Genomic DNA, 56,245 nt, shown 5'->3' with positions numbered 1-56,245 from the left:
CAGTCGTTCCTCATCGGTGATGCTGTGTTCGATGGTCATCTCGTGTCCTCCCAGCGGTGTCGATGCATGTAGCTAAGCCCGGCGCTATGCAGCTAGTCAACGGGCGTGCTTACTGCTAGTCGTTTCGACGGAATACCGCGAGATGGGTGCAGTTTTCCAGTCGCTGTGTATAGGTTGGAAGCCATGGCGGAATCGGTGCGCAGTGCAGTGTCGATCGACGGTCTGGACCTGGCGCTGCTCGAAGCGATGCACACGCATCCGCGGGCGGGGGCACTCGAACTGTCGAGGGTGACCAGGGTAGCTCGGGCCACTGTGCAGGCCAGACTGCGCAGGCTGGAGGACGGCGGAATCATCGCCGGGTACGAGCCTCATATCGACCTGGCTGCAGCGGGTTTCGGTGTGCAGGCATTTGTGACCCTGGAGATTGCCCAAGGTGCGCTCGACACCGTCACGGTCAAACTCGAAGCCATACCCGGTGTGATCGAAGCGTTTGCGACCACGGGAGCCGGTGACGTTCTGTGTCGAGTCGCCGCAGCGTCGCATCAAGGTTTGCAGCAGACCCTGCTCGACCTCAATCGTTCGGGAGTGGCCACGCGCTCCACCAGCGTGATGGTTCTGTCGGTGGTTGTGCCGTTCCGGGCGTTGCCGTTGCTCGAGACCCTGGAGACTCGCAGCTCTGCCAAGGCGCCCGCGTATCGGGCGTGACTATTTCCCTGGTCAGCGCAGGTGCTCGCGGCGGGCCATCGTGCTGCGCAACCCTTCGGCGGCTGCACGCAGGACGGTTACCTGGCTTTCGGGCTTGAACCGAGTGGTGGGGCCGGTGACGCTGATAGCTGCCACCAGTTTGTCGTTGCTTCCGAATACCGGCGCGGCCACACACGTGAGGCCCGGCGCTGATTCTTCGCGTTCGAAGGCGACACCGGTTTCGAAGACCCGATCCAGCTGATTGCTCAGGATGCCTGGCGCGACGATCGTGTGCGGGGTGCGCCGGGTCATCGGTGCCGCGAGCACTTCGCGGCGAAACTCCGGATCCGAGTACGCCAGCAAAGCCTTGCCGATTGCCGTGCAGTACAGCGGAATTCGTCCACCGGTGCGCGAGGGGGAGTTGGCTTGGCGATGCCCACCGATCTTGGCGATGTACACGACGTCATGACCGTCGCGCACACCGAGATGCACAGTTTCATGGGTTCGCTCGTACAGGTCTTGCAGGAACGGCATCGCCATTTCCAGGAGGCTGCGCTCGAGCGAGGCGAGCATGCCGAGTTCGAACAGGCCGCCGCTCAGGCGGTAGCCGCCCTCGACGCGGTCGAGTAACCGGTTCGCGACCAGTTCACCGGCGAGTCGGTGGACCGTCGCCTTGTGCAATCCGGTCCGCGCGACAAGCGTTGCGAGTGGCACGGCGTGGTCGTCGGGGCGGAAGGCGCGCAAGATCGTCACGGCTTTACCGAGCACGGTGTCGAGGTTTGCGGCACCAGTCATTCGTCAATCGTATCGGTGAGTGAGACATCAGCCTGGCGTAGTGGGGTACAAGCCTGGAAAGTAGGGGTCATGAGCCAGCCCTCGAATTCCAGTACAGCGAGCGAGACCGACATCGCCGCTGCCGCGGATCGCCTCGCGACCGCCGCCGCAACCGGCGTGCCCTGCGCACCCGTGCGGGATCTGATCGGTAGTGAAGACCTCGTTGCCGCATACGCCGTGCAGCGCCGCGTCGACGAAATCCGTCGCAATGCCGGTGCCGTCGTTGTGGGCCGCAAGATCGGCCTGACGTCGGTGGCAGTCCAGCAGCAACTCGGCGTCGATCAGCCCGACCTCGGTGTTCTGTACGCCGATATGGACTTCACCGGCAGCGAGTCGATCCCGATGGACCGCCTGATCCAGCCCAAGGTCGAGGCCGAGGTTGCTTTCGTACTCGGTGCTGACCTCGTCGACGGACCGCTGGACAACGCCCAGGTTCGCGACGCGATCGAATACTCCGTCGCGGCGATCGAGATCTGCGACAGCCGCATCGAGTCCTGGGACATCAAGTTCGGTGACACCGTGGCCGATAACGCGTCGTCCGGCGTGTACGTCCTCGGCACCGAGCGTCACACCCTCGCCGAGGTTGAACCTGCTGACGTTGTCATGTCGATGAGCGTCGACGGCACCGAGGTGTCCACCGGCGTCGGAACCGCCTGCTTGGGCGATCCCATCGAGGCAGTTGTCTGGCTCGCCCGCACGGCCCGCGAACTCGGTCAGCCGTTGACTGCAGGTCAGGTCATTCTCTCCGGCGCTCTCGGCCCCATGGCGCCGGTTGTAGCGGGAAATGTCGTCACCGTGAACGTATCCGGACTCGGTTCGGTCACCACAAGTTTTTCCACTAAAGGGGACATCGCATGAGCAAGGTCAAGGTCGCGATCATCGGATCGGGCAACATCGGCACCGATCTGATGATCAAGGTGCTGCGTAATTCCGACTACCTGGAGATGGGTGCCATGGTCGGCATCGATCCCGCGTCGGACGGTTTGGCTCGCGCGGCGCGCCTGAACGTGCCGATCACCGCCGAAGGCGTCGAGGGCCTCGTCGGTCTGCCGAACTTCGACGAGATCGAGATCGTCTTCGACGCAACGTCGGCAAAGGCGCACGTCGCCAACAACGCACGCCTGGCACCGCTCGGCAAGCGCATGATCGACCTGACACCTGCCGCGATCGGCCCGTACGTCGTGCCGGCCGTCAACGCGGACGAGCACCTGGACGCACCTAACGTCAACATGGTGACGTGTGGTGGCCAGGCCACGATCCCGATGGTTGCCGCTGTTTCTCGGGTTGTTCCGGTGGCGTACGCGGAGATCGTCGCGTCCATTGCCTCCAAGTCGGCCGGTCCCGGAACGCGCGCCAACATCGACGAGTTCACCGAGACCACATCCGAGGCGATCGTGGCAGTCGGCGGTGCCCGCCGCGGCAAGGCCATCATCATCCTCAATCCGGCTGAGCCGCCGCTGATCATGCGCGACACCGTCTTCTGCCTCGTCGACGCCCCGGACCCGGCTGTTCACGAGGAGATCCGTGCGTCGATCGAGAAGATGGTCGGCGACGTCTCCGCCTACGTCCCGGGCTACCGCCTCAAGCAGGAAGTCCAGATCACCGAGATCCCGGCCGACCAGCCGGTCGAGACGTTGCTCGTCGACGGCAATCGCCCCACCCACCAGGTGTCGGTATTCCTCGAGGTCGAGGGTGCTGCACACTACCTGCCCGCGTACGCCGGCAACCTCGACATCATGACGTCCGCCGGAATGCAGATCGCGGAGCGCATCGCCCAGCAGAAGGAAGCAACCAAGTGAGCAACCGCAAGATCTTCGTCCAGGACGTCACCCTTCGTGACGGCATGCACGCTGTCCGCCACCGCATTTCGCCCACCGACGTCAAGCGGATCGTCACCGCTCTCGACGCTGCCGGCGTCGACGCGATCGAAGTTGCACACGGCGACGGTCTCGCCGGCGGCTCGCTCAACTACGGTCCCGGCTCGAACACCGACTGGGAATGGATCGAAGCAGCGGCCGAGGTGCTCGAGCACGCTCGCCTCACCACGCTGCTGCTTCCGGGTGTCGGCACGATCAGTGAACTCAAGCATGCCTACGACCTGGGCGTTCGCTCGGTTCGCGTTGCCACACACTGCACCGAGGCCGACGTCTCCGCGCAGCACATCGAGACCGCCCGCGAGATCGGCATGGACGTCTCGGGCTTCCTGATGATGAGCCACATGGCGCCTGCCGAAGAACTGGCGAAGCAGGCCAAGTTGATGGAGTCGTACGGCGCGCACTGCGTCTACGTCACCGACTCGGGTGGACGTCTGGTGATGAACGACGTCGCCGACCGTGTTCGCGCGTACCGCGACATCCTCGACGAGGGCACCGAAATCGGTATCCACGCGCATGAGAACCTGTCGCTCTCGGTTGCCAATTCCGTTGTGGCAGTTCAGAACGGCGTCACCCGCGTCGATGCATCGCTCGCCGGTCACGGTGCCGGTGCCGGTAACTGCCCCCTCGAGGCATTCATCGCCGTCGCCAACATCGAGGAGTGGGAGCACGGCTGCGACCTGTTCGCATTGCAGGATGCTGCCGACGACATCGTCCGTCCGCTGCAGGACCGGCCCGTTCGTGTCGACCGTGAAACCCTCACGCTCGGCTACGCAGGTGTCTACTCGAGCTTCCTGCGCCACGCGGAGACCGCGTCGGAGCGCTACGGCATCGACGTCCGCACGTTGCTGCTCGAAGCCGGCCAGCGTCGTCTGGTGGGCGGTCAGGAAGACATGATCGTCGACATCGCGCTCACCCTCGCTGCAGAACGTGACCGCGCATCCGCCTGACACTCACTAGCTGTCAAGCCAAAGGCGCTGCTGTCGATTCCGACGGCAGCGCCTTTGCGGTTTTCTGCCGTCCGGGTGCCCAGAATCCGAGGATGACCGCAGAGACCCAGATGATCACGGCCAAGGTCAGTGCAGCTTGGTTCATGCCTTCGATGAAGGCTTCACGGGCGAAGTCCGCCAGTTGATCGCCTTGTGAGCCCGCGCTTTCCGCGATGTGCAGGGCCGCGGCCAAGGAGCCCGAGACCGGTTCCTTGGCCGGCTCGGGCAGCATATCCACAGCAGGTTGAACATGCCGAGCGTACGTCGTGGCCAGGATGCTGCCCGCAAGCGCAACGCCTATCGCAGAACCGATTTCACGGGTGACGTCGTTGATCGCCGACGCGACGCCCTGTTTGGCATCCGGTGTATTGGACACGATTGCAGCGGTAGCGGGTGTGGTGCACAGTCCCAACCCGATGGCCGCGACGATCAGGGGAATGCACACGTCGACGTAGCTCGATCCCAACTCCAACCGGGTCACGAGTGCGATTCCTGTGCCGAGAAGCGCAATTCCCACCGAGGTGAGAATTCGGAGTCCGACGAGCGGGATCAGCAGCGGCGACACGACGGACAGAGCCATGACGGGGACGGCCATCGGAAGAAGTGCGAGTGCTGATTGAAGTGGCGAGTAATCGAGCACGAGTTGCAGGTACTGCACAAGCATGAAGAACATTCCGAATGTGGCGAGGAACTGAAGTACGAGTGATGTTGCGCTACTACCGAATGCGCGGTTGGCAAACAGTCCGACATCGAGAAGTGGATGGGCCGAACGCAATTCCACGAAGCTGAATACAACTCCCGTGGCGATTCCGCCGATCAGAAGCGCAAGAACCACAGGGTTCAGCCACCCGCGGACGGGTGCTTCGATCATGCCGAGGACAAAAAGGCCGATCGCCGTGGCAATCAGTGCAGTGCCCAGAAAATCGAGTGGAGTTGTCTCCTCGTCCTTCGAGGACGCGATGGTGAACGAGGCCACCAGGATTAGTCCCGATACGACGGCGAGGCTGATGAATATCGAATGCCACGACCACTTTTCGATCAGGAAACCGGATATGACAAGTCCGGCGATGGCGCCCGAGCCGGCCACGCCGGACCACACGCCGACGGCTCGACTGCGTTGGGTAGCCGGAAAACCGGCCGTGAGCAGTGAGAGTGTCGCAGGCATGACAAATGCGGCACCCACTCCCGAGACGACGCGGGAGGCGATGATCCACGACGGTTCGTCGATGAAGACGGGGATCGCGCTGCCTGCTGCAAAGACGACCAACCCGAACATCAGCAGTTCGCGTCGGCCGTAGCGGTCACCGAGTGCTCCGGCGGCCAGCAGCAGGCAGGCGAGCACGAGTGTGTAGCCGTCGACGATCCAGGTGAGCTGAGTTTGGGTGGCGCCGGTGTCCCGGGCGATGTCGGGGAGTGCGGTGTTGAGTGCAGCCATGGCTGCGACCACCAATGCCACCGCGCAGCACGAGACGGTCAGCATCCAGATCTGCCGCGGCGTCCAGGTGCTCTGTTCGATCTCCGTCTTACTGGTCACGAAGCCTCCCATAGAAACGAGACCATCAGTATCGTTGGGAGAATGCTAGTTCCACAACCCCAGGTTGGGTATAACTGTGGTTGTGACAACGGTTCGCTCTGATCGGCAGGCAGCAGACGAGGATCCGCGCAAACTGCGATCCCGGACTCGATTGCTCGATGCTGCAACAACACTTCTTGCCGAAGGCGGAGTCGACGCGGTGACGATCGACGCCGTCACCAAGCTCGCGAATGTTGCTCGCGCGACGTTGTATCGGCACTTCGACAGCGGCACCGAGCTGGTGGCTGCTGCCTTTGCGCGGCTACTGCCATCCGTACCGGCACTATCGGGAGAGGGCGATCTGCGAGCGCAGCTGCTCGAGCTTCTCACCAATCAAGCCAAGGCCATCGAGAGCGCTCCCGTACAGGTCACAGCGATGTGCTGGCTCGGCTTGGGGCCTGACCTGACGGGCTACTCGAGCGCGGCCGCGTTGACCGAGCGCCAACCGGAGATGCGGTCGCTGCGGCAGATGATCATCGAGCAGTACCGGGACGCGTTCGACCGGGTCTTGCGTACGCCCGAGGCCATCGAGGAATTGGGGGAGTACGACTACGACGTTGCGCTCGCGCAGTTGGTCGGTCCGTTGGTGCTCACGAAGTTGGCAACCCTCACCCCGTTGGGGGAATCAGCGTGTGCGCAGATAGTCGACGACTTCCTCGCGGCAAGGCGAGCGTGAGATAGCTGCGGTTCGAGATCTTTAGGGTTCGAGATTTCGTCGTAGTACGTACTGTTCGAGGCGGTCGATGCCACGCACGCGACGCGGCCGGAGGTGGCGGAGCTTGAAATTGGCATCGTCGCTCACTGCGGCAGCCAATTCCGAATCGATCAGGACCGTGCCGGGACGCGCGGAACTGGTGAGACGGGCAGCTTTGTTGACCACCGACCCGTACAGATCGCCGAAACGCACGAGCGTCGGACCCATGGCAAGACCCACGCGCAGTTGTGGATCGTCGTGGTCGGCGAGCACGGCGCTTTGAATCTGCAAGGCGATTTCGGCAGCGTGACGGGGGCTTTCCACAGCGAACATCACCTCGTCACCGACAGTTTTGACGACCCACCCGAAGTTTCGGCCGATGATTTCGGTTGACGCGGATTCGAAGCGTTCGAGCAAATCGTTCAGCTCGGTGGGATCCAGTCCCCGAGTCAGTGAGGTGTATCCGACGATGTCGGCAAAACCGACGATCAAGATCCGGCTGGAGAATTCTTCTCCGGGGTTTCCGACGTTCCGTCCCGTCGACGAAGCGATGTGCCTCTTCCATACGTAGGTCTGGAGCGACTCGACAGCGGGGATGATCTCGGCGCCGAGTCGCAGAATTTGCTTGCGGATCGCCTCGGGATCGTCATCCGCGGACTCCGTCAATTGATCGACGATGTGAGTACCGATGATCGACACCTGCCATTCGGCGAGACGCGACATCGATTGGCCCAGCGCGCGTGCCGCAGCGACTTCGCTACTGCGCGAGATGATTCCACGATCGACCATGGTGATGATGCCCTGCAACGCATCGGCGTCCTGTTGGGTGAACATGACGGCGTCCGGGTCGTCGTCGACGGCAAATCCCATCGCGACCCACAGGCGATCTGCGCGCTCGCGGGAAACACCCGCGAATTCGGCGATCTGAGACTGCGTGTAACAACGAGGACCGCCGAGGAGGAACTCTTCGACGTCGGACTGAATGCGACTGAAGGTAGGGGCGTCGAACCCACTTCGCGACAGTGACGCGGATGGTTCGGTGCCCTCGTCGATCGGTGCTGACTCCGAACTGCTCACTGTGCTCCTTGCGTCCCATGTTGCGGTGTTGTCGACACTATCTTTCACGTGCTGCCTGCCGAACAGTACTGAATTCGGCGAACCTGAGCGGCGCTGCGCGGGAACACGTCGGTGCCCTGTGCAAGAGTTGCCCCGAGAAAAGCTCTACCGACACTCTCGAAAGGATTTGCGCATGCCACCCCGTAGACGTTCCGGCGCTACCGCATCAACGCCGGATCACCTCACTGCGGAAAATTTGGCAGCTCTCGCCACGGCAGTCGCCGAAGGCAAACGCGCCACCGTATACCTGCGCGAGGCAACTCCCAGCCTCGGCATCGACGCAGGCACTTCCGCGAAGGTGGTGTCGGTGGACGGAAATACCGTGCTGATCCGCCCCAAGGGCGTGAACGACGAATTGCCCTTCGAGGCAGAGGAATTGCGAATCAACCGCGTCGCGTCGACGCCCCCCAAGCCGGCGCCCCGCCCTAAACCAGTTGTGGAGTCCGAACCGCTCATGGAACCACTCGTCGAAACTCGGCCGAAGCCCCGAACCGTACCGGCAGCAGCCGCTCCGGCCCCTGCGCCCGTTGCGGCTCCCGCGCCTCGTCCGGCGGTCAAGCGTGCCAAGAAACTACCGCCAGGAGTCAGCGTCACCATCCATGCCGGCGCCGACAACGACTGGAGCGTCACCGTCACTTTGGGAGCCAAGCGGCCGGGCAAAGCGGTCCCGGTGGCACCCGATGCAGTTGAGCGCGCAATCCGCGAACTGGGTGAACCGACGGCCATCGAAGCCGTCGAATCGATCATCGTGGAGGCGCGCGACGCAGCGGCCGCCAGAGTGGACGAGCTCAGCCGTCAACTCGAAGAAGCACGCAAGATGCTCGAAGCGCTGGGGACCAACGAGTAACTCTCCTGCGTAGGTGCCGAGTTTCCGGGGTATGCGATTTGTGCAGCGGGGACTATCTCGGCGGGGAGTGTGTGATGTTGCAGAGAATCATTTCCGTTTTGGCGGCGGTCGTAATTGCACTGGGACTCGGGTTGGTGGTCACAGGGACGGCCGTTGCCGCGGCAACACCCCTCGGCGGGGGCAGCGGCATCATCATCAGCGACGAGACGATATGTACGTTGACAACGATCGGGCGTGACAACGGCGGTCGGCTGGTGGGGATCACTGCAGGTCACTGTGGCGGACCTGGTTCGACGGTTGTTCCGGAGGATGACGAGGGAGCCGGGGTCGTCGGCACCTTCGTCGAGTCCAATTCGGAGCTCGACTACGCCATCATCGAGTTCGATCCGGCAAAAGTGACGCCCGTGCGGACCGTCGACAGTGCCACCATCACGTCAATCGGCCAGCCGGCGAGCTTCCCGGCCATCGCCTGCAAAGAAGGTCGGACAACGGGGCAGACGTGCGGCGTCGTGTGGGGAAATCTGAGCGCCGACGCCCAGACCTGGACGCAGGTGTGTGTTGACCACGGCGATTCCGGAGCCCCTGTCACCGTCGGAACCACATTGGTGGCGATGGTGAACGCCTACCTGTACGTGCCGTGTCTGGGGCCGGAACTCGGCACCAACATGTCCTCGATCATCGCGGATATCAATTCCGATGGAGGCGTCGGTGCCGGGTTCCAGCCGATCTAGATCGGTGCGCTGTCTGGCATCAGCGCGCTACCTGTTCGGGTTCAGCCGCACACTGCTCCACCTGACGCTGATCCCACCAGCTTGGTGTACTTCGCCAGCACACCGCGTGTGTAGCGCGGCGGAAGTGGCTCCCAACCTTCTTTGCGGGCAAGCAGTTCCGAGTCGTCGACAAGCAGTTCCAACAGTCCGGTACTGACGTCGAGCCGGATCTGATCGCCGTCGCGCACAAACGCGATGGGACCGCCGTCCACCGCCTCGGGCGCGACGTGCCCGACGCATAGGCCGGTCGTTCCGCCGGAGAATCGTCCGTCGGTCAGCAGCAGGACGTCTTTGCCCAGGCCTGCGCCCTTGATAGCGCCCGTAATGGCCAGCATCTCGCGCATCCCGGGGCCGCCCTTGGGGCCTTCGTATCGGATCACCACAACATCACCGGCAGTGATCGTGCCGTCCTCGAGAGCGTCCATCGCGGCGCGTTCGCGTTCGAAAACTCGTGCAGTGCCGGTGAATACGTCGGATTCGAATCCGGCTGACTTGACGACTGCGCCGCCGGGAGCCAACGAGCCCTTGAGGATCGTGATGCCGCCGGTCGGGTGAATGGGCTTGTTCATCGCCCGTAGAACCTTGCCGTCCGGATCGGGCGGGGTGATGTGCGCCAGATTCTCCGCCACGGTCTTGCCGGTAACGGTCAGGCAATCGCCGTGCATGAGACCGGCGTCGAGCAACGCCTTCATGATGACGGGAACTCCGCCGATGCGGTCGACGTCGGTCATGACGTGTTTTCCGAAAGGCTTCACGTCGGCAAGGTGGGGAACCTTGGCCCCGACACGAGCAAAATCGTCGAGTGTCAGAGGGACGTACGCTTCGTGAGCGATCGCGAGGAGATGGAGCACCGCATTGGTGGAACCACCAAATGCCATGACAACCGCTATCGCGTTCTCGAATGCTTCCTTGGTGAGGATGTCGCGGGTGGTGATTCCCCGACGGAGGAGTTCGACGACGGCTTTGCCGCTCTCGCGCGCGAATCCGTCGCGTCGACGGTCGGGCGCAGGCGGCGACGCGCTGCCGGGAAGGGACATACCCATGGCCTCCGCGGCACTGGCCATGGTGTTTGCGGTGTACATACCGCCGCAGGCACCCTCGCCGGGGCAGATGGCGCGCTCGATGGTGTCGACGTCTTCGCGGCTCATCAGCCCGCGGGCACACGCTCCCACAGCTTCGAAGGCGTCGATGACGGTGACTTCGCGTTCAGTGCCGTCGGACAGCTTTGCGACGCCGGGCAACGTGGAACCGGCGTAGAGGAACACGCTGGCGAGGTCGAGGCGAGCGGCCGCCATCAACATGCCGGGCAGTGATTTGTCGCAGCCGGCAAGGAGGACGGAACCGTCGAGGCGCTCGGCCTGCATGACGGTTTCCACGCTGTCCGCGATGACTTCACGGGAGACGAGGGAGAAGTGCATACCCTCGTGACCCATCGAAATGCCGTCGGACACCGAGATGGTGCCGAATTCGAGGGGGAACCCACCGCCCTCCCGGACACCTTCCTTGACGGCTTTGGCAAGGCGGTCGAGGGACAGGTTGCACGGGGTGATCTCGTTCCAGGAGGACGCGACGCCGATCTGGGACTTGACCCAGTCGTCGTCACCCATTCCTACTGCTCGCAACATGCCTCGCGCTGCGGTCTTTTCCAGTCCGTCGGTGACGTCACGACTTCTGGGCTTGATGTCGGGTTCGGTCATTTGCCAAGCATAGGCTCCACCTGTGCGCCTTTCTGGTAGCCGGCACTACCGAAAAGGCGCACAGGCGAAGCCTGGGTGAACATTCCGAAGCTCTCTTGAACATCTGTTCAGATGCAGATTCACTCCTAGCGTGCACACGAATGCCTTTGATCGAATAACCAGACGTGGCCTCCTGCAGAGTTCGGCAGCACTTGCCGGTGCGGTGGGCCTCGGTGTCGCCTCGGCGAACCGTGCGAGTGCCGCGGTGCCTGCCGGCTTCAACCACGGCGTTGCGTCCGGTGACCCACTGCCGGACGCCGTCATCATCTGGACGCGCATCACGCCGACGGCCGACGCGACCCCGGGTTCGGGGATCGGGCCGGCAGTGACGCTGAACTGGCACGTCGCGACCGATGAGGGGTTTGCGACTGTTGTGGCGTCGGGAAGTGTTGTGGCTTCGGCAGGTTCGGATCACACTGCCAAAGTTGATGTGACGGGACTCGATTCCTCCACTACGTACTGGTACCGATTCACCACCGGTTCGGTAGTTTCGCCCGTCGGCCGCACACGCACCGCTCCGTCGAATTCGGCAGATCTCGAACGGATGCGCTTCGGTGTTGTCTCCTGCTCCAACTGGGAGGCCGGGTATTTCGGTGCCTACCGCCATCTCGGGTTCCGGGAGGATCTCGATGCGATCATCCACTTGGGCGATTACATCTACGAATACGGTCAGGGGGAATACGGCGCGAGAAACGGATCGGTACGGCTGCACGAACCGGCACACGAGATCATTTCCCTGGCCGACTACCGAATCCGGCACGCGCAGTACAAGACCGACCCGGACCTTGCGGCTCTGCATCTGAAACTGCCCTTCATCACCACGTGGGACGATCACGAATCGGCGGACAATGCGTTCCGGGACGGCGCCGAAAACCACACTTCCGGTGTCGAAGGCGATTGGGTGGATCGAAAGGCCAACTCGGCCAAGGCCTATTTCGAGTGGATGCCGGTTCGGCCCTCTGGCAGTGGTTCGAGCGTTCAACTGTACCGGCGGTTCCGCTTCGGGAACCTGGCAGAAATCTCGATGCTGGATTTGCGCACGTACCGCGACGAGCAGCCCACATTGCGTCAGATCGACGACCCGAATCGCACCATTACCGGACGCGCGCAAATGGATTGGCTCACCAGCGGCATCGTCAGCTCGCCGGCGCAATGGAAGATCGTCGGCAATCCCGTCATGATCACCCCATGTGTGTTTCCGCCGCTCGAACCGGCTACTACCGCGGCGCTGACCGAACTGGTGGGAATCCCGCAGGCCGGGTTCCCGTACAACACCGATCAGTGGGACGGCTACACCGCCGACCGCACACGACTGTTCGACGCCATCACGTCGAACAACGTTGACAACACAGTCTTTATCACCGGTGACATTCACACGTCGTGGGCGTGTGACCTGCCCACTAACGCCGCCAACTATCCGGGTGGACCGACCGTCGGAGCTGAGTTCGTTGTTCCGTCGGTGACCTCTCCCAACATCGACGACATGTTGAAAGTGCCGCCGCGCACCGCATCCGTTGCGGCAGAAGAAGCGTTCAAGGCGGTCAATCGCCACGTTCGGTACGTCGAATTGGATTCGCACGGATACGGCGTATTCGACATCGCCCGCGACGGTACCCAGATGGATTGGTATTTCGTCGACAACGTCACCGATCCACAGAGCAACGCCCACTACGCAACCAGCTACCGCCTGCCTGCCGGTGCCGGTGCCAGGGTAGCTCCGTCCTTCAGTCCGCTCGACCCGAACTCGTACCGACCAGGAGTCAACCAGTGAGCCTCGAACTCTCCCGCCGCAACGTCTTGATCGGCGGAAGTGTGCTTGCCGGAACAGCTTTGCTCGGTGCGCCCGCGCACGCGGGTGTGCCTACCGGTGGCGGTCTGCCCGATGTCGACGTCTACGTCGTCGTTGTCGACGGTATGCGCCCGGACGAACTGCGAGCAGATCTCACTCCGATGCTGACCGGCCTGGCCGCGGGCGGTGTCCACTACCCGAATGCCAGCGCGATCAATATCGCCGAGACGCTTCCCAACCACACGGCGATGATGACGGGTGTGTACCCCGTGCGTTCGGGTGTGCCGGCCAATTCCGTCTACGACCCGGCGATCGACAAGAAGCGCGACCTCGATCAGGCATCGGATCTGCAGACGTCGACGGTCCTCGACCGCGCGCGCACCGAACTCGGGTTGACCACTGCGAGTGTGCTGTCCAAGCAATACCTGCACGGACTGTTCGGTGATCGCGCATCCGTCGTCTGGGATCCGCAACCGCTGCTTCCCGGCACCGAGCACGCCCCGGACAACTTCACGATCGACGCGTTGATCCGGATCGTCGGCGAGAGCTCACCGCGGTTGTCGTTCACCAACCTCGGCGACGTGGACCGTGTTGGTCACCTTGATCTTTCGGGACCGTCGATTCGGATCGCGCGGACCGCCGCACTGCAGAACACCGACAATCAGGTACGACGCTTTGTCGATTTCCTTCACAGCACCGGACGGTGGAATCGGAGCGTCCTCATTGTGCTGGCCGATCACTCGATGGACTGGTCGGAGCCAACGCGCCTTATCGGGCTGGATCGTCCGCTCAACGCAGATCCGTTGTTGGCAGGGAAGATCCGCATCGCGCAGAACGGTGGCGCCGATCTGATCTACTTCGTAGGACCGGATCAGGAACGGGCCGAGGCTGTTCGACGTACTCAGGAAATTGTCTCCGCCGTCGACGGTGTCGAATCGAGCCATCTGCCGGCGGAATTCAATCTCGGTGACAATGCCGGCGATGTTGTTGCGTTCTGCGCACAGGGGTGGCGGTTCAGTGATCCGACACCGCTGTCCAACCCGATCCCTGGCAATCACGGCCACTCCGTGACACTGCCGATTCCGTTCTTCCTCAGTGGTGGGCATCCTGGCCTCGACGGCGGCCGCCGCGTCGACACCCCCGTGCGCACGATCGACGTGGCGCCGACAGTGGCGGCACTCCTGGGTCTTCCGGCACCGACTGGCGGGTGGGACGGTGCCGCTCGCACGGCGGGTGTCGCGGTAGGTGTCTAGCGGCGGTCAGTAGCATGACGAGGTGACGATCAACCGCAGTCGCAAAGCCCGATACGCGCGCAAACGCAAGCGCCGGATGGACAGCACGACACACGACCTCAGCACCGAGCAGTGGGCCGCGCTCAGATCCTCGTGGGGTGGGTGCGCCTACTGCGGCGCGCAAGACGTACCGCTGCAACGTGATTGTGTTCTCGCGATCTCGCGGGGAGGCCGTTACACCCTCGACAACATTGCGCCGGCCTGCGCGTCGTGCAACGCCAGCAAATGCAACAGCGAAGTCACACTCTGGTTGCGTCGCAAAGGGTACGACGAGAAGTCGTTCTTACTCCGTCACGCCGAGATCGGTATCGATTTGAGAGGGCGTTTCTCGGAGGCAGAACTCCTTTAGCGCGTCTCCTTCAGCGCGGATCACGGCCGGTCAGTGCCATCAACTTGTCCTGCAGAGGCGAGTCCTCGGGAATCTCGACCGGGGCGGCAAACAAACCGCTTTCGGCCAGCATGTCGCGTTGACCGTCGAGATCGGACCAGACGGCTTCGACGAGCGTCGGGTCCAAACGGTCGTCCGCACCAACTGCCCGTGCCAGATCCCACGCGTGAATGGTGACGTCGGACGTCTGCTGACGCAGATACGGCTCCATGTTCACCGTGCCGTAGGACAGATGAACCTGCGTATCGAGATTTGTCGATTTCCAGGCGTTGATCGCGGCTTCGGAGTACTTCTGCCATTCGGTCCACAGGTCGTCACCAACCGGAACGATGTCCGGCGTCGCTTCGCCCACGGTGAGCCCGGACAGCAGCGGAGGCACCCACTGTTGTTCCTCGATCACATGACGAACCAGGTGTTCCACCTGCCAGTCGGAATCGGGGGTAGGCACATTCCAGTCCTCGACCTGAGCGAGTCGCGAACCGAATTCGCGGTGGGCAGTGAGCACGAGTTCGAGCCAGTCAAATTCCACACTGGAGGGTAACCCGATCTTGGCGGGCTCAATCGTTGTTTTCGATTTTGCTGTCGGAGGTGATGGCTAGTCTTCACGAGTATGAGCGAAGTAGTGTCTCCGGCCGCGGCGCGTCGCATCGCGCTTGCAGCTCAGGGGTTTGGAAAAGCGCATCCTGCAGCCGTGACACGACGCAATCTGATCGGAGTGATGGACCGCTTGCAGGTGCTCCAGATCGATTCGGTCAACGTATTCGAGCGCAGTCATTATCTGCCGATCTATGCGCGAATGGGTGCGTACGACAAGTCGAGACTCGACCAGCTCGCCTTCGCACCGGGATCGGGATACCTCGAATACTGGGGCCACGAAGCGACATTCCTACCCGTCGACATGTGGCCGCTGTTCCGTTGGCGAATGGATCAGTTTCGGGAAAAGGCCCTCGCAGACAAGAATGGATGGGCATCCGATCGGCTCGACTTTCTCGAGTGGTTGCGCAGCGAATTGCGGGACAACGGGCCGATGGCGGCGAGCGAGGTCGAGCACGACGCGAACACGCGGCGCGGACCCTGGTGGGGGTGGTCCGACGTGAAGGTCGGCCTGGAGACCCTGTTCCGGTGGGGCGAGGTGGTATCGGCAGGTCGAGCGGGGTTCGAACGTCGCTACGCACTCGCCGAGAACATACTGCCGCCGGCGATACTCGACGCCAGGGTGGAGCGGCCGGACGCGATCCGTGAGCTTGTGCTGCGCGGAGTGCGGGCACACGGACTGGGCACTCTCGACGATATCGCCGACTACTTTCGACTCCCCAGCGCCGAGACACGAGTTGCACTGCGAGAGCTCGAAGACGCCGGCAGCGTGCGCCCCGCCTCCGTCGAAGGTTGGGAGCGTCGAGGAAAGCCGCGAGAGGTATGGATCGATCCTCAGGCCAAACGGCCAAGGGCAATTCGGGCCGACGCTCTGTTGTCTCCCTTCGATCCGGTCGTATGGGCGCGTGATCGAGCGTTGCGGCTCTTCGACTTTCACTACCGGATCGAGATCTACACTCCCGCCCACAAGCGGGTCCACGGTTACTATGTCCTGCCGGTGCTGATCGACGACAAGATCTGTGCGCGAGTCGATCTCAAGAATGACCGTCAGAACCGTCAACTGATCGTGCGCTCCGCCTGGGCAGAACCCGACGCCGACGCAGATACTGCACCGCGCCTGGCGGCGCTGCTCCGGCGAACCGCACTCTGGCAGGGCTGCGAGACCGTCGTGGTGGAGAACAAGGGAACGATGGCGGCGGAGTTGGCGGACGCGATGAGAGCTGTGCCCGACGCAGCTTTAACGCACTGAGTGCGCCTCCCCTGATATCGGGGGAGACGCACTCAGTGATTGCTACGTGTTCAGCGAAGAGCGGCCAGCGCGTCGATGCGCTTGACGGCGTCTTCCATGATGCTGTCGATCAGTTCCTTGCAGCTGGGCAGATCGTTGATCATGCCGACAACCTGACCCGACGCCAGCACACCGGCTTCGGTGTTACCTTCCACCAGACCGGCTTTGAGCAACATCGGGGTATTGGCGGCCATGATGATCTGCATGATGGTGCGGTCGCCGGATCGCTTCATCGCGATTCCGTCCTTGGCGAGCGTCGACCACTTCATGCCGGTCATTGCCTTGAACTTCATGGCGTTCTTGGCGGCAGCGATCAAACCGGTTGCGTAGCTGGAACCTTCGAGGCTGTTGACCAGGTCGGTGTTGAGCACACGGTGCGGCATGCCGTCGACCTTGCGTGAAACGGTCGTATCCGTCAGTCCGCGCTTGAGGTATTCCTGCTTGACGGAATCCGGTACCGAGGAATCGCTCGTGAGCAGGAAACGGGTGCCCATCGCCACGCCGGCAGCGCCGTACGCGAGTGCAGCCGTCAGGCCGCGGCCGTCGAAGAATCCGCCACCGGCGATAACCGGAATGTCGACGGCGTCGAGGACCGAGGGGAGCAGAAGGGTTGTTGCCACACCGCCGGTGTGACCGCCACCCTCGCCGCCCTGGACGACGACGGCGTCCGCGCCCCAGGACGCAACCTTCACGGCATGCTTTGCAGCACCGATGGACGGAACGACAACAATGCCGTTGTCCTTGAGCTTGGAGATCAGATCCTTCTTGGGAGCCAAGGCAAATGACGCAACCTTGACACCTTCGCGGATGAGCAGATCGATACGCTGCTTCGCGTCGGTGGCGTCGGCGCGCATGTTGACGCCGAAGGGCTTGTTCGTGAGCTGCTTCGTCTTCTTGATGGCGTGCTCGAGCTCGTCGTACGTCATCGTGGCCGAAGCCAGGATGCCCAGACCGCCGGCGTTAGCCGTCGCCGACGTGAGAGCGGGACCGGAAACCCAGCCCATGCCTGTCTGCACGATCGGGTAGTCCACGCCGACCAGTTCGGTCAGCGCAGTCTTGAGGGTGGGGGTCATGCCGAGACCTCACGGTCCCGCAGGTTGCGCGGGTCGAGGGTCTCGCGAATGAGGTGGAGCTCTTCTACTGTGGGTTCGCGGGTGACGCCTGCCTCGGCGAGTCCGGCAACCTCGAACGAGGTGTTCTCGGCAACCTCTTCGGCCGTGACGCCGGGGTGAAGGCTCAACGCGCGGAAGGTGTTTCCCGGTCCGCCGAAGTCGAAGACACCGAGGTTGGTGACAACGCGGGGGATGTTGAGGTACTTGTATGCCGGGTTCTCGGGATCGATCTGGTCGTAGCCGACGCCGCACACCACGTCGACCTTGTCGACGAACACTCGCTTGGAGTGCTTGGGGACGAAGTAGCTCGTGGCGTGGTTGATCGTGTTACCCGGAGCGCCGCGCACACCGAACATCTGACGCGACGGCTGCTGAAGCGGGCCGAAAGCGGAGAGGTTCTGGTTACCGTGGCGATCGAGCTGGTTTGCGCCCATGACCACGTGGCGACGACCGGAAGCGACCACGTCGAACACCTTGCGGAACGGCATCCATCCTTCGATGGGGCCCTTCGTTCCCACTGCTGGGGTGTCCTCGAGGATGAGGGCTTCGCCGTCGGTGATCAGGAGATCAGGTTCGGTGGTCAGGCGGGCAAGGCGAGCGCCGATGGTCGATGACGTCGACATCGGGCTGGCCATGATTTCACCTGCGCCGGAGAAGATTTCGGCGCAAGCCAGGACTACGTACTCTGCGCGGGTGACGGTGGATTCGCTCATGACGCCTGCTCCTCTGCAAACTTCTTTACTGCGGCCTGGTAATCCTCTTCGCTGCCGGAGAGGAAGGTGTCGACAAATGCCTGCCACGACTCGGGGGTCTTTGCGGCTTCGGCGTAGTGACGCTGGAACTTCTCGTCGCGGCCGTAGCTCTCGCCGGCAAGGGTGAAGTGCGCGCCGTTCGGGGCCTCGACGACACCGTCGACCATCATGCGGTTGATCAGAAGATTCTGCAGCGGAACGGATTTGACCAGTTCCTCGGTTTCGACGATGCGTTCCACCGAGACATAACGCTTCTCCGCTGCCATGCAGTACAGGTCGTCGAAGTACGGGTCGACGCCGTTGTATGCGGCATTGCCGTGCTTGTCGCCGAGGTTGAGGTGAACGAACGACGCGTCGAGGTTGAGCGCGGGCATCGCGATCAGGGTCTCGGAGCGGCCGTCGGCCTCGGGGTACGGGGAGGTGACGGTCTTGAGTTCGTCGCCCCAGAAGTTACGGACATCGGATCCCAGGCCTGCGCGGATCGGCAGGAAGGGGAGACGGGCAGCTGCAGCTTCGAGGCCGCACTTGACCATTCCCTCGTCCATTTCGCGGGACTCGATCTCACCGTTGGTGCGTGCCTTGGCAAACCACGGATCGTAGAACGGAGCCGAGTCCAGGGACACGAAGCCGTAGTACGCCTTCTTGACCTTGCCGGCCGAGCACAGCAGGCCGAGATCCGGTCCACCGTACGTGACGACGGTCAGGTCCTTGATGTCCGAACGCAGGATCGCGCGCACGAAAGCCATCGGCTTACGGCGAGATCCCCAGCCGCCCAATCCGATGGTCATTCCGGAGCGAAGCTCGCCGACAACCTCGTCGAGCGACATTGTCTTGTCACGCTTGCTAGCCATGATGTCTCAGCCTTCCTTCTGGGTTGCGTTCTCACGCGGCTTGCCGGTTGCGACGAACTCGTCGCGATGCTCGTCGGACACACCGAGCAGGTTGAGCTCGAAGGTGTATCCCTGCTCGAGGCGGTAGCTGCTCTTGACGTCGACGGGGTCGATGCCGTTGATGGCTTCCTTCGCACACCGGATGATGCGGGTGTCCTTGGCGGCGATCTTGGCGGCGATCTCGCGGGCGCAATCGTCGAGCTTCTCGCGCGGGACGACGTCGTAGACGCTGCCGAACTGCTTGAGTGTGTGGGCGTCGACGCTCTGCGCCGTGTAGTACAGCGTGCGCATCATGTGCTGCGGCACCAGGCGAGCGAGGTGCGTGGCTGCGCCGAGTGCACCGCGGTCGACCTCGGGGAGGGAGAAGATCGCGTCGTCGGACGCGACGATGACGTCAGCGTTGCCGACCAGACCGATGCCGCCGCCGACGCAGAATCCGTTGACTGCCACGACGACCGGAACGGCGCAGTCGTAGACCGCGGCAAAAGCAGCAGCGCAACCGCGGTTGGCAGCAACCAGAGCGTCGTAGCCGTCGGTGGCCTGCATCTCCTTGATGTCGACGCCGGCGTTGAATCCGCGGCCTTCGGCTCGCAGGATCACGACGTGGGTATTGAGGTCCTTACCTGCGGCGAGGATCGCGTCGGCGAGATCGAACCATCCCTGCGAGGGGATTGCATTGACCGGTGCGTAGTCGATGGTGACCGTGGTGATGCCGGTCCCGTCGGAGGAGGTGCTGATGCCCATAGCGGGTTTCCTTACGTCTGTGTACCAAACCAAGCGATTGCTTGGTAAGTTAGCACACAAGCGGAGCCGACAAGCCCGAGCAGAGTGCAATAGGAGATAAAAATGAGTGGATTGGTCGATGGACGCGTAGTCATCATCACCGGGGCAGGTCGCGGTATCGGACGCGCGCACGCACTGGCATTCGCGGCAGAGGGCGCCAAGGTTGTCGTCAACGACATCGGTGCAGGCGCGGACGGCTCCGCAACCGGCGAGAGCCCGGCCGAGCAGGTAGTCGCCGAAATCATCGCAGCCGGCGGCGAGGCCGTCGTCAACGGTGACGACGTCGCAGACTGGGCGGGTGCGGAAAACCTCATCAAGACCGCCATCGACAACTTCGGTCGCCTCGACGTGCTCGTCAACAACGCCGGCTTCCTGCGTGACCGCATGCTCGTCGGTATGAGCGAAGCCGAATGGGACGCCGTCACCCGCGTCCACCTCAAGGGTCACTTCGCGCCCCTGCGTCACGCCGCCGCCTACTGGCGCGCCGAGGCCAAGGCAGGCAACCCGATCGACGCACGCATCATCAACACCAGCTCGGGCGCCGGACTGCAGGGCTCCATCGGCCAGGGCAACTACGCCGCAGCCAAGGCCGGCATCGCCGAGATGACCATCCAGGCAGCAGCAGAGTTCAAGAATTACGGCGTCAGCGTCAACGCAATCGCGCCGTCCGCGCGTACCCGCATGACGGTCGGTGCCGGCGGCGCCATGGCCGAGATGATGGCAGCTCCGGAAGAGGGCTTCGACGCCATGGCTCCGGAGAACGTCTCACCGCTCGTCGTGTGGCTCGGTAGCGCAGAGTCCAAGGATGTCACGGGACGCGTCTTCGAGATCGAGGGCGGCAAGATCACCGTCGCAGAAGGATGGCGTCACGGCCCGAGCGAAGACAAGGGTGATCGCTGGGACCCGAAGGAAATCGGACCCGTCGTGGCATCGCTGTTGGAGAAGGCCGAGACCCCGACGCCGGTGTACGGAGCTTGATCACATACTGATTCTGAAGGATTTCGCTCGCTCGGCGAGCGAAATCCTTCAGGATCGGGTCACCAGATCTTTACGCGCTTTTCGGGCTCCAAATACAGTGCATCACCTGGCTTGACGTCGAACTCCTCATGGAAGGTGTCGAGGTTACGGACGACGCCGTTGCAGCGGAATTCCGGCGGTGAATGCGGGTCGACGGCGAGCCGACGCAGTGCCTCGGCCTCGCGTGCCTTGGTCCGCCACACCTGAGCCCAGCCGAAGAACACGCGCTGCAAACCGGTGAGACCGTCGATAACGGGCGGTTCGGTGCCTTCGGTCGCGATCTTGTACGCCGCGATCGCGATGGACAGTCCACCCAGATCGCCGATGTTCTCGCCGATCGTGAACTCGCCGTTGACATGATGACTCGGCAGTTCCTTGGGTTCGAATTCGTTGTACTGCTCGATCAAAGCTTTTGTGCGCTTGCCGAATTCGGTGCGATCGTCGTCGGTCCACCAGTCGACCATGTTGCCGTCGCCGTCGTACTTGGCGCCCTGATCGTCGAAACCGTGCCCGATCTCGTGACCGATAACAGCACCGATTCCACCGTAGTTGGCGGCGTCGTCAGCGGCGGCGTCGAAGAACGGCGGCTGCAAAATGGCTGCGGGGAAAACGATTTCGTTCATACCCGGGTTGTAGTACGCGTTAACCGTCTGCGGTGTCATGAACCACTCGTCGCGGTCGACGGGGCCGCCCAACTTTGCGAGGTCGCGGTCGTATTCCGCGGCGTATCCGCGGCGATAGTTGCCGACGACGTCGGTGGCCGAGATCTCGAGACCCGAGTAGTCACGCCACTTGTCGGGGTAGCCGATCTTGGGAGTGAACTTGTCCAGCTTGGCCAGTGCGGCCTTGCGGGTATCCGGGCTCATCCACTCGAGTTCGGAGATGTTGCGGCGGTAGGCTTCCTGCAGATTGCCGACCAGCTCCAGCATGCGTACTTTGGCTTCGGCCGGGAAATGGCGCTCCACGTACAGCTTGCCGACGGCCTCGCCGAGCAGGTCTTGGACCAGGCCGACGCCACGCTTCCAGCGCTCACGGTTCTCCTCGGTGCCCGAGAGTGCGGTGCCGTAGAACGCGAAGTTCTCGTCCACCAACGAGGAATGCAGGTACGGAGCGCGCGCATGGATGACTTTCCAGGCAGCCCATGCCTTCCAGTCGTCGAGTTCTTCCGACGCCCACAGTGCGGTGAAGGTGTGCAGGAATCCGGGCTGGCGAACCACGATTTCCGAGAACTTCTCGGACGTCGTTCCCAAGCCGGACAGCCAAGCAGCCCAATCCAATCCGGGGTTCTGCTCGGTGAGCTCCTCGAATTCGACGAGGTTGTAGCTCAACTCGGCGTCACGACGCTTCACGACGTCCCAGTGCCCGGCCGCGATCTTCTTCTCGAGGTCGAATACCCGCTGCGCCTCGTAGCCGAGTCCGGCGAGGTTGAACATCTTCTCGACGTGGGCGACGAACTTGTCGCGAATTTCGGCGTAGTTGTCTTCGCGGTAGTACGACTCGTCGGGAAGGCTGATGCCCGACTGACTGAAGTGAATGAGGTAGCGCTCGGAGTTCTTGGCGTCGGTGTCGACGTAGTGCGCGATGGCGCCGCCGACACCCGTGCGCTGATGGCGTCCGATCACGGTAGCCAGCGAAGAACGATCGGCCGCGTCCGCAATTGCGTCGAGTTCGTCGTCGATCGGGGTGAGACCGGCAGCCTCGATAGCGTCGGCATCCATGAAACTCGAGTACAGATCGCCGATGCGTTGGGCATCGGTACCGGACTCCGGTGACGACGCGGAAGCCTCGGTGATGATGGTCTGCACATCTTCCTCGGCCTTGTCGTACAGCGTGCGGAAAGCGCCGTCGACTGCGCGGTCTGCGGGAATCTCGTATTCGGCGAGCCATTTCCCGTTGACATGGACGAACAGGTCGTCCTGCGCGCGGGTCTCGCTGTCTAGGTGGGTGAGGTCGATGCCTGAGCGATGAGCCGTGGTCATTTCTCCATCCTTACACGATCACCACAATCCGCTCAGTCGTTATCGTGAGCCGTTCAGTGCCCGAGCGATCTGCGTCACCACAAGTTCGGGTGTGAGCGTCAATTGATGCCAACTGAACCGCCCGCTTCCGGTGATCGGGGTCAGGCGTCGATACCCAGATTGATGACGGCGAGGTATGACCCGTCCGACTGCTTCTCGACGGTCATCATGCCGGTGTCGGAGAAGATGCTGTCGTTGGAATTGTTGGTGTTGTTCTCACGGCCCGTGTGCTCGCTGTACGGGCTGACGGAATACACCTCGTCGAGAAGGTTCTCCTCGAAGAAGGTCTGCGTTGTGAGGACAGTTTTCTTGTCGATATGCACCTTGACGTGGATGTGCGTGGTGCGGCCCATGTACCAGCCCGGAAAAATGGTGGTGAACTGCGCGATGCCGTTTGCGTCCGTGGTCTGGGCGCCGCGCAGGTAGGTGCCGTCGTCGGTGGTGGTTGCTTCGCTGTCGCCGACGCTGTATGAGCCGTCGGAAGTTTCGCCGGAGCCACCCATCGAACCCATGCCGCCGCCCATCCCGCCGCCGGGTGCGCCCGACGGCGGCTGTCCCATTCCGCCTGCCGGGGGTTCGCCCATGCCACCGGACGGAGGCGTTCCACCGCCGCCGCCACCGTTTGCGCTCAGGGAGCCGGACTCGAAGCCGGAGTACACGCCGCCTGCGTCGCAGTGCCAGATTTCGACGACGGCGTTGCTGACGGCGCCGATGGTGCCGTCGGCGTTGCAGATGCTGTTGTCCTGCACCCGCAGTGCGACCTGGAGGGTGGTGCCTGGTCGATCTTCGCGGATATCACTGCGGATGGAGTCGACGTCGAACCAGTACGGGCCCTGAGTTTCTTCCTCGCTCATGACGCACTGTGGTGCCTTGGCGAGCAGCGCGGTGACAGCGTCGCCGGAGGTAGCCGAGGCAGCAGCGGCGCCGGTGCCGGCGGTGGTCGTGGAGGCCGCAGCGGTGGACGTCGTGGTCGAGCTGCCGCTGTTGCCGGAACATGCGGCGATGAGTCCGCCGAGGCTGATGGTGCCGCCGAGTGCCAGTGCTCGCCTGCGACTCACTCGTTGCCGACTGGCTTCGATGTCTTTGTTCACGCGTCTACCTCCATTGATCTGGGCTGTTGAATCAATGGTGGACGAGCGGTCTGGCGCGGGGCTGGTTATCAGCTGTGAACTTGCTGGGAGATCATCTGGACGCTCGAGGTGGCGCGGATGTAGACCTGACCGGTGTTGTCCACGATGCGCGATTCGATGAGTGCGAGCCTACGTCCGGCGCGGATCACGCTGGCTTCGGCGCGCATGACGGGACCACCGATGGCCGGTGAGCGCAGGAAGTCGATCTTGTGGTCGAGGACGCGGTAATCCTGTTCGGCGGTAGTCAGGGTTTGCGCGGCGAGCCCGGTGATGGCGTCGGTGGCGGAGATGAGTACACCGCCCTGTACTGCGCCGAGCGGGTTGGCCATCCATTCGACCGGCGCAAGTTCGCCGACGACAGCGCCTGGCGTTACCTCGGTCAGCGTGAGGTCGAGGAGTCCGGCGAGCGGTCCACGCTTGATAGTTCCGGCCAGGATTCCTTCGACGACGTCGGATCCGCTCAGTCCACTCAGGTCACTGACTTCTTCGGGAACCGGCACATCGAGGGCAGGGCCGGCGATGTAGTCGTCGGGTGCAACGACGGGTGGCCGCGAGACAATCATGGCGCGCCCGGCCATCACTGCCAGAAGTGTGCTGTCGTCACCGCGTAGTTGTCCCGACGCCAGTCCGACTCCGTCGTCGAGGTGCACGAGTGCACCGGTGGCTCCGACTGTTCCCGTCGACGGGATATCGGCGGCCGCACTGACCGTGACCTGTGCGAGCACCGACTGGTGACCCGAAGTGAGCCCCGAGTACACAGCCCCACCCATGGCGCCGTCGATCATGACGCCGAGCGATCCGAGCACTGTGCGTCCGCGGTGGTCGTGGAAGCGGTCCCCGATTGTCTGCGCGAAGCTGAGATCGCCAGGAGTGATCGCTACTGCGCGTACATCCATCAAGGTGTTGAGGGGATCAAGTTTGACGGTGGGCGCGGAGTTGTCGATGCTCATGTATCGAGTATCGCCCGTACCGGAGATGGGGCCGGTCGCCGGGTCTCAGCCACCGATACGTGCGTGCATTTCCCAGACCAGCACTTCGGCACCGGTTTCGGAGGTGACGAGTTGTCCGCCGGAGTCGCTCATGCGGACGGCATCACCTTCGTAGAGGGTGCCGGTGCCCTCCATGTCTGCGGTTCCTTCGGCCACGAAAACGTGGAGGAACGGGGCGTTCGGCAGGGTCACGCTTGTGCCGGGGAGAATTCGCGCCACGTGCAGTGCCGCGTACTTGTTGTTGATGCGGATGGCCGAATGATCTTTGTAGCGATCCATTCCGGAGGCGACGGGTATGAGTCCGCCGCGTAGGAGTTCGTCGTCGATTTCGAGTTGTTCGTATCCGGGAGTCAGTCCACCCTCGTCGGGCGCAACCCACATCTGGATGAAGTGCACCGGATCGGAGTGCTGTTGGCCGCCCAGACGCCACGAGTCGTTCTTCTCGCTATGCATGATCCCGGTGCCTGCGCTCATCCGTTGCGCGAGTCCGGGATAGATGACACCGGAGTGCCCGATGGAGTCTTGGTGAACGAGCGAACCGCGCAGCACCCAGGTAACGATTTCCATGTCCTTGTGCGGATGGGTGTCGAATCCGGTACCCGCGAGCACGGTGTCGTCGTTGTTGACGAGGAGCAGGCCGTGGTGGGTGTTGTCGGGGTCGTAGTGCTGCCCGAACGAGAACGAATGCTTCGAATCAAGCCAGGAGATGCGGGATTTCAGGCGATCACCGCTGCGGTGGACGTCGATGTGCGGGGTTGTGAGCGCCGACATGGCGTTCCTCCTTTGGGGCCGAATGCTTTCAGCGTACGAGATGGGGCCGCAGTCCGGCGTGCATCTCCCAGATCAGAACTTCTGCGGGTTCCGCGGCGGTGACTCGATGTCCGCCGGTTTCCTTGAGTCGCAACGAATCTCCGGTCGAGAGAGTGTCGACGCCCTCGACTGTGACGGAGCCCTGCGGGATGTAGGCGTGAACATACGGGGCGTCCGGCAGGGTTATCGTCTGACCGATGTCGAGGCGTGCAACGTGCAGCGCCGCAAACTTGTTGTGAAGCGTGATCGCGCTGTGATCGCGATGCGCGGGCATTCCCGACGCCAAGGTGATCAAGCCACCGGCGTCGAGTTCGGTATTGACGTCGAGTTCCTGATAGCTCGGAGTGATCCCGGATTCGTCTGGCGGAATCCACATTTGGACGACGTGGACCGGTTCTGTATGGCGGGTACCGTCGGCGCGCCGGGTGTCGTTGCGCTCGGAATGCAGAATCCCGGTTCCGGCGCTCATTCGTTGCGCGAGGCCGCGATGAATTTCGCCGGTGTGCCCAGCTGAATCCTGGTGGACCAGGGAACCGCTGAGCACCCACGTCACGATCTCGGTATCGAGGTGTTGATGGGTGTCGAAACCGGAGCCGGCTTCGACGATGTCGTCGTTGTTGACCAGAAGTAGTCCGTGCGCGTAAGCGGCGTGGTCGAAGTTACCGGCGAAGGGGAAGCTGTGACGGGACGTGAGCCAGCCGTAGTTCAGGTGCGCACGTTCATGCGCACGCTGAACTACTACCGATTTCATGTCAGCTCAGAGTTTCGTGGGCTGCCGGGATGGAACCGAGGCGTCCGGCCTGGAAGTCCTCGAATGCCTGCATGACCTCGGACTTCGTGTTCATGACAAACGGTCCGGCCATGGCGATGGGCTCGCGGATCGGCTTGCCGCCGAGGATGAAGACCTCGAGCGATTCGGTCCGGGAATCCTGACGATCGGATGCGGCGATGGTGATGGAGTCGCCGCGTCCGTACACGGCGGTCTGGCCTGCGCGGATCGGCCGACGCTCTGCGCCGACGGTTCCCTCACCGGCAAGAACATAGGCGATGGCGTTGAACTCGGGGTTCCACGGCAACGTGACGCTGGCGCCAGGTGCGATGGTCGTGTGGGACAACGCGATGGGCGTGTACGTCGATCCCGGTCCGGCGTGGCCGGCGATCTCGCCTGCGATGACGCGTACCAATGCGCCGCCGTCGTGCGACGAGAGCAGAGCGACCTTGTTTCCGGTGATGTCCTGGTACCGCGGCGCTGCCATCTTGTTGTCTCGGGGGAGGTTCACCCACAGTTGGACGCCGTGGAAGAGGCCGCCGCTGACAACGAGGTGCTCCGGGGGAGTCTCGATGTGGAGGATGCCGCCACCTGCGGTCATCCACTGGGTGTCACCGCCGCCGATAATGCCGCCGCCGCCGTTGGAGTCCTGGTGCTCCATGATGCCGTCGATCATGTAGGTGACGGTTTCGAAGCCGCGGTGCGGGTGCCAGGGCGTGCCCTTGGGTTCTCCGGGGGCGTAGTTGACCTCACCCATCTGGTCCATGTGGATGAACGGGTCGAGTGCTGAGAGATCGATGCCCGCGAATGCGCGGTGTACGGGGAAGCCTTCGCCTTCGTAGCCGACGGGAGCGGTGGTGATGCTCTTGACGGGACGGCTGACTGCGGACGCTGCAGGCTCGTCGAGCCGGGGCAGGGCCAAAATATTCTCGACTGTCACAGCAGGCATGTCGTAACTCCTTGCACTCAGGTAGTTGATTGTTCAACTATCTCATGCTGACTCAACAATGTCGAGCCTGCGATATTCCCGAGGCTCGACATTGCGGCGATCAGCGCAACAAGCTTCCCAGTTTTTGTGCGGCGGCGATAACCTCCGCGCCGAGTGCGTCTTGGTCATCGGCGTGGAAAGCGGAGATTCCGATACTGGTGATGGCGTCGCCGCGGCGTCCGGGAACTGCCGCCGATATGCCGTGGACGGAAGGGGTGATCTCGCCGATCGTCGACGCGTAACCGCGCGCACGGGCAATACGCACTTCGTCTCGTTCACCGTCGACGGGTGGGAGTGAGGCCAGCATGGACAGGCCGGCGGAGCCGCGGTCGATCGGATCGACCTGGCCGGGACGGAAGGCGACGTGCATTCGGGCGCTGCGTGGCTCGACGACCATCAGTGCGCGAACTTCGGTCTCGCTCTCGCGGACCACGAGGTGGGCCGTCGCTTCGGTGGCGTCGGCAAGTTCTTCGAGGATCGGGCGGGCGAGGGTTCGTAAATCCTGCTCCACCGGTTCGGCGAGGGTGACCAGTCCTGCGCCGAGTGTGACGCGCTTGAAAGTGTCCTTGCGGCACAAGTGATGTGCCTCGAGAGTCCGGATGAGTCGGTGCGCGACCGTGCGGTGAACTCCGATGCCGTCGGCGATGTCTGTGACCGACAACCCGTGCGGATAGGAGGTGAGGAGCTCCAGAATCTCGAGTCCGTGATGGAGAGTTTTCGACATGCCGGAGTCCACTTGAACTGGACTTATTCGGGGTCGATGGTCATCACTGAGTTCGCGCATCGAGTTCGCTCCTTGACGTTTGTGAGGTGGGCCACCTACGCTTTGTTCATATCGCACGGCCTGTGCGATTATCGCACACATTCGACAGGTGGGCAACCCTTCAGGGGAGTCCAGCGCAGTGTTTTCCGGAGAGAACATCCTCATGACTGACTACCGCGGAGTGGCGGCCGGCGACGTTGCCGCAATCCACCAGTTGTATGCATTGCAGAGTCATCTCATCGACTCCGGGCGTCAACGGGATTGGGCGGCAACATTTACGACTGACGGTGAGTTCCATTCGCCCAGCTATCCGGAACCGGTAGTCGGTTCTTCGGATCTCGAAGCTTTCGCCGGCCGGTTCTACTCCGGAGCCGAAGCGGCGGACGAGGTTCATCGGCACGTGATCACCAACTTGTTGGTGGAAACGGCAGTCGAAGCCGAGTTGACGGTGCGCGGCTATCTGCAGATCGTCGCGACCAAGCGCGGTGGGGACACGCGATTGGTTCGGATGACAACGATCACGGATCGAGTGATTCGAGTCGGTGACGAGTGGAAGATCGCCCGCCGCATCGTGTCCCGCGACGACGCGCCACGCAATCCCTAACCGTCTTTCACGTTTGTGCACAACAGAATTCAGTAGGAGACCAAATATCATGACCGTTAACGCCGATCAGACGAACCCGGGCCGCACCGTTGCCACGCAAATGTCGGCGGTGTACCCGGAGTTGGCAGGCAAGGTTGCCGTAGTGACCGGCGCTGCCCAGGGAATGGGGGCAACGTTCGCGGAAGGTCTGGCGTCACGCGGAGTCAACGTAGTCGGTGCAGACATCAACGAAGAGCAGATGCGGGAAACTGCCCAGACAATCAATGCTGCCCTGAGTGCAAACTCCTTGGCGGACAAGCCCGGCCGTGTGATCGGTGCCCGCGTCGACGTCACCAAGCCCGACGATCACGAGACGCTGGCCAAGCTGGCACTCGCGGAGTTCGGACAGGTCGACTTCTGGATCAACAACGCCGGTATCTTCCCGTTTGCGCTGGCCGAGGAGATCACACCCGAGCAGATCGGTGCGACGTTGAGCGTCAACGTCGAAGGCGTCCTGTACGGCGCTCAGGCCGCCGCTCGCCACATGAAGCCCGGTGGTGCCATCGTGAACATGTCCTCGGTGTCCGCTCTGCGCGTCCGTAAGGGCCGTGGTGCGTATTGCACGTCGAAGGCAGCCGTCGCGCACCTCACCGAATCTCTCGCAGTCGAATTCGGCGACAAGGGACTTCGTGTCAACTCCATAGCGCCCGGGTACATCGACACCGCCATGACCAAATGGGTCCAGGAAGATCCGGCCGCATTGGCCAAGGCTCTCGACGCTGTTCCGCTGCACCGGTTGGGTTCCCCGGAAGAGGTCTTCGGCCCGGTGCTGTTCCTGCTCTCGGACAGCGCGCGTTACGTCACCGGTCACAGCATTGCCGTCGACGGCGGTTCGCGACATGTCTGATCGCACGAATTATCCTGGTGTCGTTCTGGTTACGGGTGGTGCCGGGGGAATGGGAGCACACCACTCGCGCACGCTGGCGGCTCGTGGTTCCCACGTGTGCATCGCGGATGTGGCGGATTCCTCCGCTCTGGTCGAGGAGATCATCTCAGGCGGAGGTTCGGCGTCCGCGCATTCGCTCGATGTCACCGACCCCTCCGCGTGGGCGCGAGTTGTCGACGAAATCCGCTCTGCGCACGGTGAACTGGGCGGGCTGATCAATAATGCCGGTATCTCTCGGCGGCTCGAATTCATGGACACCCCTGATGACATCTGGGAACTGACCATGAAGATCAACCTCTTCGGGCCGTTTTACGGCATGAAGGCGGTGGCTCCGTTGATGCAGGAGAGCGGAGGCGGATCCATCGTCAACATCTCGTCCATCGCCGGTCAGGTCGGATACTTCTCACCGGCCTACTCCTCGAGCAAATGGGGCCTGACCGGGCTGTCGAAATCAGCGGCAGGCAACTTTGCGCAGTGGGGAATTCGTGTCAACTCGGTGCACCCGGGTCTGGTCGGTACGGACCTGCTCGGTGGAGCAAGCGATTTTGTTGCCGCGTCACTGAAGTCGGTTCCCTTCGGGCGCATGGCAACTCTGGACGAGATCACCGAGGCCGTTCTGTTCCTGCTGTCCGACAAGTCGACCTACACGAGTGGAACCGAAATCACTGTGGACGGCGGACTGGTCTCGAACGGCTTGTACCACCGCATCATTGCGGAGACTGGAGAACTTTCGTGAGTGATCACTGGGATGTTGTTGTCATCGGCGGCGGCGGAGCGGGACTCGCAGCTGCGGTATCGGCAGCCGAAGAGGGCGCTTCCGTGCTGCTGTTCGAATCCGAGACCGAACTTGGCGGCTCCACAGCACTTTCCGCCGGCATCTTCACGGCTGCCGGCACCAGCGTGCAGTCCGGCCTGGGTATCGACGACACCGCGGAGAAGTTCTTCCAGCACTACATGGATCTCAACCAGTGGGTGCTTGCACCCGGATTGATTCGGGCGTTCTGCGAGAACGCCGCACCGACGCTCGAGTGGCTCATCGGCCTCGGCGTCGAGATCCCGGCCGCGATCTCGGGTAACGCCCATCAGCCGGGGCTGGCACAGGCCGGAGTCGAAGATGTCTGGCGTGGCCACGTTCCGAAAGACCAGGGATACGGTCTGATTCAGGTACTGGACAAGGCTCGGCGCAAGCACGGCATCGAAGTTATCTTCGGCACGCGGGTGCAGAAGCTGATCGAGGAAGACGGTCGGGTTGTCGGCGTGGTCGCCGACGACATCGAGGTTCCTGCGGGTGCCGTCGTCGTTGCATCCGGTGGCTTCGCTCAGGATCCGGCTCTGGTCGATCGCTACTTCCCTGACGCCAACAAAGCTGAAGAATCGTTGTTTGTCGTTGCCGCCGACGGTAGTCGCGGCGACCACCTGCGGTTCGCCGAGGATCTCGGCGCGTCGGTTGCCGGTGACGGCTGGGGCCTCATCATGCCGACCGTCTACTTCCAGCGGTTCCATCACTGGCAGTCCGGGTTTCCGCCGAAGTCCCGCGTCAACGTCAATCAGAACGGTCGGCGTTTTATGGACGAGGACGCGTCGTACGCGGTCTCGACGGGCATCATCGACCAGCAGGGCGGCTACGGCTGGATGATCTTCGACGAGGACGCCCGAGTGAATCAGACTCCCGGTTATGCAGACTGGAACCCCGAGCGTGTCGCCGAAGAAGCTGCTGCCGGTCGCACACTTCGAGCCGACACGGTCGAGGAACTCGCCGAACTGATCGGCGTTCCGGCGCAGACATTGACGGCAACGGTAGATCGTTGGAACGAGCAATTGCCCAACGGATACGACGACGACTTCCTGCGTCACCGCACGTTGCGAAACAAAGGTGCGGTCGGCAATCCGGACCGGATCGGCACCGCACCGTTCTACGCGGCAAAGATTCTCCCCGCCGAACTGGTGTGCACACACGCCGGTCTGGAAATCAACAGCAGTGCAGCAGTTCTCGGAAAAACCGGTGTTCCGATCGAGGGACTTTACGCCGCCGGCGAGGCCGGTGCCGGCATTCTGGGACTGCGCTACGTGGGCGGTGGCAACGCGGTTGCAAACGCTCTGACCATGGGTCGTATTGCGGGACGCAATGCGGCGAGTTTCACGAAGACCGACGCCGCGGGCGTACCGGTCAATTCCATTGCGCACGCCTGACGTCTATCGTTTGCGCTGCACGACTTCAGTCAGTAGGGACCAACATGTCAGAGAATGAGACCATGGCGCGCGCCGAGGGCGGCGTCGAAGACAGTGGCACTCCAGCCGAACGCCAGTCCACCGTCAAGGTGATTCGCGCGGCCATCGTCGGTACCGTCGTCGAGTACTACGACTTCGGTATCTACGGATACATGGCAACCACCATCGCCGCGCTGTTCTTCGTGTCCTCCGATCCGAATGCAGCGCTGCTCGGTACTTTCGCGGCGTTTGCCGTGGCCTTCTTCCTCCGTGTTCCCGGCGGAATCTTCTTCGGTCATATCGGCGACCGGTACGGCCGTAAGAACGCGCTGTCGTGGACCATCTTGCTGATGGTTATCGCCACCGCCGGTATGGGTCTGCTACCGACCTATGCCACGTTGGGCATGTGGGCGACATCGATCCTGGTGTTGGCTCGTTGCCTTCAAGGCTTCGCAGCCGGTGGTGAGCTCGGCGGTGCCAACGCATTTGTCTCCGAGTCCGCTCCGGCGCGGTGGCGTGCGACCCAGACGTCGATGGTCAACACCGGAACCTACCTGGGCTCTCTCGCGGCTTCGCTGATCGCACTCGGCCTCACGTCGGTGTTCTCCGAAGAACAGGTCCTCGAATGGGCATGGCGTCTGCCGTTCCTGCTCAGCCTGCTGATCGGTGGTATCGGTATCTGGATCCGTAGCCAGATGGAAGACACCCCGCAGTTCGAGGAGCTCCAGGAAAAGGGTGAGACCGAGTCCCTCCCGATCAAGGAACTGCTGCGCAGTTCAGGTGGCAGCGTCGTCAAGATCATCCTTCTCGGAGCGCTCATCACCGGCGGCTACTACATCGCTTCGGTGTACGCCGCGACGTACCTCCAGACTGCCGGCGGACACTCCAAGCAGGTTGCATTCCTGTCCACGTCGCTCGCCCTGGTGCTCGGCGTGATCACACTCCCCATCGCGGGTTACATGGCCGACAAGTACGGACGTCGTCCGGTGCTGTTTGCCGGTAGTGCCGCGTCGGTGGTCCTGGGCGTCCCGATGTTCATGCTGATGGCGAGTTCGGGCACGTGGGCTGCAGTGGCCGGTCAGTCGGTTCTGTTCATCTGCGTCTCCGTAGTCAACGGTGCGTCGTACGTGACGTACGTCGAGATGCTCAAGGCGTCAGTGCGATACAGCGGCCTCGCCTTGGGTAACAACGTCACCAACATGCTTCTCGGTGGTACCGCACCGTTCATCGCGACGTACCTGATCAGCGTGACCGACAACAATCTGGCGCCGGCCGGCTACTTCGTGTTCTGCGCCCTGATCACATTTGTCACGGTGTTCTTCGTGAAGGAAACCAAGGGCGTCGCGCTGCAGATCGACTGAGCCCTGCTGTGCGCCTTTGTTAACCGCGGGCGGTTGACAAAGGCGCACAGTGCGTTACAGCTTTACACTCACCACGCGGGTTTCCAGGAAATCGTGGACCCCGGCTTCGCCACCCTCCCGGCCGAAGCCACTGCTCTTCACTCCGCCGAAGGGAAGTTCGACTTCGAGGGCATTGTGGGTATTGACCCACACCTGACCGGCATCGATCTGTTCGGCGACCTCGACTGCGGCGGCTTGTTCTCCCCAGACAGATGCACCGAGTCCGAACTCCTGACTGTTCAGGAGGGAGACAACGTCGTCGACGTTGGTGTAGGCCACGACGGGGAATGCCAAACCGAACTGCTCGAACTTGACGATGTCGCTGGAGTCGTCCACACCGCGCACCAAAGCGGGTTCCATGAAATACCCGGGCAGAGTGGTGATTCGATTTCCGCCGGTGATGTCTGCGCCGTCAGCTCTGGCCTTGTCGAGCAGGCCCTGCACGTACTCGAGTTGCGCAGAATTGTGCAGGGGACCGACCGTGGTGCCGGCTGCGGCCCCGTCGCCCACCACCATTGTCGACATGACCGCTTCGAACGTGGCGCAGAAGGCGTCGACCTTGTCGGCGGGCACGTACGCGCGCTTGGGGGCGATGCACATCTGCCCGCTGTTGAAGAAGGCGGAGTGCGCCAAAAATCCTGCGGCGTAATTGATATCTGCGCTGTCGAGGAGGATCGCGGGATCGTTGCCACCAAGCTCGAGGGTGACCGGCGTGATCGTTTCGGCGGCCTGCTTCATGATCGCCTTGCCAACCCCCGTTGAACCGGTGAACGAGACCTTGCGTACGGCAGCGTGTTCGATCAACGCCTTGCCGGTATCCGGTCCGCCGTAGACGATGTCGAGTACGCCCTCGGGAAGAATGCTTTGCAGGATGCGGACAACCTCACCGACTACCAGCGACACCGACTCGGCAGGTTTGACCAGAACTGTGTTTCCTGCGGCCAGTGCGGGCGCAATCTTGGCCATCATGAGGAAGATCGGGAAGTTCCACGGCACGATAGCCGCAACGACGCCCAACGGGCGGTGCTGAATTCGAGCGTCGCGTATCGGCGATGCCGGAGCTTGCGATTCGTCCGCCCAGTCGAGGCGGGCGAAGTGTGCGAGGCAGCGGGCCGAGATCCAGACTTCGCCGCTCGAATCGGTGAGCGACTTACCCTGCTCCGCGGTGAGTAGGGCGGAGATCGCCGGGGACTGCCGCATCAATTCGTAGGAACAAGCAGCGAGTAGACCCTGCCGGGTGCTCCGCGACGTTCGCCAGGACTGGAAGGCGGACTGGGCGGCAACAGCTTTCGCGTCGAGCTCGGCCGGCGTGGTGACGGCGGTGCGCCCCACTTCTTCGAGAGTCGCCGGATTGATCGAGATCAGTTCGTTGTCGGTGCTCATAGTGGTTCTCCTGACTAGGCGCTGGTCGCCATCGCGGCCATGGCCGGCGCGATGTACGAACGGAAGATCATGGCGCTGAATCCGCCGTCGATCGGGATGTCTGCTCCGCTGATCCAGGCCGCGTCTGAGGAGGCGAGGAAGATGATGGCGTCGGCGATCTCGCCTGGCTGGGCATGACGGCCCGCCCAGGTGACGGCACCGGAGATAGCGGCGTCACCCATGGTGGCAGTGAAGTCCTTCAGGAGCGGCGTGCCGACTGTGCCGGGGGATACAGAGTTGGAACGTAGTCCGATGTGCTTGCCGTCGACGGCCAGGTTGCCCGCATTGATGATGGCGGCTTCCTTGGAGAGGTTGTAGCAGACCTCCTCGATACCGGGGAAGTCTGCGAGAGATTCGAGGGCGTCGTCCCAATTATCGATGGCGAGAAAGGCATTGAGCCGGGCAAAGTTCTGCTGCCACAGAAAACCTGCCTGTGACGCGGTCGTGACTACCGCCGGGTCGACGGCAAATTTCGGCAGGAGAAGGCGAGTGAGATCGCGCGGAGCGAGCGCGTTGATCGACATGACGGTTCGCCACGGCAGTGTTGCCGCGACGCCGGCGTTGTTGATCAGCACATCGACGGGGCCGTCGATCTGCGCGGCGATGTCAGCGACACCCGACTGGGTGGAGAGGTCGCCGACAATCATCTGGGCGATCGAGTTGTCGGTCGAGGCAACTCGGTCGACACCGATCACGCGGGCGCCGAGAGCGGCAAGTTTGGTGGCGGCCTCGGCTCCGATTCCGGACGAACATCCGGTGAGGACAACGGTTTTGCCGGTGAAACTGATCATGATTGATGCTCCTGACGTAAGGGGTGGCTACCAGGTGACGGGAAGTGAGAAGACTCCGTTGATCCCGGACCACACTTTGAACTGCAGTTCTTCGGGCGGAGCGGCCAGTTTCAGCGTCGGCACCCGGCGGGCCAGGGTTTCGAAGATGATCTGTAGTTCGAGACGAGCCAGGGCCTGACCGATGCATTGATGAACGCCGTAGCCGAAAGCGAAGTGGTCACGTGCTTTTCGATGGATGTCGAGTGCGTCTGCACCGGGGAAGTGGGCGTCGTCGCGGTTGGCCGACAGGTTGAGCGGGATGATGGCTTCGCCCGCGGGAATGGTGACGCCACCGATTTCGATGTCCTCGGTCGAGGATCGGAGAATGACAAGATGGACGACGGTCAGGTAGCGCAGCAGTTCTTCGACGGCATTGCGAACCAACGCCGGGTTCTCCTGCATCTGCGCCCACTGCTCAGGGTGCTGCAGCAAGGTGTACATGCCAAGGGCGGTCATGTTGGTGGTGGTGTCATGCCCGGCGATGATGAGGAGGAATCCGGAGTTCTCGACGTCCATCATCGTGATGGTGCCTGCCCGTTCGGCGGCCACCAACTGACCGATGATGTCGTCACCTGGATCATCAAGTGCTGCTCGTTCGTTCGCGATCTTGCGGATATATCCGCGTAGATCGTTCATGGCTGCAATGGCTCGGCCCATCGCGTCGGGGTTCGTAAGGTCATTGGCCATCAGAGCCTCGTCGGCGGCCTTGTTGAAGAACGCGCGGTCCTCGGCGTGCACGCCCAGGATCCAGCTCAGAACAGTGCTGGGGATGGGGAGCGCAACGGCCTTCACGAAGTCGGTCTGGCCTTCGGGAGTGGCCAGCATCGCGTCGATGGTGGTGTCGACGAGTTCTTGCAGCGCCGGACGGATCTTCTTCATCGCGGTGAGCGTGAAGTTTTTGGCCAGCAGGTTGCGGAAGATCTCGTGCTCGGCGCCGTCCATCCGCAAGAAAAGTCGCTGGTCTTCGGGTTCGGGTGGTGCGCCGAATCGGGGATATCCGGGATTGCGGCTGTCGGCGCTGACTCGCGGATCGGACAGGATCGAGCGTACGTCGTCGTAACGGGTTACGAGCCAGGCATATTCGCCGCCGAAGATCTCGACTCGCGTGACGGGGGCGTTCTCACGCAACCACTGGTACTCGGCCGGCGGGTCGATCGGAGGGCGAGGCCAGGGGAAGGGCGCGCTCGGGTGTTCGGTGACGGACGGGACGGTACTCGTCATGGTGAATCCTTTGTCTGGGTGTGATTTGTGCGCCACTTGAAAGGCAGTGGGGGGATGAAATCACCAGGTGCGCTGCAGGATTGCAGGTCTGTGATTGCGAATGATGGAGAGGCAACAGGATTTGACGTGGGTGCGATAACGCCGGTCCCGGTGAGTGGGACTGAGCCTGTCCGGTCCTTGAATGCGCTGGACTCGGCACTATTGACACGTGTCAAAAATCTCCATACGATGTGGTTCGGCTCACAAAATGATCGACGTGAAGGTGGATTGTGGAATCGGCTGTGCGAGACGGTGTTGATGCCGGAAGGTCGGATAAAGGTGAACTTCGGCGTGAGTCGATTCTGCGTGCCTTGGAAAACCTTTTGGAGACAACAACTCTCCATGAACTGAATGTCCGCGATATTTCCAAGGCTGCCGGGGTAACCCGTTCGGCCTTCTACTTCTATTTCGACAACAAAGCTGCGGCAGTCAGCGAACTCAGCAAAGCGGTGGACGAAGAGGTTGCAGCAGCGTCGGCAATCTATTCGGGCGGGACTGATGATCCCGCGCGGCAAGTCGGGCAGATGATCGGTGCGGTTCGTGATACCTGGATGCGCCACCCACATTTGTTCCGGGCAATGCGCGACGCCAGATCATCGGACCCCGGGGTGGACGACCTGTGGAACCGTGGGTTGGAAGGGTTTGTCGAACCTGTTGCGGCAGTAATCGATTCGGAGCGGGAATCCGGCCGCGCGCCTGTCGGTGCCGACAGTCGGATGCTTGCGCTTGTTCTGTTGGAAAGCATTGCCCGCATGGGCGATCGCTACTGGATCGGTGATCAAAAGGCTGCTGATGTGGCTGCGGCAACGCAGGCACTGTGCGCGGTCTGGATGGGGTCGATTTATGGACGTGTATAGCAAGTCAACTGGCATCGACGCTGGAGAAGCGCTGTCCCGATACGCGCCGGAAGTATCAGAATCGCTGTACCGCATGATCTTCAGCAGTACCGGTGTGCTCGACGCGCAGGTGCGCTCGACCTGCGCCGAGGCTTTGTCCCTGCCTGCCTTGCCGTTGCCGCCGACGACTGGCTCCGCCCGGGAATCGGTAGCGCACGATTTTGCCGAGCAGTTCAGCGTCGACGTCTCGAATGTCGACAGCAGTCTGCGCGGCGCGTTGTTGAACGAACTGGGATCGCAGGCCAAGGAATTCGTGTTTGCGGTGTATGTGGCGGACTGGTTTCCGCGGCTACTGCATGCATTGGATCTGCTGTTCAGGCCGTCGACAATGCAATGGCCGACACCGCAGGACTGGCGCGAAACAGAACTGTCGGTGGACAGTGCAGAATTCTCGCGCAGCGTGGCGCGGTTGCGGGTTCTCGATCCGGTCACCACCGAACTTGTGCGGCTGCGCCAAGCTCGCCAACACAATTGCAGATTGTGCAAGTCCCTGCGAATGAGTTCTGCGCTCGAGGCCGGTGCCGACGAAGCCCTCTTCGACGAGGTCGACAATTACCAGGACAGCGGGCTGTCGGATCGCCACAAGGCGGCTTTGGCGCTGGCTGACGCGATGGTGTGGCAACCCGGCTACATCCCGGCTCACGTGATCAGTGAAGTGCACGAACACTTCTCGCCGGCTGAGGCCGTGGAACTGGTTCTGGATATGACCAGAAACGCAAGCTCGAAGGTGGCTGTCGCGTTCGGTTCGGACGCCCCGCACGTGGATGAAGGCGTGGAAATCTACGAGGTGGACGAGGACGGGCAGGTCACGTTCGGGTTGGGCTTCCGTGCCTAGCTCCGACGACCCTTCGTGCCTACCTACATTCGACTGATTCCGGCGCAGAGAAGTTCGACCAGGCGCCGATAAACGCGGTCGGGATCCGTGCCGGCGGGGTGGCCTTCTTGGGACTCCAACACGCAGAAGCCGTGCAGTGCGCTTCGCAACGACCACGCTGCCTGCTCCGAGTCGTCTTCACCGAGGCCGTATCCGGCAATGACTCGGTTGATGACGTCGACAACTTCTCCGACCGCTGCGACGAGGTCTGCGTGTGGGGCTGTCGGGTAGCGGTCGGTGATCGCGTACAGCCCGGGGTGGATGCGAACAAATTCTCGCCACGCGTCGGCGAGTGCCACGACGGCGTCGTCGCGTGAGAGGCCGACTGCGGCGTCGCGGAGGTGCTGGGCGAGCAGTTTCCGGGCGAGGAGGCTGAGCTGGTGTTGGACGTCGTCGACGCCGTCAACGTGCTTGTAGAGAGCTGATTGCCGCACGTCGAGGGTGTCGGCGAGTTGGCTGAGAACCAGTGCGTCCGGGCCATTGCTGTCCACAAGTTCGGCTGCGGCGGAGATGACGCGTTCGCGGGTGACCGGGGTTCTCATGGCTCCATCTTCCCTTGTGGGGCAGATCTCACTGTCGGTGATACATTATCACTATGAGTGATGATGTATCTTCGGGACTCGCCTCGGCGCGGACCGGCGACGAGCAACGCCGTCGAGATCTGCGAGTGGTTGTCTCTGGTGCATGCATTCTCGGCCTCACGTCGATCCTGTACGACCTGTCCGGGGTGTCGCCCGCGACCGGCGCGTTCTTCCGGTGCGTCTACGCCTTGATTCCGCTCGGGATCCTCGTCTGGGTTCAACGACGCCGCCAACCGGGAAAGACCTCGACGAGGCCGTGGATAGTCAAGGCTGTTCTTGCTGGAGTGTTCCTGGGCGTCGACCTCGTTCTGTGGCATGAGGCGATTCACTCGATTGGCGCCGGTTTGTCGACGGTGCTCTTGAATCTGCAGGTGCTCTTTGTGGCTGTCCTGGGCTACATAGTGCTACGCCAGCGCATTACGAAGGAACTGGTGACGAGCCTGCCACTTCTCCTGGTGGGTGTTGCGTTGGTTGCGGGAATGAGTACGACGCTCACCGGAGCCAACCCTGCTGTAGGTGCGACGTTCGCGGTGATCGCTGCCGGCGCGTATGCCGTGTATATCTTCCTGATGGGATTGGCGACGCGAGCTGCGGGCCGGACTGCATTGCCGGTGCTGGTTTCCACGATCGCTACCGGACTTACATCCGGCTTGATCGGAATTGTCACCGGAACTCTTGATCTTGCACCAGCTTTACCTGCTCAAGGGTGGCTCATCCTGCTGGCCTTGGTATCTCAAGTGGTGGGGTGGCTATTGGTGGCAAGTGCGAGCCAGCGGTTGCCAGCTGGTTCCGTTGCCGCCAGCTTGGTGCTGCAATCGGCGTCGGCGTTATTGTTCGGTGCCTTTCTGCTTTCTCAGATCCCCAGCGTCGTGCAGATTGTCGGTGCGGCGCTGATTCTTGCCGGAGTGGTTGTCGCGACGCGGCAGCCTGCAGCGAAAACACCGACAGCCGTTGTCGGTGAACGAATGGAGACACGAGCATGACCGTGACGGCCGACCGCATCTACATCAACGGCGACATCAAGACCATGGACGGATCGGGCTCAGTTGCGCCGACGGCTATGGCAAGCAAGGACGGCAGATTTGTGGCCGTCGGATCCGATGCCGAGATCACGGTGCTGGCCGGACCTGACGTGGAGATCGTGGATCTGGATGGAGCGGTGGTAGTTCCCGGATTCATCGAAACCCATCTGCATCCGATGATGTGGGGATTGATGCTCGGTGACGTCGAGGCCACGACGGGTGCGTGCCCCACAATCGACGCGGTTGTTGCTGCATTGGCCGCGCGCGCGGAGACGACGCCGCCTGGTGAGGCAATCCAGGCGTGGGGATTCGACGACAGTCTTGTGGCCGAGGACCGGGGATTGACGACAGCAGATCTCGACCGCGCGTCGACGCAACATCCGATTTTGGTGCGTCACCTGTCTGCTCACGGGATCTACGTCAACTCGCTTGCACTGGAAATGGCTGGGATCACGCAGGCTACCGTCGACCCCGAGGGTGGCGTCATCGTCCGCGATGCCGACGGCACACCTACCGGGGAGCTGTGCGAGATTCCGGCAATGTCGTTGGTGCACAATCTGGCTCCGGCAATGGACCCGGGCGACTCCAAGCTGGCGCTACTGCGAGCGCAAGATGTGATGGCATCCGTAGGCGTGACCAGCTTCCACGACATGTACGTCACCTCGGAGATGTACGACGCCTACCGCGAGCTTGACGACGAGGGTGAACTGCGCCTACGTGCGCGGCTGTACCTGGGTCATGGTGTGCATGATCAGTTGGGCGAACTAGCTGATTCGACCAGCCATGTAGCGGTTGGCGGCGTGAAACTGATTTCGGACGGTTCCATTCAGCTGCACACTGCGGCGCTGAGCGAGCCGTATCACGATTTGGGTGGATGTCATTGTGGTGGAATGGCAATCCCGTCGGGTGCGCTCGATGCTCTGGTGAGCGAGCATCACGGCGCGGGACGGCAGGTAGCGATTCACACCAACGGTGATCAGGCTATCGACCATGCGCTCGACGCCATTGCCCTCGCCAAGGCCGCGTACCCTGACATCGACATTACGCACCGGCTCGAGCACGTGCAGACGCTTCGCGAGGATCAAATTCGGCGAATGGTCGAAGTAGGTGTTGTTGCATCGATTTTCGTCAATCACGTCTACTACTGGGGTGATCGTCACCGTGATCGTTTTCTCGGTCCCGGCCGAGGTGAACGAATCAGCCCGGTAGCGTCGGTCGTGGCTGCCGGACTTCCCTACGGTTTGCATTGTGATTGCCCGGTCACTCCGGTGAATCCGCTCTTCACCATGAATACCGCTGTCCATCGGCTGACACGCGAAGGTCATGTTCTCGGTGCGCAGCAACGTGTGAGTACGCACGATGCGTTGTCCGGCTACACACATGCCGCCGCACGCATCACCGGCGAAGAGGTGGACAAGGGCAGAATCGCAGTAGGTCTGCTGGCGGATTTTGTTGTCCTTGACGGAGATCCGCTTGTAGATGACACTGTCGATCTGGCGGCACTTCGGGTACTGCGGACTGTTGTGGGCGGAGAAACGATCTTCACGGTGTGACGGTCAGGAGCAGACTCTGATGGCGCCTCACGAACAGGCTCGGCACCCATTCGGGAGGCGCACCGTCTGTCAGGCTCACGTGTTGGCTCTTCTCGAGCAGCATTGTGAGTGCGATCTTTGCTTCCAGTCGAGCAAGAGCGGCGCCGACGCAGAAGTGGGCTCCCTTGCCGAAAGCCAAATGCGAGCGAAGATTTGGCCGTCCGATGTTCAGGATGTCCGGATCCGGGAAGGCGGCCGGATCGCGATTGGCCGAGCCCCACAAGAGGATGAGATGGCTTCCCGCAGAAAGTGGGACGCCGCCTAGCGTCGTATCGCGGGTGACATGGCGATGGTGTCCGCGGAACGGGGACTCGAGTCGTAGGGATTCTTCGAGGAACGGTGGAATCAATTCGTGATTCTCTCGAAGTTCTTGCTGTAGTAGAGGATTGTCGGCCAGTATCCGAGCGGAATTAGCGATCAAACCTGCGGTGGACTCGCCTCCAGCGCCGACAAGTCGGACGAGAATCAATACTGCGACGGTTGTATCGATATCGCCGTTGGTGTTGGCGCGCACCAGATCGCCGAGTAGGTTCTCGCCTGGTGCGGCCTGGGCGGCTTCCAGTTTGTTGTACAGGTACCCGGCGAGTTGGGTGGCTGCGTTCACGACTTCGGGCAGGCGTTCAGCGCTCACCAACCCGCTGAGCAACTCAGTGCTGTCGTAAGACCACGTCAGTAGTTGCGGCACATCCGCTTCGGGTAGTCCGATCAGATGGGCGACCATCTGCAGTGGTAGTCGATCGGCGAGCGCAGAAACCCACTCGATGTGCCGTCCATCGAAGTGGTTGTTCCACAACCGTTCTGCGTAGTCGGCGATGGCAGGTTCCATGGTACGGATTCGTTTGGCGACCAGTGTGGGTAGAACCTGTTTGCGATGTCTTTGATGGCTGGGATCGTCAGCGGTGGCAAGGACGTGAATCGCTTGCCCATTGCCATCCATGTCGAACGTGACCGGTGGACCTTCTGCCGGGTGGACCAGAACACCGGTGAGATGGGACGAGAAGTCTTCGGTCCGGGTGAGTGCCTCGGTGACAAGTTTCCAACTCGAGACGAGGTAGAAGTTGGTACCGGGAACCCGGTACGCCGGGCACTTTTGTCGCAGTGACGCATACAGCGGGTACGGATTTTCGATGTTTGTGATGGCAAATGGGTTGATGTCGGTCGAGGCGGTCATCGGCCTAAGAATTCTCCGCTCGCACAGGCATTGTCAACACCGAAAAATAGGAGTTGACCAGGGAGTTTCATAAATTCTCACCCGATTCGTCGTTCTCGCATTCGATGCTGGTCACAGCAGTGGAATGGGTCCGAAGATGAGAACCTTTGGCTATCTTTGTCTCATGGTGAGACATATTGAACCGAGAGGCGCAGACTGGCTGGCCGGCGGTAATCGTCATGAGTTGGCGGTGGAACGCATCTATGCGGCCGCCGCCGAACTCATTCTCGAGCGCGGATTCCAACGAATCAGCGTCGACGAGGTGGCTGAGCGCGCGGGGTGCTCGCGGGCAACGCTGTACCGCTACGTCGGCGGGAAGAAGGCGATCCAAGACGGAGTGATCTCCCGTGCGGTTGAAGCGGTAGCGCTCGAGGTGTCAGCTGCCGTCGAACCATGGGAAGGGGAGCGGCGGGTAGTCGAAGCCGTACTTGCTTCGGTGCGTGCGATCCGGGCGAACGCTGCAGTCAGTGCAGGTTTCGCGTCTGTCCGGGGCAAGGGAATGGACGAGTACCTCATGTCGTCGCCGCTGCTGGGTGAGTCGGCGAAGCATCTTGCGGGGCTGGGCGCCGGCGACGAAACCTCGCAGTGGGTGGTCAGGATAGTTCTTACGCTACTTGCCTGGCCGTTGGCTGATGAAGAATCAGAACGACGCATGGTCGAATCTTTTATCGGGAGGTGATTGCCCCTTCTGCCTCCGCAGCGATGCGTAGATCTCGCTTGAGGACCTTACCGGCAGCAGAGAGGGGCAGAGCGTCGACGAACTGCATCGAGCGGGGTGCCTTGTACGCGGAGACAAGCGATTTCACGTGATCGCGAAGTTCCTCGAACTCGACGTGAACGCCGGGATGCAGAACCACCACGGCATGTACTCGCTCGCCCCACTTCGGATCGCGCACTCCCACAACAGAACACGCAGCGACAGCAGAATGCCTGGCCAGCGCGTTCTCCACCTCCGTGGAATAGACGTTCTCACCTCCGGTGATGATCATGTCCTTGATCCGGTCGACGATGAACAGATAACCGCGTTCGTCGAGGTATCCAGCGTCGCCGGTGTGCATCCAGCCGCCGGCGAGAGCCTCGGCCGTCTCGGCGGGAAGATTCCGGTATCCGAGCATCAGATGGTCACCGCGAGTAACTATTTCGCCGACGGTTCCGGTTGGTGCCTCGTTTCCGGCGGGATCGACGATCTGCACTTCGCAATGCGGAAGTGCGCGACCGGCAGAGCGAAGCAATTCGCCGCCTTTCAGGTGATCTGCAGCGCTCAGGACGGTGATGTGCGCTGTTTCGGTCATCCCGTAACCCTGAGTGAAACCGCTATGCGGAAACACCTCCATGGCGCGTTCGAGCAGAGCCGGCGAAATGGGGGAGGCGCCGTACCTGACGACTTGCACACTCGAACGGTCGTAGGAATCGAGATCGTCTGCGGCAACCAACATGTGAAGCATTGTCGGTACGACGCCCACCGTGGTGGGACGATGTCGGTCGATCGCCTCGAGCATGGCCCTGGCCGAGAACACCGGCAGGAATACCTGCGTGCCGCCCATGAGGTTCTGCGCCATCCAGCTCGCGATGCCGGCGATGTGGAACAGTGGATTCGCAAGCAGATTCACGCCGTCGGCGATGGCGGGTTTGCCGGCAGCCAGCGTTCCGAACGTCGACGTCATCAGGCCTTTGTGGCTGACCATCACCCCTTTGGAACGGCCAGTCGTTCCACCTGTGTAGAGCAGAAGCGCAACGGCGTCGTCGCCGATCCGTAGGTCGGGGACAGGTTCCGATTCGGCGATGAGACGGTCGTAGTCGATCATGCCCGTGGGGACAGCCCCCGAGCCGGCGTACACGACGCGGTCCAGGGTGGGGCAGAGTTCGCGGAGTTCGGGAACCAGTGGGGCGGAATTCTCGTCGACGATCAGAATCGTGGATCCGGAATCCTCGAGGGCAAAGGCGATTTCCGGCGCGGTCCACCGTGAGTTGAGCGGGCTGACCGTTGCGCCTGACCACCAACCAGCCAAGATCGTCTCGTGACATCGATCCGAATTGAGCGACAGGAGTGAGACGCAATCGCCCGTACCGGTGCCCAGTCCGTTCGCGAGTCGCGCCACGCGATCAGCAGATTCGGTGGTGCTGAAGGTTCGATCGCCGAACACAGTCATGGGGCGTCCCGGCGATTCGCGCAGGGACCGATGAATGAACTGGGTCAAAAACATGACTGTCCTCCGGCGGCAGTGAATCAACGACTCCGAAATCATCGCATCAGGCCTCCACCGAGCGATTTTTCGGACTATTCCGACTGGTTTCGAAATCCTGGTCTATTCGAACAAGATTTCGATTAGAGTGGGGGGATGTTCGATTCGGGGGTGGGGAGTTTCGGTATCTCGGCACAGCTGAGTGGTACCGAAACTGATTGCGCCCTGGTTGATTTGATGGCCGAATTGCATTCGTGCGAGGCGATGTTGGTCGAGCGGAAACTGGCCGTGGTGGCGGAGTTCTTCACCCGCCGTAGCGCCGAGCATGTCGAGGGTGGCACGTGGACGTCGTCGGCGCACGAGTTGGCCGAATCCGAGGTCAGCGCGGTCTTGACGATGGGACGGGCTGCTGCCGGGAAGCTCATCGGGTTGGGTTTTGCGTTGAAGACGCGGTTGCATCGCACGCGGGCGGCGATGGCCCGCGGTGAACTCGACTTCTACCGGGTTGGGCTGATCGAGTCCGCGACCGCGAATGTCGGTGACGAGTTGATCGACGAGGTCGAACGCTTGTTGCTCGAGCAGGTGTTGGCTCCACCGGTGGACGGCGGTATCGGTTTGACGGGTCGGCGGTTGACGGCAGCGATCGACCGGATCGTGGCCCGCGTCGATCCGGAAGGCATGCGGGAACGCCGCCGCCGAGCCCTCGCCGACAGGTTTGTCGGAGTCAGCGCCGCCGAAGACGGGATGGCCCGCATCCTCGGCAGCATCCCGGCCGAACAAGCCCGCGCCTTCGACGGCAGGTTGCGGGAATTAGCGATGTCGGTGTGCCGCCACGATTCCCGTACGTATGAGCAGCGCCGAGCCGATGCCTTGGGCGCCCTGGTGAGCGGTTCGACGGTGTTGGTGTGCGACTGCGACCGCGGTGATTGCCCGCAGGACCGCAGTGGTTTGGTGATCATGCGCCGGCCGTTGGTACATGTCGTAGTACACGATTCCACCCTGAGCCCAGGATCGAACGAACCTGCACATCTCGACGGCTTTGGCGTCATCAGCGCAGAGCATGCCCGCAACATCGCGAAAGACGCAGACGTTCGGGAAGTGCGAGTCCCGGCAGATGCTGAACCTGAACCGACACCTGAACCTGAACCGACACCTGAGCCGGCATCGGCGTTGGTGTACCGCCCCGGCGCGGCACTCGACACGTGGCTGCGGATCATCTCGGGCAGCTGCCAATGGCCGCACTGCGATGTCCCCGCCTGGAACTGCGACCTCGACCACAACGACCCGTTCAACCACACCGACCCCGCCCAGGGTGGCAAGACGGTTGCGTCGAATCTGAGCGCGTTCTGCCGCAACCATCACCGCCTCAAGCACTCCGGGAAGTGGCAGCTCGCCCCGAACCCGGATCGGAGCATCACCCTGACCTCGCAGACCGGTCATTGCTACCGCACCAGAGATGCCGGACTACTCGCCGGTCAACAGGAACCGCCGCCACCGGAAGGCGGAACCCGGCGACGGACACGACTCGAAAACAAAGCTGCCCACATCCGAAGCGAACGAAAACACCGTCGCGTCAAGATTCAACACCGGGCGGCACAACATGCCGAACGGAAACGCCGCCAAACCTTCCCGATTTCCACACCTCGCAAGCCCATGCCCCGAGAAACCATCGACTACGGCAACGACCCACCACCGTTCTGAGGTGTCACAGCCTCCACGAATTTGCCACGACAGGCACAATGAGCACATGCGCAGTGTTACGTGGAACCCCGAAATCTACGGTCGATACGCCGACGAACGCTCACGCCCCTATATCGACTTGACTTCGCGGATTGCGGCGCAGGCGCCGGCGCGAGTCGCGGACCTCGGATGCGGATCCGGGTCACTGACCGGGATACTCGGTGAGCGTTGGCCGGATGCTCGTGTGGCGGGGACTGATTCGTCGCCCGAGATGGTGGCACAGGCGCCCACCGATCTGCCAGGCAACGTCACCATCACGCTGCAGGACATCAACGAGTTCGACGCCACCGGCTACGACGTCATTGTGAGCAATGCTGCATTGCAATGGGTTCCGAACCATCGTGAGCTGATCGACGGATGGGCCGAGACCATGGCGCCTGGAGCGTGGATTGCGTGGCAGGTTCCCGGTAACTTCGACGCCCCGTCGCACGCTTTGATGCGTGAACTTGCCGAGTCGTCGAGATGGCGAGATCGCGTGGGTGGAGTTTTGCGTGGACCCGAGGGTGTTGACGACCCGGCGCACTACGCAGCCAGGCTGCAGGCTCACGGGTTCGACGTCGATGCCTGGGAAACCACGTACATCCATGTGCTGACTGGCGAAGACCCTGTGCTGGGCTGGGTTCGGGGGACAGGCCTGCGTCCGGTGCTTGATGTGCTCAGTGAAGCCGACTCGCTCGAATTCGAGCAGGAGTACTCCGCAAGGCTCCGCGAGGCCTATCCCTCCACGGCCGCAGGCACACTGTTCCCGTTCCGAAGAGTCTTCTGCGTGGGGCGAAAAATGAGTGACTAGTCCGCTGTCACAAACCCTTCCGACACCATCCAATCTCGGGCAACCTCTGCGGGTTCCTTGCCTTCGACATCCACTTGGCGATTCAGTTCGGTCATCACCTCGTCGGTGAGACGAGCCGAAATCGGCGCCATGACCTCAGCTACCTGCGGATGATCCTCGGCAAAGCTCGCACGCATGACAAGGGCTGGATTGTATTTGGGGAAGAAGGACAGATCGTCCTCGAGGAGTTCGAGGTCGAGGGCGATGATGCGTCCGTCGGTGGTGAACACCTCGCCGAACTTGCACTGATCACCGTCGGCTGTCGCCTGGTAGATGATGCCGGTCTGCAATATCTGGCGCTGGGCACGCGAAGCGTCGAATCCGTATTTTTCTGCGAGACCGGGGTATCCGTCTTGACGGACGTTGAACTCGGTCTCGACGCATGTCACTGCAGCACCTGGATCGGATTCGACCAACTTCGCGTAGTCGGAGACAGTCTTGACTCCGGTCTTCTCGGCCGTCTCCTTGCTCATCGCCAAGGCATACGTATTGTTCATCGGCGCCGGATCGGTCCACACCATGTCGTTTGCAGCCAGGTCCGCATCGCGGACTGCCTCGAACTGAGCCTGCGAATTGGGAAGCGGTGTCTCGTTTCCGAGGTAGTTGATCCATCCGGTGCCCGTGTACTCGTAGGCAAGATCGATCTGCCCGTTGAGTTGCGCGTCGCGGGTGCTGTTGGAGCCCTGGATGTTGGTGAGGTCGCGAACTTCGGCGCCGGCCGCAGACATCGCGAATTCGATGATGTATCCCAGGATGATCTGCTCGGTGAAGTCTTTGGAACCGACGGTGATCTTCACGCCTTCGAGTTCCGGAACGGGCTGGATACTTCCCGGACCGACCGCGAGGGGTAGTGCGCCGCCGGATTCCAAACCACACGACGCCACAAGGGCAAACCCGAGTGCGGCTGCGGTAATTTTCCAACCGCGTGTGCGTCGTCGATTCATCGCAATCCCTTTGGCCCGAGGAACTGTTCGGCGAGTGCGCCCAACCAGTCGATGAGCAAAGCGAGCGATACTGCAAGCACCGCGCCTACTACCAGCGTCACGTTGTCGCGCAGTTTGTACCCGGTGTCGATCATGATCCCCAGTCCGCCGGCACTGACCAGGAAACACAGCGTTGCTGTTCCTACGGCAAGAACCAATGACGTACGAAGACCGGCAAGGATATAGGGCACTGCCATCGGGAATTCGAGCTGTCGCAAAATGGTGAACGTTGACATGCCTTGGCCGCGCCCGGCGTCGATCAGTGTCTCGTCCACCTGCTGATAGCCGAGAATCGTGTTGCGCAGCACCGGAAGCAGTGAATAGAACGCGATGGGGAATACACCGATCCAGAATCCGGTGGTGCGGGTGGCGAGATAGAACAGGACCAGTAGGCCGATGGCCGGTGCAGCTGCGCCGATGTTGGCTATTCCCACGAAGAACGGCGCCAGACGGGTGAATCTCGGTCTGGTCAGCAGAGTGCCGAGCGGCACGGCCACCGCGACGACGATGATGACCACCGCGGCTGTGAGCAAGATGTGCTGCCAGGTGAGCGTCGTAATGTTGTCGACGTTGATACTGGCTTTCTGCGTTGCGTTGAGATCGCGGCTGAAGGCCCAGACCAGTACTCCGACTACAAGTATCAGGACGACAACCGGCTGAACCAGTAGCCGGATCCTTTCTGCTCTACGTGTGGCGGCATTTTCGGCGGCACCGAGATCCGCGCCGCCATCAATATCTGCGGCTCCAGCAGCGGGCGGCGCTGCCAGGTCCTCCGTCGACGCGCTCACTCCGGAACATCCTCGTCATGATCGTGTGCGTGTTCCTCACGCATCTCCGAAAGATGGCTGACCAGTGTGTCGATGGTGATGAGACCGACGTATTCGCCGCGCCGGCCGGTGACTACCGTCGACGCATTGCTTTCGGCAAGCAGCGCTTCGAGTGCATCTTGCAGTGTCGACTGAACGGACACGGCTTCCCCGATTTCGTTCCCAACGCCACGCAGCGACGACGCGTGTGCCAGATGTGACGGTGAGACCCAGCGGAGTGGGCGTCCGCGCTGATCGAGAATGAGGGCCCACTTCCACTTACGTGCTGCGAGTGAACTTCTCAGCTCGTCCACCGAGTCGGTCTCCCGCGCGGTGAGGCATTGCTTGAGTTTGATCTGCCGCACCCGCGTCAACGTCAGCTGCTTGAGGGAGGCGTCGGCGCCGACGAAGCCCGCGACCATGTCATTGGCCGGATTGGCGAGGATAGCTTCGGGAGTGTCGTACTGCATGATCGTGGATTGATTGCCCAGCACGGCAATTCGATCGCCGAGTTTGACTGCTTCGTTGAAATCGTGGGTGACGAATACGATCGTCTTCCCGAGTTCCGTTTGCAGACGCATCAACTCGTCCTGCAGTAGTCCGCGCGTGATGGGGTCGACAGCACCGAAGGGCTCGTCCATCAACAGGACTGGGGGATCAGCGGCAAGTGCCCTCGCGACCCCGACACGCTGCTGCTGACCACCGGACAGCTGCCGGGGATAGCGGTCTCGATACGTATCCGGATCCAGCCCCACGAGATCCAGCATCTCGTCGGTGCGGGCAGCAATCCGCTTCTTGTCCCAACCGATCAATCCCGGCACCGTCGCCACGTTCTTGGCAATCGTGAAGTGTGGAAACAGGCCGGCCTGTTGGATCGAGTAGCCGATGCCGCGTCGCAGCTTGTCCGGGTCGATCGACAAGGCATCTTTGCCGTCGATGGTGATCTTTCCGGACGTGGGTTCGATGAGACGATTGATCATGCGCATCGTGGTGGTCTTGCCGCAGCCGGACGGGCCGACGAAGACAACGATCTCACCTGCAGGAACAGTGAGGGACACGTTGTCGACTGCCGCGTCTTTCTGTCCTGGGTATCGCTTGGTCACGGATTCCAGAACGATCTCGACTCCGGAAACCGTGGGATCGCTGGTGACGTCATGGGGGATGGTTTCAGTCACTGGAGACCCTTCGAGGTAGTGAGCCGACCGATGACGACGTAGATGGCGTCGAGTATCAGAGCCAGAATGACGATGAGTACCGTGCCGGTCAGTGCTTGAGGAACAGCTGTTGGGCTGCCGACGCGAGATAGTCCGGAGAAGATCAAGTTGCCCAGACCTGGGCCTTTTGCGTACGCCGCGATAGCCAGAATGCCCATGAGCATCTGAGTGCTGACCCGCATACCGGTCAGGATCGACGGCCACGCGAGAGGCAGTTCGATGCGGCCGAGTACACGCAGTCGATTCATACCGACACCGCGTGCAGCATCGGTGATGGCCGGATTCACCGAGTCGAGACCGATGATGGTGTTTCTGATGATCGGAAGTAGTGCATAGAGAATCAGTGCGGTGATGGTCGGCGCGACACCCAGACCGAGAATCGGAATGAGAAGTCCGAGAAGAGCGAACGATGGAACAGTCAAGATCGTGCTGGCCAGCGCTGTTGCCACTGATGAACCAATAGGACTGCGATACACGAGAATTCCGATGGCAACCGCGGCAATGGTTGCAATAATCACCGACTGAATGACGGCCGAAACATGGAGATACGAATCGGTCAATAGCTGTTGTCGTCGTTCGACGACAAATTCCCACAGTGCGCCCATTTTCCGAACCGACCCTCTTTCGGACTGTTGCTGACTCGAACGTGTACCCATCCCGCAGTTCGGATACACAGGCGTCGTTCGAGTCGTGAAGTGTTTACGTCGACCCTCGTCCAAAAAGTTCAGTACTGCAACTATTTCGGATAGCTGCGTGTCGGATGTTGCTCAACAGACGAAAAGCCGGCGTCACCCGCAGGTATATGCGGTGTGACGCCGGCTGTTCGGCAATCGTAGGTTCGGGTCAGATTTGTCGCTCTGGATAAATGACGGACTACGGGCTGGAAGTTCCTACTGCAACTGGCTCATCCGCTACGCCGCTGGAGGTGGCCTTGGCTCGTCTGAGGTTGTCCAAAGCAGCAGCGCCCGGCCCGATGAAGACCAGCAGGAGCAAGGACCAGCAGAACAGGACAACCGAGTCTCCCTCGTTCTGGATGGGTAGCAAGCCGTCGGGCTGATGCTTCCAGAAGTAGGCAACGGCCATGGAACCCGAGGCAATGAAAGCTGCTGCACGAGTGCCGAGTCCGATGATTATCAACGTGCCGGCCACCAGCTCGATCGTTGCTGCCCAGCCGCCCGGCCAGTCCGTCCACGACGATGTGTTTCCGCCCCATGGAGCTACCGGCCATCCGGTCAGTGTCGACAGGCCATGGCAGAGAAACAGGAAACCGACAACGATGCGGAATGCTGCGATGCCCCATGGTGCCGCCGCGCTGGATATGTTTTTCACCGGAGGAGCATTACACACTCGAGTATGGTTTGCCTACCCTAATAACTGGACGGGTGTCCGAGGTCCTTCCATGTGGGTTTACATCCCAAATGTGCGGCAAGGTAACTGAGGCAAGGGCGTCGGAGATTTTGCTGCGAGTTCAAAGAATGCGGCCTAGGGTAAATCCACCAATCCGCCCTTATGGGAGTGTGACATGGACAAGCCGAATACGGAGACCACACCCGAGCCCGACAAGTCTGCAGTCAAGAACAAGTGGGCCGCCCTGATCGTACTGGTCGGCGGTCTGGCGATGATCGTCATCGACGGCACCATCGTCGGAGTAGCGCTCCCGGTTCTGATCGACGATCTGAAGTTGAATTTCGACGACGCGCAATGGGTCAACAGCCTCTATTCGGTGATCTTTGCTGCGCTTCTGCTCACTGCAGGTCGGTTAGGCGACAGATTGGGCCGCCGACGTCTGTACGTCGTCGGTATCGCGATATTCGTGGTCGGTAGCTTGTTGGCCTCTACCGCGGACGGCGCAACCAGCCTGATTGTGGCCAGAGCGATTCAAGGCGTCGGTGGTGCGTGCGTACTGCCTGCCACGCTGTCCTCGATGAACTCGATCTTCAGAGGCAAGGACAGGGCGGTGGCGTTCGGCGTGTGGGGTGCCGTCATCGCCGGCGTTGCTGCGATAGGTCCGCTACTCGGTGGCTGGATCACCACGTACTTCACCTGGCCGTGGATTTTTGTCATCAACGTGCCGATCGGCATCGCCCTGATGATCGCGACATACATGGTGGTTCCCGAAACCCGAGCCGGGGTCGTCGAACCGGGGCTCGATGTTCTGGGACTGTTCTTGAGCGCCTTCGGTTTCGGTGCGTTGATCTTTGCACTTATCGAGGGCGGCACACTCGGTTGGTGGACTCAGAAGGCGGATCTGCATCTCTTCGGTATCACGTGGTCCGCCGACGCACCACTATCCGTGGTTCCGACGATCGGCACGATCGGTATCCTCCTGCTGCTGGGATTTGTGTTGTGGGAGAGGCATCGTGGACGAATTCACCGATCTGCGATTCTGGACATGAATTTGTTCTTCACGCCCACCTTCAGCTGGGGCAACGTGACTGCCATGACGGTCGCGATCGCCGAATTCGGCTTGTTGTTCGTACTGCCGCTCTATCTCGTCAACGCATTGGGTCTGAGTACGATGGGCGCAGGCTTCGTGCTTGCCGCGATGGCCGGTGGCGCTTTCATATCCGGTTCGCTCGCAAGGCATCTCACTGCGCTGATCGGCGCACCCCGAACAGTGATTCTGGGATTGCTCCTGGAAGTTGTCGGTGTTGTCGTAGTTGCTGTTTTTGTCAGTTCGACTGTCGCGCCGTGGCTTCTGGCGCTGCTTCTGGTGGTCTACGGAACCGGCCTCGGATTGGCCTCCGCGCAGCTCACCGGAATTACCCTGGCAGACATACCGACCGAAGAATCCGGTCAGGGATCAGCGACGCAGAGCACGGTTCGCCAGCTGGGCTCGGCCATCGGAAGTGCCGTCGTCGGCGCAGTATTGGCGTTCGGGTTGTCGAGAAACATGCCAGGCACGCTCGAATCCGGGGGAGTGCCGTCGTCCGAAGCGATCCAACTGTCAGACGCGACACGAGAATCCGCAGGCAGTTCCATCGGAGTCCTGCGGGAGCAGGGGACGCACGGACAACTGGGCGAAGCCGGCCCAGATGTCGTGCGTCTGCTCTCCGACGGATTTGCGGAAGCGACGCGCTACTCGCTTTACGTGTCGGCGGCGTTCCTCGTCCTGGGTCTGATCGGAGCGTTTCGAGTGCAGGCGAGCGCCAGACTCAGGCCCAGCTGAGTGCGTCTTCGTTGGACAGGCGCGGCAGGCGGTCGAACCACGGGTTCTCGCCGGGATGGCCGATGTTGACCACGAGGGTGGTCTTGAAGCGGCCGTCGGCGAAGAACTCGCCGTCGATGCCCGCAGCGTCGAATCCGGCCATCGGGCCGGCGACCAGGCCCTGTGCGCGGATCGCGAGAATCACATAGCCGGCCTGCAGGGCGGCGTTGAACCGACTGGTCGACGTGGCAGCAGCCTCGTCGGACGCGAAGTGGTCCTTCATTTCCGGGCGGATCGGGAAGAGTGCCGGGATGTGCTCGTAGAACTTGGTGTCGACAGCGAGGACCGCGACTGCCGGCGCGGAAGCAGTCTTGGCTTTGTTGCCGTCGGCCATGTGCTCTACAAGGCGCGCTTTGCCCTCCTCTGTCCGTACGAACAGCACGCGAAGCGGGTTGGTGTTGGCTGCGGTCGGCGCCCACTTCGCGAGTTCCCAGATCGCGGTGAGTTCGTCGTCGGTCACTGGTTCGTTGGAGAAAGAGTTGACCGTGCGAGCTTCGGTGAAGAGAAGTTCGCGGCTGGCGGTGTCGAGCTGCTTTGCGGTAAATGGGGTGGCTGCGTCGATTGACATCGGTGGTTCCGTTCCGTGATGGCTTGCCAGGCATCTCCGGCAAGACGAGTTGCTAGTAAAAACAAAGTGACTATGAGTACGTTAGCACTGACGCTAGGATGGTGAAGTGGAGAGTAAGAGTGGAACTGATCATCAACCCCGCGTCTGTGATGCGGCGTTGGCACGGGCTTTCCGCTTTCTCGGCAAACGCTGGAACGGTGTCATCCTCGCAACGCTGCTCGGTGGGCCTGCGGGATTCGCGGAACTGAAGCGTGCGGTCGGGGGAATCAGTGATTCCGTACTGTCTGACCGGTTGACCGAACTGGCGAGCGCAGGGCTGGTGACACGGACCGTCGACGCCGGACCGCCCATTGCCGTGGAGTACCAACTCACGGTGTCTGGCCAGGCCTTGCTCCCTGCGTTGAGTGAATTGACGACCTGGGCTGCCGAGAATCTGCCGGCCGAGGGTTGTACGAGCTGAACTACCGCGTGTGTACGGTTCGGTGTGATTCGTACCAGGTGTCACCAGCAGGCTCTCCGCCCAAGTTCCAACTCCACGAGATTGTCGGCGTGATGCGTGAGTAGACCCCGGGGCCGACCATGCCCACTCTGTCGATCGGCGGTTCGGCAATGCCGTAGATCCTGATTCCGCGCGCGACGAATGGCTCGAACGACGGCATGTCATCGATGACCAGTGCAACCTCGTAGTGCCCTGAGCGGATGTTGCGGAATTTGCGGGTATTGACGACGGCCTCGCCGACCCCACCTATCCATAGATGAGTGCTGTCGTATTCGAAGGCCAACGGCACGACGTCCGGTTGACCGTCTGGGCCCACAGTGGCAACTCTCGCAAGAGGTTGCGACGCCATGTACTCGATTTCCTGGTCTGTGAACGACATCAATTGATCCTTCCGCAGGTTCGCGACAAGTCCGCAACGTAGTTGCAACGTATGCGCCAATAGTGTTCTGGATCACACCGAGTTTTCCACCTCGGAAACTGGTGCGCAGTATCGGTCCAGGTTCGCTACCGGTGGCGAACACGGACAAGGCTCCGTGGGTTGAGAACACAGCCCACGGAACCGTCCCCTCCGGCCAGGTGGGGCGAACCGCCCGGACACCGGCCGACAAGGAGTCCAGGTGTCTGTCGCGGCGGATACGTCTGTAGTGGACCTCGGGTGCTCCGAGCTTCCCGAAACTTTCCCCGAGCTTCTTCCAGGGCCGCCGTCGTTGGCGATGTGCCTCACCGAACCACCGCGCGGGCTCGCCGACATTGCGTCGCTGGTGCTCGCGGCACCGTGGTTGCTCCGTTCGCCGCGAGGTGACGGGCACCCGATTCTGGTCCTGCCGGGATTGTTGGCGTCCGACACGTCGACGATGGCAATGCGCGCGTACTTGCGGCTTCTCGGATATCGAGTCCACGGC

General features: G+C 61.9%; 57 protein-coding genes (2 of these 57 only partly in view). 27 read left to right on the top strand and 30 right to left on the bottom strand.

The features are described 5' to 3' along the window. Positions 1–39: the 5' portion of a 4-hydroxyphenylpyruvate dioxygenase gene (gene hppD, locus EEB13_RS09825; RefSeq protein ID WP_141485133.1), read on the bottom strand. Its footprint begins 1,167 nt before the window's first position; the window shows 39 of its 1,206 coding nt (coding positions 1–39); its start codon is at positions 37–39; its stop codon lies beyond the left edge, outside the window. Between the two features lie 144 nt (positions 40–183). Between hppD and EEB13_RS09820 the strand changes: the two genes are divergently transcribed. After that, positions 184–705, top strand: coding sequence for an Lrp/AsnC family transcriptional regulator (locus EEB13_RS09820; RefSeq protein ID WP_172937654.1), 522 nt, complete (start codon positions 184–186; stop codon positions 703–705). Positions 706–717: 12 nt separating this feature from the next. Here the strand turns inward: EEB13_RS09820 and EEB13_RS09815 are convergent, their stop codons facing one another. After that, positions 718–1,479, bottom strand: a complete 762-nt coding sequence (locus EEB13_RS09815) for an IclR family transcriptional regulator (RefSeq protein WP_033236643.1) — start codon at positions 1,477–1,479, stop codon at positions 718–720. A 69-nt stretch (positions 1,480–1,548) separates the two neighbouring features. Between EEB13_RS09815 and EEB13_RS09810 the strand changes: the two genes are divergently transcribed. From EEB13_RS09810 to dmpG, 3 genes are read left to right on the top strand one after another with little or no spacing between them, the layout of a single operon-like run. Then, positions 1,549–2,376: a 2-keto-4-pentenoate hydratase gene (locus EEB13_RS09810; protein ID WP_033236644.1), complete on the top strand. Its 828-nt coding sequence runs from the start codon at positions 1,549–1,551 to the stop codon at positions 2,374–2,376. Continuing rightward, a complete protein-coding gene (locus EEB13_RS09805) occupies positions 2,373–3,317 on the top strand; it encodes an acetaldehyde dehydrogenase (acetylating) (RefSeq protein ID WP_033236645.1) in 945 nt (314 codons plus the stop codon). The genes EEB13_RS09810 and EEB13_RS09805 overlap by 4 nt, the downstream gene beginning before the upstream one ends. Continuing rightward, positions 3,314–4,342, top strand: coding sequence for a 4-hydroxy-2-oxovalerate aldolase (gene dmpG, locus EEB13_RS09800; protein WP_033236646.1), 1,029 nt, complete (start codon positions 3,314–3,316; stop codon positions 4,340–4,342). Before EEB13_RS09805 ends, dmpG begins: the two co-directional genes overlap by 4 nt. A gap of 13 nt (positions 4,343–4,355) precedes the next feature. Here dmpG and EEB13_RS09795 read toward each other — a convergent pair whose 3' ends face one another. Then, positions 4,356–5,927: an MFS transporter gene (locus EEB13_RS09795; RefSeq protein WP_033236647.1), complete on the bottom strand. Its 1,572-nt coding sequence runs from the start codon at positions 5,925–5,927 to the stop codon at positions 4,356–4,358. 70 nt (positions 5,928–5,997) lie between these two features. Between EEB13_RS09795 and EEB13_RS09790 the strand changes: the two genes are divergently transcribed. Beyond that, the gene (locus EEB13_RS09790; RefSeq protein ID WP_033236691.1) at positions 5,998–6,630 is read left to right on the top strand and encodes a TetR/AcrR family transcriptional regulator; all 633 of its coding nucleotides are present in this window, start codon (positions 5,998–6,000) and stop codon (positions 6,628–6,630) included. A 21-nt stretch (positions 6,631–6,651) separates the two neighbouring features. Here the strand turns inward: EEB13_RS09790 and EEB13_RS09785 are convergent, their stop codons facing one another. Further along, the gene (locus EEB13_RS09785) at positions 6,652–7,701 is read right to left on the bottom strand and encodes an adenylate/guanylate cyclase domain-containing protein (RefSeq protein ID WP_371851348.1); all 1,050 of its coding nucleotides are present in this window, start codon (positions 7,699–7,701) and stop codon (positions 6,652–6,654) included. 196 nt (positions 7,702–7,897) lie between these two features. On the opposite strand from EEB13_RS09785, the gene EEB13_RS09780 reads away from it, so the two are divergent. Both EEB13_RS09780 and EEB13_RS09775 read left to right on the top strand, forming a co-directional pair. Further along, complete coding sequence (locus tag EEB13_RS09780) at positions 7,898–8,611, top strand: DUF6319 family protein (RefSeq protein ID WP_033236649.1); 714 nt, start codon at positions 7,898–7,900, stop codon at positions 8,609–8,611. A gap of 74 nt (positions 8,612–8,685) precedes the next feature. Further along, positions 8,686–9,342 carry a trypsin-like peptidase domain-containing protein gene (locus EEB13_RS09775; protein WP_141485132.1) on the top strand — a complete coding sequence of 219 codons (657 nt, stop codon included), beginning with the start codon at positions 8,686–8,688 and terminating at the stop codon, positions 9,340–9,342. A 41-nt stretch (positions 9,343–9,383) separates the two neighbouring features. Here the strand turns inward: EEB13_RS09775 and ilvD are convergent, their stop codons facing one another. Continuing rightward, positions 9,384–11,078, bottom strand: coding sequence for a dihydroxy-acid dehydratase (gene ilvD, locus EEB13_RS09770; protein ID WP_033236651.1), 1,695 nt, complete (start codon positions 11,076–11,078; stop codon positions 9,384–9,386). Positions 11,079–11,208: 130 nt separating this feature from the next. Between ilvD and EEB13_RS09765 the strand changes: the two genes are divergently transcribed. Genes EEB13_RS09765 through EEB13_RS09755 form a run of 3 tightly spaced genes read left to right on the top strand, consistent with a single transcriptional unit; the run spans position 11,209 to position 14,547 of the window. Then, the gene (locus EEB13_RS09765) at positions 11,209–12,888 is read left to right on the top strand and encodes an alkaline phosphatase D family protein (protein ID WP_141485131.1); all 1,680 of its coding nucleotides are present in this window, start codon (positions 11,209–11,211) and stop codon (positions 12,886–12,888) included. Next, entirely contained in the window at positions 12,885–14,159 is a 1,275-nt protein-coding gene (locus tag EEB13_RS09760) for an alkaline phosphatase family protein (protein WP_141485130.1), read from the top strand. Before EEB13_RS09765 ends, EEB13_RS09760 begins: the two co-directional genes overlap by 4 nt. 22 nt (positions 14,160–14,181) lie before the next feature. Then, the gene (locus EEB13_RS09755) at positions 14,182–14,547 is read left to right on the top strand and encodes an HNH endonuclease (RefSeq protein ID WP_261984487.1); all 366 of its coding nucleotides are present in this window, start codon (positions 14,182–14,184) and stop codon (positions 14,545–14,547) included. A gap of 10 nt (positions 14,548–14,557) precedes the next feature. Here EEB13_RS09755 and EEB13_RS09750 read toward each other — a convergent pair whose 3' ends face one another. Continuing rightward, positions 14,558–15,115: a TIGR03086 family metal-binding protein gene (locus EEB13_RS09750; protein WP_141485129.1), complete on the bottom strand. Its 558-nt coding sequence runs from the start codon at positions 15,113–15,115 to the stop codon at positions 14,558–14,560. 81 nt (positions 15,116–15,196) lie between these two features. Here EEB13_RS09750 and EEB13_RS09745 point away from each other — a divergent pair, with 81 nt between their 5' ends. Next, positions 15,197–16,429 carry a winged helix-turn-helix domain-containing protein gene (locus EEB13_RS09745; protein WP_141485128.1) on the top strand — a complete coding sequence of 411 codons (1,233 nt, stop codon included), beginning with the start codon at positions 15,197–15,199 and terminating at the stop codon, positions 16,427–16,429. Between the two features lie 50 nt (positions 16,430–16,479). Here the strand turns inward: EEB13_RS09745 and EEB13_RS09740 are convergent, their stop codons facing one another. From EEB13_RS09740 to echA20, 4 genes are read right to left on the bottom strand one after another with little or no spacing between them, the layout of a single operon-like run. Next, entirely contained in the window at positions 16,480–17,541 is a 1,062-nt protein-coding gene (locus EEB13_RS09740) for an NAD(P)H-dependent flavin oxidoreductase (RefSeq protein ID WP_033236657.1), read from the bottom strand. Beyond that, entirely contained in the window at positions 17,538–18,293 is a 756-nt protein-coding gene (locus EEB13_RS09735; RefSeq protein ID WP_033236658.1) for a CoA-transferase subunit beta, read from the bottom strand. Before EEB13_RS09735 ends, EEB13_RS09740 begins: the two co-directional genes overlap by 4 nt. After that, positions 18,290–19,183, bottom strand: coding sequence for a cholesterol ring-cleaving hydrolase subunit IpdA (gene ipdA / locus EEB13_RS09730; protein ID WP_033236659.1), 894 nt, complete (start codon positions 19,181–19,183; stop codon positions 18,290–18,292). The genes EEB13_RS09735 and ipdA overlap by 4 nt, the downstream gene beginning before the upstream one ends. 6 nt (positions 19,184–19,189) lie before the next feature. Further along, complete coding sequence (gene echA20 / locus EEB13_RS09725; RefSeq protein ID WP_033236660.1) at positions 19,190–19,966, bottom strand: (7aS)-7a-methyl-1,5-dioxo-2,3,5,6,7,7a-hexahydro-1H-indene-carboxyl-CoA hydrolase; 777 nt, start codon at positions 19,964–19,966, stop codon at positions 19,190–19,192. 102 nt (positions 19,967–20,068) lie between these two features. Between echA20 and EEB13_RS09720 the strand changes: the two genes are divergently transcribed. Beyond that, positions 20,069–20,983 (top strand): SDR family oxidoreductase, encoded by a 915-nt coding sequence (locus tag EEB13_RS09720; RefSeq protein WP_033236661.1) that lies wholly within the window; start codon positions 20,069–20,071, stop codon positions 20,981–20,983. A gap of 59 nt (positions 20,984–21,042) precedes the next feature. On the opposite strand, the gene EEB13_RS09715 is transcribed toward EEB13_RS09720, so the two are convergent. The 7 genes from EEB13_RS09715 to EEB13_RS09685 form a co-directional block, all read right to left on the bottom strand. Next, on the bottom strand, positions 21,043–23,001 hold the full coding sequence (locus tag EEB13_RS09715; RefSeq protein WP_141485127.1) for a M13 family metallopeptidase: 1,959 nt from the start codon (positions 22,999–23,001) through the stop codon (positions 21,043–21,045). Between the two features lie 140 nt (positions 23,002–23,141). Beyond that, positions 23,142–24,131: a protocatechuate dioxygenase gene (locus tag EEB13_RS09710; protein ID WP_141485126.1), complete on the bottom strand. Its 990-nt coding sequence runs from the start codon at positions 24,129–24,131 to the stop codon at positions 23,142–23,144. Between the two features lie 68 nt (positions 24,132–24,199). Then, a complete protein-coding gene (locus EEB13_RS09705; protein WP_141485125.1) occupies positions 24,200–25,120 on the bottom strand; it encodes a PaaI family thioesterase in 921 nt (306 codons plus the stop codon). 45 nt (positions 25,121–25,165) lie between these two features. Beyond that, positions 25,166–25,930 carry a pirin family protein gene (locus tag EEB13_RS09700; RefSeq protein WP_033236665.1) on the bottom strand — a complete coding sequence of 255 codons (765 nt, stop codon included), beginning with the start codon at positions 25,928–25,930 and terminating at the stop codon, positions 25,166–25,168. A gap of 28 nt (positions 25,931–25,958) precedes the next feature. After that, positions 25,959–26,720: a pirin family protein gene (locus tag EEB13_RS09695; RefSeq protein WP_045064874.1), complete on the bottom strand. Its 762-nt coding sequence runs from the start codon at positions 26,718–26,720 to the stop codon at positions 25,959–25,961. A gap of 1 nt (position 26,721) precedes the next feature. After that, positions 26,722–27,687 (bottom strand): pirin family protein, encoded by a 966-nt coding sequence (locus tag EEB13_RS09690; protein ID WP_033236667.1) that lies wholly within the window; start codon positions 27,685–27,687, stop codon positions 26,722–26,724. Positions 27,688–27,787: 100 nt separating this feature from the next. Beyond that, positions 27,788–28,510 (bottom strand): IclR family transcriptional regulator, encoded by a 723-nt coding sequence (locus tag EEB13_RS09685; protein WP_045064872.1) that lies wholly within the window; start codon positions 28,508–28,510, stop codon positions 27,788–27,790. Between the two features lie 142 nt (positions 28,511–28,652). On the opposite strand from EEB13_RS09685, the gene EEB13_RS09680 reads away from it, so the two are divergent. From EEB13_RS09680 to EEB13_RS09660, 5 genes are read left to right on the top strand one after another with little or no spacing between them, the layout of a single operon-like run. Then, positions 28,653–29,093 (top strand): nuclear transport factor 2 family protein, encoded by a 441-nt coding sequence (locus EEB13_RS09680; protein ID WP_045064870.1) that lies wholly within the window; start codon positions 28,653–28,655, stop codon positions 29,091–29,093. Between the two features lie 49 nt (positions 29,094–29,142). After that, positions 29,143–29,979, top strand: a complete 837-nt coding sequence (locus tag EEB13_RS09675; RefSeq protein ID WP_045064868.1) for an SDR family NAD(P)-dependent oxidoreductase — start codon at positions 29,143–29,145, stop codon at positions 29,977–29,979. Next, a complete protein-coding gene (locus EEB13_RS09670; protein ID WP_033236670.1) occupies positions 29,972–30,754 on the top strand; it encodes an SDR family NAD(P)-dependent oxidoreductase in 783 nt (260 codons plus the stop codon). Before EEB13_RS09675 ends, EEB13_RS09670 begins: the two co-directional genes overlap by 8 nt. Continuing rightward, positions 30,751–32,208, top strand: a complete 1,458-nt coding sequence (locus tag EEB13_RS09665) for an FAD-dependent oxidoreductase (RefSeq protein WP_045064866.1) — start codon at positions 30,751–30,753, stop codon at positions 32,206–32,208. Before EEB13_RS09670 ends, EEB13_RS09665 begins: the two co-directional genes overlap by 4 nt. 44 nt (positions 32,209–32,252) lie before the next feature. Then, positions 32,253–33,587 carry an MFS transporter gene (locus tag EEB13_RS09660; protein ID WP_033236672.1) on the top strand — a complete coding sequence of 445 codons (1,335 nt, stop codon included), beginning with the start codon at positions 32,253–32,255 and terminating at the stop codon, positions 33,585–33,587. A 54-nt stretch (positions 33,588–33,641) separates the two neighbouring features. Here EEB13_RS09660 and EEB13_RS09655 read toward each other — a convergent pair whose 3' ends face one another. The 3 genes from EEB13_RS09655 to EEB13_RS09645 are packed head-to-tail and all read right to left on the bottom strand — an operon-like array spanning position 33,642 to position 37,099. Further along, positions 33,642–35,009 carry an aldehyde dehydrogenase family protein gene (locus tag EEB13_RS09655; protein WP_092803732.1) on the bottom strand — a complete coding sequence of 456 codons (1,368 nt, stop codon included), beginning with the start codon at positions 35,007–35,009 and terminating at the stop codon, positions 33,642–33,644. A 14-nt stretch (positions 35,010–35,023) separates the two neighbouring features. Further along, positions 35,024–35,839, bottom strand: coding sequence for an SDR family oxidoreductase (locus EEB13_RS09650; protein ID WP_141485124.1), 816 nt, complete (start codon positions 35,837–35,839; stop codon positions 35,024–35,026). A gap of 27 nt (positions 35,840–35,866) precedes the next feature. Further along, positions 35,867–37,099, bottom strand: coding sequence for a cytochrome P450 (locus EEB13_RS09645; RefSeq protein WP_045064860.1), 1,233 nt, complete (start codon positions 37,097–37,099; stop codon positions 35,867–35,869). Positions 37,100–37,368: 269 nt separating this feature from the next. Here EEB13_RS09645 and EEB13_RS09640 point away from each other — a divergent pair, with 269 nt between their 5' ends. Both EEB13_RS09640 and EEB13_RS09635 read left to right on the top strand, forming a co-directional pair. After that, positions 37,369–37,995 (top strand): TetR/AcrR family transcriptional regulator, encoded by a 627-nt coding sequence (locus EEB13_RS09640; protein WP_230590377.1) that lies wholly within the window; start codon positions 37,369–37,371, stop codon positions 37,993–37,995. Continuing rightward, positions 37,982–38,869 (top strand): carboxymuconolactone decarboxylase family protein, encoded by an 888-nt coding sequence (locus EEB13_RS09635; protein WP_141485123.1) that lies wholly within the window; start codon positions 37,982–37,984, stop codon positions 38,867–38,869. Before EEB13_RS09640 ends, EEB13_RS09635 begins: the two co-directional genes overlap by 14 nt. A gap of 23 nt (positions 38,870–38,892) precedes the next feature. On the opposite strand, the gene EEB13_RS09630 is transcribed toward EEB13_RS09635, so the two are convergent. After that, positions 38,893–39,450 carry a TetR/AcrR family transcriptional regulator gene (locus EEB13_RS09630; protein ID WP_095887090.1) on the bottom strand — a complete coding sequence of 186 codons (558 nt, stop codon included), beginning with the start codon at positions 39,448–39,450 and terminating at the stop codon, positions 38,893–38,895. A gap of 53 nt (positions 39,451–39,503) precedes the next feature. Here EEB13_RS09630 and EEB13_RS09625 point away from each other — a divergent pair, with 53 nt between their 5' ends. Then, positions 39,504–40,472: a DMT family transporter gene (locus EEB13_RS09625; protein WP_116104771.1), complete on the top strand. Its 969-nt coding sequence runs from the start codon at positions 39,504–39,506 to the stop codon at positions 40,470–40,472. Further along, entirely contained in the window at positions 40,469–42,064 is a 1,596-nt protein-coding gene (locus tag EEB13_RS09620) for an amidohydrolase (RefSeq protein WP_141485122.1), read from the top strand. The genes EEB13_RS09625 and EEB13_RS09620 overlap by 4 nt, the downstream gene beginning before the upstream one ends. Here EEB13_RS09620 and EEB13_RS09615 read toward each other — a convergent pair. Continuing rightward, a complete protein-coding gene (locus EEB13_RS09615) occupies positions 42,054–43,274 on the bottom strand; it encodes a cytochrome P450 (RefSeq protein ID WP_141485121.1) in 1,221 nt (406 codons plus the stop codon). The two genes, EEB13_RS09620 and EEB13_RS09615, sit on opposite strands and share 11 nt — an antisense overlap. Before the next feature lie 163 nt (positions 43,275–43,437). Here EEB13_RS09615 and EEB13_RS09610 point away from each other — a divergent pair, with 163 nt between their 5' ends. After that, entirely contained in the window at positions 43,438–43,992 is a 555-nt protein-coding gene (locus EEB13_RS09610; protein ID WP_141485120.1) for a TetR/AcrR family transcriptional regulator, read from the top strand. Here EEB13_RS09610 and EEB13_RS09605 read toward each other — a convergent pair. Then, positions 43,979–45,517, bottom strand: coding sequence for an AMP-binding protein (locus EEB13_RS09605; RefSeq protein ID WP_045064851.1), 1,539 nt, complete (start codon positions 45,515–45,517; stop codon positions 43,979–43,981). The genes EEB13_RS09610 and EEB13_RS09605 overlap by 14 nt on opposite strands. Before the next feature lie 135 nt (positions 45,518–45,652). Between EEB13_RS09605 and EEB13_RS09600 the strand changes: the two genes are divergently transcribed. Beyond that, positions 45,653–47,197, top strand: coding sequence for an HNH endonuclease signature motif containing protein (locus tag EEB13_RS09600; RefSeq protein ID WP_141485119.1), 1,545 nt, complete (start codon positions 45,653–45,655; stop codon positions 47,195–47,197). Between the two features lie 46 nt (positions 47,198–47,243). Next, positions 47,244–48,026 (top strand): trans-aconitate 2-methyltransferase, encoded by a 783-nt coding sequence (locus EEB13_RS09595; RefSeq protein ID WP_045064850.1) that lies wholly within the window; start codon positions 47,244–47,246, stop codon positions 48,024–48,026. Here the strand turns inward: EEB13_RS09595 and EEB13_RS09590 are convergent. The 5 genes from EEB13_RS09590 to EEB13_RS09570 all read right to left on the bottom strand — a co-directional run bounded on the left by EEB13_RS09590 (position 48,023) and on the right by EEB13_RS09570 (position 52,397). After that, positions 48,023–49,009: a glycine betaine ABC transporter substrate-binding protein gene (locus EEB13_RS09590; RefSeq protein ID WP_095887084.1), complete on the bottom strand. Its 987-nt coding sequence runs from the start codon at positions 49,007–49,009 to the stop codon at positions 48,023–48,025. The genes EEB13_RS09595 and EEB13_RS09590 overlap by 4 nt on opposite strands. Next, positions 49,006–49,782, bottom strand: a complete 777-nt coding sequence (locus tag EEB13_RS09585; protein WP_045066702.1) for an ABC transporter permease — start codon at positions 49,780–49,782, stop codon at positions 49,006–49,008. Before EEB13_RS09585 ends, EEB13_RS09590 begins: the two co-directional genes overlap by 4 nt. A 50-nt stretch (positions 49,783–49,832) precedes the next feature. Further along, entirely contained in the window at positions 49,833–51,029 is a 1,197-nt protein-coding gene (locus tag EEB13_RS09580) for an ABC transporter ATP-binding protein (protein WP_033237348.1), read from the bottom strand. After that, positions 51,026–51,673, bottom strand: a complete 648-nt coding sequence (locus tag EEB13_RS09575; protein WP_033237349.1) for an ABC transporter permease — start codon at positions 51,671–51,673, stop codon at positions 51,026–51,028. The genes EEB13_RS09580 and EEB13_RS09575 overlap by 4 nt, the downstream gene beginning before the upstream one ends. A gap of 268 nt (positions 51,674–51,941) precedes the next feature. Beyond that, positions 51,942–52,397, bottom strand: a complete 456-nt coding sequence (locus EEB13_RS09570) for a DoxX family protein (protein ID WP_141485118.1) — start codon at positions 52,395–52,397, stop codon at positions 51,942–51,944. Between the two features lie 193 nt (positions 52,398–52,590). Between EEB13_RS09570 and EEB13_RS09565 the strand changes: the two genes are divergently transcribed. After that, the gene (locus EEB13_RS09565) at positions 52,591–54,237 is read left to right on the top strand and encodes an MFS transporter (RefSeq protein WP_095887081.1); all 1,647 of its coding nucleotides are present in this window, start codon (positions 52,591–52,593) and stop codon (positions 54,235–54,237) included. Here EEB13_RS09565 and EEB13_RS09560 read toward each other — a convergent pair. Beyond that, entirely contained in the window at positions 54,224–54,844 is a 621-nt protein-coding gene (locus EEB13_RS09560) for a malonic semialdehyde reductase (RefSeq protein WP_141485117.1), read from the bottom strand. The two genes, EEB13_RS09565 and EEB13_RS09560, sit on opposite strands and share 14 nt — an antisense overlap. Positions 54,845–54,950: 106 nt before the next feature. On the opposite strand from EEB13_RS09560, the gene EEB13_RS09555 reads away from it, so the two are divergent. Further along, a complete protein-coding gene (locus EEB13_RS09555) occupies positions 54,951–55,304 on the top strand; it encodes a winged helix-turn-helix transcriptional regulator (RefSeq protein WP_033237353.1) in 354 nt (117 codons plus the stop codon). Position 55,305: 1 nt separating this feature from the next. On the opposite strand, the gene EEB13_RS09550 is transcribed toward EEB13_RS09555, so the two are convergent. Next, complete coding sequence (locus tag EEB13_RS09550) at positions 55,306–55,722, bottom strand: PPOX class F420-dependent oxidoreductase (protein ID WP_141485116.1); 417 nt, start codon at positions 55,720–55,722, stop codon at positions 55,306–55,308. A 238-nt stretch (positions 55,723–55,960) separates the two neighbouring features. Between EEB13_RS09550 and EEB13_RS09545 the strand changes: the two genes are divergently transcribed. Continuing rightward, a protein-coding gene (locus tag EEB13_RS09545; RefSeq protein ID WP_261984486.1) for an esterase/lipase family protein crosses the window boundary here: on the top strand, positions 55,961–56,245 show its beginning. It continues 540 nt past the right edge of the window; only the first 285 of its 825 coding nucleotides appear in the window; the start codon lies at positions 55,961–55,963; its stop codon lies off the right edge, out of view.

Origin of the sequence: Rhodococcus sp. WS3, assembly GCF_003797085.1 — a bacterium.
GTDB lineage: Bacteria > Actinomycetota > Actinomycetes > Mycobacteriales > Mycobacteriaceae > Rhodococcus_F > Rhodococcus_F globerula.
Note: the sequence above shows the minus strand (reverse complement) of the source record. Positions and strands in the feature narration are given on the sequence as shown.

What these genes read in the sequence shown, in the direction of transcription:
- EEB13_RS09575 (WP_033237349.1), bottom strand. Translation starts at nt 51,673, where the DNA reads ATGGGCGCACTGTGGGAATTTGTCGTCGAACGACGACAACAGCTATTG.
- EEB13_RS09680 (WP_045064870.1), top strand. Translation starts at nt 28,653, where the DNA reads ATGACTGACTACCGCGGAGTGGCGGCCGGCGACGTTGCCGCAATCCAC.
- EEB13_RS09600 (WP_141485119.1), top strand. Translation starts at nt 45,653, where the DNA reads ATGTTCGATTCGGGGGTGGGGAGTTTCGGTATCTCGGCACAGCTGAGT.
- EEB13_RS09715 (WP_141485127.1), bottom strand. Translation starts at nt 23,001, where the DNA reads ATGACCACGGCTCATCGCTCAGGCATCGACCTCACCCACCTAGACAGC.
- EEB13_RS09740 (WP_033236657.1), bottom strand. Translation starts at nt 17,541, where the DNA reads ATGACCCCCACCCTCAAGACTGCGCTGACCGAACTGGTCGGCGTGGAC.
- ipdA (WP_033236659.1), bottom strand. Translation starts at nt 19,183, where the DNA reads ATGGCTAGCAAGCGTGACAAGACAATGTCGCTCGACGAGGTTGTCGGC.
- EEB13_RS09820 (WP_172937654.1), top strand. Translation starts at nt 184, where the DNA reads ATGGCGGAATCGGTGCGCAGTGCAGTGTCGATCGACGGTCTGGACCTG.
- EEB13_RS09735 (WP_033236658.1), bottom strand. Translation starts at nt 18,293, where the DNA reads ATGAGCGAATCCACCGTCACCCGCGCAGAGTACGTAGTCCTGGCTTGC.
- EEB13_RS09775 (WP_141485132.1), top strand. Translation starts at nt 8,686, where the DNA reads ATGTTGCAGAGAATCATTTCCGTTTTGGCGGCGGTCGTAATTGCACTG.
- EEB13_RS09645 (WP_045064860.1), bottom strand. Translation starts at nt 37,099, where the DNA reads ATGACGAGTACCGTCCCGTCCGTCACCGAACACCCGAGCGCGCCCTTC.
- EEB13_RS09720 (WP_033236661.1), top strand. Translation starts at nt 20,069, where the DNA reads ATGAGTGGATTGGTCGATGGACGCGTAGTCATCATCACCGGGGCAGGT.
- EEB13_RS09685 (WP_045064872.1), bottom strand. Translation starts at nt 28,510, where the DNA reads ATGCGCGAACTCAGTGATGACCATCGACCCCGAATAAGTCCAGTTCAA.
- EEB13_RS09625 (WP_116104771.1), top strand. Translation starts at nt 39,504, where the DNA reads ATGAGTGATGATGTATCTTCGGGACTCGCCTCGGCGCGGACCGGCGAC.
- EEB13_RS09700 (WP_033236665.1), bottom strand. Translation starts at nt 25,930, where the DNA reads ATGTCGGCGCTCACAACCCCGCACATCGACGTCCACCGCAGCGGTGAT.
- EEB13_RS09670 (WP_033236670.1), top strand. Translation starts at nt 29,972, where the DNA reads ATGTCTGATCGCACGAATTATCCTGGTGTCGTTCTGGTTACGGGTGGT.
- EEB13_RS09650 (WP_141485124.1), bottom strand. Translation starts at nt 35,839, where the DNA reads ATGATCAGTTTCACCGGCAAAACCGTTGTCCTCACCGGATGTTCGTCC.
- EEB13_RS09560 (WP_141485117.1), bottom strand. Translation starts at nt 54,844, where the DNA reads ATGTCAATCGACGCAGCCACCCCATTTACCGCAAAGCAGCTCGACACC.
- EEB13_RS09590 (WP_095887084.1), bottom strand. Translation starts at nt 49,009, where the DNA reads ATGAATCGACGACGCACACGCGGTTGGAAAATTACCGCAGCCGCACTC.
- EEB13_RS09620 (WP_141485122.1), top strand. Translation starts at nt 40,469, where the DNA reads ATGACCGTGACGGCCGACCGCATCTACATCAACGGCGACATCAAGACC.
- EEB13_RS09630 (WP_095887090.1), bottom strand. Translation starts at nt 39,450, where the DNA reads ATGAGAACCCCGGTCACCCGCGAACGCGTCATCTCCGCCGCAGCCGAA.
- echA20 (WP_033236660.1), bottom strand. Translation starts at nt 19,966, where the DNA reads ATGGGCATCAGCACCTCCTCCGACGGGACCGGCATCACCACGGTCACC.
- EEB13_RS09745 (WP_141485128.1), top strand. Translation starts at nt 15,197, where the DNA reads ATGAGCGAAGTAGTGTCTCCGGCCGCGGCGCGTCGCATCGCGCTTGCA.
- EEB13_RS09550 (WP_141485116.1), bottom strand. Translation starts at nt 55,722, where the DNA reads ATGTCGTTCACAGACCAGGAAATCGAGTACATGGCGTCGCAACCTCTT.
- EEB13_RS09780 (WP_033236649.1), top strand. Translation starts at nt 7,898, where the DNA reads ATGCCACCCCGTAGACGTTCCGGCGCTACCGCATCAACGCCGGATCAC.
- EEB13_RS09815 (WP_033236643.1), bottom strand. Translation starts at nt 1,479, where the DNA reads ATGACTGGTGCCGCAAACCTCGACACCGTGCTCGGTAAAGCCGTGACG.
- EEB13_RS09795 (WP_033236647.1), bottom strand. Translation starts at nt 5,927, where the DNA reads ATGGGAGGCTTCGTGACCAGTAAGACGGAGATCGAACAGAGCACCTGG.
- EEB13_RS09660 (WP_033236672.1), top strand. Translation starts at nt 32,253, where the DNA reads ATGTCAGAGAATGAGACCATGGCGCGCGCCGAGGGCGGCGTCGAAGAC.
- EEB13_RS09810 (WP_033236644.1), top strand. Translation starts at nt 1,549, where the DNA reads ATGAGCCAGCCCTCGAATTCCAGTACAGCGAGCGAGACCGACATCGCC.
- EEB13_RS09805 (WP_033236645.1), top strand. Translation starts at nt 2,373, where the DNA reads ATGAGCAAGGTCAAGGTCGCGATCATCGGATCGGGCAACATCGGCACC.
- EEB13_RS09605 (WP_045064851.1), bottom strand. Translation starts at nt 45,517, where the DNA reads ATGTTTTTGACCCAGTTCATTCATCGGTCCCTGCGCGAATCGCCGGGA.
- EEB13_RS09690 (WP_033236667.1), bottom strand. Translation starts at nt 27,687, where the DNA reads ATGCCTGCTGTGACAGTCGAGAATATTTTGGCCCTGCCCCGGCTCGAC.
- ilvD (WP_033236651.1), bottom strand. Translation starts at nt 11,078, where the DNA reads ATGACCGAACCCGACATCAAGCCCAGAAGTCGTGACGTCACCGACGGA.
- EEB13_RS09695 (WP_045064874.1), bottom strand. Translation starts at nt 26,720, where the DNA reads ATGAAATCGGTAGTAGTTCAGCGTGCGCATGAACGTGCGCACCTGAAC.
- EEB13_RS09595 (WP_045064850.1), top strand. Translation starts at nt 47,244, where the DNA reads ATGCGCAGTGTTACGTGGAACCCCGAAATCTACGGTCGATACGCCGAC.
- EEB13_RS09615 (WP_141485121.1), bottom strand. Translation starts at nt 43,274, where the DNA reads ATGACCGCCTCGACCGACATCAACCCATTTGCCATCACAAACATCGAA.
- EEB13_RS09675 (WP_045064868.1), top strand. Translation starts at nt 29,143, where the DNA reads ATGACCGTTAACGCCGATCAGACGAACCCGGGCCGCACCGTTGCCACG.
- EEB13_RS09565 (WP_095887081.1), top strand. Translation starts at nt 52,591, where the DNA reads ATGGACAAGCCGAATACGGAGACCACACCCGAGCCCGACAAGTCTGCA.
- EEB13_RS09635 (WP_141485123.1), top strand. Translation starts at nt 37,982, where the DNA reads ATGGACGTGTATAGCAAGTCAACTGGCATCGACGCTGGAGAAGCGCTG.
- EEB13_RS09610 (WP_141485120.1), top strand. Translation starts at nt 43,438, where the DNA reads ATGGTGAGACATATTGAACCGAGAGGCGCAGACTGGCTGGCCGGCGGT.
- EEB13_RS09655 (WP_092803732.1), bottom strand. Translation starts at nt 35,009, where the DNA reads ATGAGCACCGACAACGAACTGATCTCGATCAATCCGGCGACTCTCGAA.
- EEB13_RS09705 (WP_141485125.1), bottom strand. Translation starts at nt 25,120, where the DNA reads ATGAGCATCGACAACTCCGCGCCCACCGTCAAACTTGATCCCCTCAAC.